Genomic DNA, 57671 nt, shown 5'->3' on the forward strand with positions numbered 1-57671 from the left:
GAAAGGGGGATTCGTTATGAAAGCCAAGCGGAGCATTCTTAACTTATCCTTTGGACTGGGAAGTCAACTCATCACGATCATCCTCGGTTTTTTTATACCCAGACTGATAATGGTCAACTATGGCTCTGAGGCCAATGGGTTGATCGCTTCGATTGTGCAGATTATTAGTTATTTGGCGCTGCTGGAAGCAGGTGTTGGAGCGGCCTCGATCCAAGCGCTTTATAAGCCGGTAGCTTCGAATAATAAAAACAATATTAACTCTATTCTGGCTGCCACCTCCAGCTATTATAAAAAAACAGGCATTTACTATTTCTTCGCCGTACTGCTACTCGCCATCGTGTACCCGCTAGTGATCTCTTCTGAGATCGATAAATTATCGATTATGGTCATTATTTTGCTTACAGGGATGGGCGGAGCGATCAATTATTATTTTCAGGGAAAATTCAAGGTCCTGCTCGCTGCGGAGGGAAAAAGCTATGTAGAGACTTCTATTGTCACTGTGGCTAATATTATGAACAGCCTGATCCGGATTCTGTTATTACTGCAAGGTGTGGACATTATTGCCGTTCAAGCTTCCTATTTTATCTTAACCTTACTTCAAATTATCGCTTTCTATATTTATATGAATAAGAATTACAAGTGGATCAACCTGAATCTCAAACCAGACTATGAAGCTATTGGCCAAAAGAATTCCGTATTAGTCCATGAAATCTCCTACTTGGTGTTTAGAAATACGGACGTACTCATATTAACCATCTTTACGAATCTAAAAATCGTCAGTATCTATGTTATGTACAATATGATTTTTACGATCGTGGATAATATCGTCCAGACCATAAACGGAAGTGTGAAGGCTGCCCTCGGGCAAAGCTACCATGAGAGCAAAGAAGCATTTATTAAATTTTATGATGCGTACGAAGTGTATTTCATGGGGCTTATCTTCTCGATTCTAACGGTGGCTTACATTTTGATTTTACCCTTTATGAAATTGTATACGGCTGGGGTAAACGACGTGAATTACATTGATATGTGGCTGCCGGTCCTGTTCGTAGTCATCAAATTATTAACCAATGCCAGAACGTCTTCCAATAATGTGATTACCATCGCTGGACATTTCAAAAAAACACAAAACCGTTCCATTCTGGAATCCGCCATTAATCTGGTGGCTTCTATTGTCTTCGTAATCTTCATGGGAATTTACGGTGTACTAATGGGAACGATAGCTGCCCTCTTATACCGCTCCATAGATATTGTAATCTATGCCAGCAAACATTTACTGGACCGCAGTCCTTGGGTCACTTTTAGAAGATGGCTCACGAATGCAGTAGTTTTTGTAGGCATTATTCTAATCATCACCGCCATCGACATCCCGATCCATTCCTATCTGGGGCTTATGATCTGGGGTGTACTTCTAGGATTTGTGATCTTGCCTGTATATTTCGTAATCGGCTCTTTAATGGAACGGGAAGTCTTCCTCTATACATGGGAACATCTCAAAAAGTATCGATATAAACTCAAAAATAAAATTAACGCTCAGCCTGAGGTAAGTGGTTTATCCAAATAACACAACAGGAGGACTGGAAATGGATCATAGCGAGGTTTTGCAGCAAGCCTGTTACGTCTTTTTAAATGACCTAAATGATGAAATAAACCATTCACCCACCATCCAAATAGATGATACAGAACTATTGCAAAGATGCCGCCAGATCATAGATCAAGAACAAAATGTACAAATCAAACCTTATCTGGAAACCTTATCTGAGGTTATTCATGCTTATCTCACGGGGAGGGCTTCAGAGGATACCTTGAAATTCTATTTATCTGAACAATTCAGCATTGTTGCCAGCGATATCGCAGGTTTAATTCAGGGGTTGGTTAAAATGGAAAGCCGCATTTCGGATACGGAAATTTCCTATCCAACGGTCCAGTCCTTAGCCGATTCCCCCAAGATCAGTGTCATTATCACTACCTATAATAGAAAAGCATTCCTATACCAAGCGATCCAAGGTATCTTAATGCAGGACTATCCCAATAAAGAGATTACAGTGATTGATGATTGTTCTACAGATGGCACGGAAGAGTTAATGCAGCAACACTTTGGGGCGGAGCCACGGGTCATTTACATGCGCAATGCTACCAATAGCGGACCTGGAAATAATCGCCGAAAAGCTTTCGCTGCACATGGTGATGGGGAATATGTTCTTTTTCTCGATGATGATGATTATCTGATCGACATGAATTATTTCAGTAAAGCGGTCCGCTTCCATCTCCTTCATCCCGAAATTTCATTTGTAGCTGCGAATGTGTTCCTGGAGTATTCCAAAGCCAAACAACTAAAAATCTCCAATCTGCAGCTTAGCAGCATTATTAAGAAACGCGATTATTTCATGAATTTTGAGAAAAAAGGATATCCAAAACCCGCCTCTACTTTAACTACTGTTTTTAAACGAGAGGCCTTAATGGCTATGGATATCCTAGATATGAATATGGTCAACGATGCTTCCATCTATTTGCGTTCCCTGCTGGTAGGTGATGCGGGCTTCATTGATGTGATTGCCGGCGTGTACAGAATACACGGGAACAATATCACCTTTAATCTGAGCCAAGGATTCTTAATTGAGAATCTGGAAGAAAAGAAACTCATTAAGAATATGGCCGTGCAGAAATATGGATATAACGCACAGGAAATGACGGAATGGTTCAACCATAATGCTTACGATACGATCTCATACTATTTATTAAATTCTGCAAAAGATGCTACAGACTTTAAATTCATGTACCATTGGGCGCTTAACCATTGCCCGCTGATCTACAATCAATTAAAAAATGAGTTTCGCATGAAGCTTATTAAAAAACAATTATTACGAATCTCCTTACTCCGTACGCTACTCGGCAGATGATTCGCTCATTAGCTTATCGAGCAGCAGAAAAAACTCTCTAAGCTTTTCTTTTGGGATGTCGGCATACTTGTCTCCAATGCTGATCTCACAATAAGAAGTATGTTCCCCGGTAGCTCTTATACCCGCGCTTAAACCGATTCCTGTCGCCTCATACACCGCTGACAGGATCGGTTCAATTTGTTCCTTAGACATTTGAAAATGCATGTGAAACATATTGGAGACAGGTTGAGCGGGCAGAGTGGTTACGTCGTGACATTGATTAACCCAAGCAGCAAGCTTCTTCGCGCCTTCATAATACTGCTGCATCCTGCCCTCTCTTTGCCGGAAATAATAATCAGAAGAAATGATGTACGGATATAAGCTGATTAAGTCTCCACCATGCCGCCGTTTCCATATCTTTGATTGCTTCGTAAAGTCTTCGCTGCCTGCAAGAATTGCCCCGGCGATTCCTCCAATTCCTTTATAAAAGGATATATACACACTATCAAAGAGTGCAGAGATTTCAGCTGCTGACTTCCCGTAATACGGAAGAATCTCAAATAATCTCGCCCCATCCAAATGCAATTTAATGCCGCGTGCACGGCAATGAGCAGAAATAGCTTCAAGCTCCGTGTACTCTGGCAGCTGACCACCAATCTCGCGCTGGGGTAATTCCAGCAACAGACAAGCGATATCGTCCTTTAGATTCGCCACATCCTCCAAAGTGATTAATCGGTCCTTATCCGCAAGCAAGATAGGCTCAATATGATGTAATTCCTTCATGCCATCCTGCTCATGAATCTCCAAGTGGCATAAGGGATGATAGGCTACTTTTTTCACCTCTTTTTCATCGCACCAGATTCTTAAAGCGATTTGCTGCGCCATCGTTCCGCTCGGAAAGAAAACTGCGGTTTCTTTGCCCAGGATATTCGCCATTTTCGTCTGGAAATCTTCAATCACTTCGCCCGTTCCATAGATATCAGATGCCGTACTGTTCTCTACGGCTGCCAAGGCTTCCTTCAACACTTGCACATCTCTATTCCCATTCCCTGCGATTCGATAGGCCGTTTCATTAAAAGCCTCTTGTACTGATTTTTTTCCGTTCATTCGTTGAATAACCCCTTCCGGATTTGCCTTGTCCCTAATATAGACGAATTTCCAAAAATCCCATCTTAATTTTACCCGATCTAAGGTGAAAAAACATGAGCGCTGTGCTACAATATTGGAATTGCAACGGCAATCTTAGGGAGGGTTATTGAATCACATGCTCATTATTGGTATCGCCGGCGGCACCGGCTCGGGAAAAACAACCGTAGCCCGCTCCGTCATTGACCGTCTTGGAACGGGAAAGGTAACTTTCATATCTCAAGATAACTACTATAAGGATCACTCACATCTCAGCTTTGCTGAACGTGAATCCATTAATTACGATCATCCTTTCGCTTTCGATAACGAGCTGCTCATTGAGCATCTTAAATCTCTGCGTGAAGAACAGACCGCATTCGCTCCCGTGTATGACTTTACAGTCCATGCCCGCTCCACTACAGAGACGGTAGAACTGAAGCCAAACAATATTGTAATCATTGAGGGACTCCACGTCCTTTCTGACGAGAATCTCCGTGAAATGCTCGACATCAAGGTATTCGTGGATGCCGATCCTGATGTGCGTATTCTCCGCCGGGTCCTTAGAGATATTGAAGAACGTGGACGGAGCATCCAGTCGATCCATCATCAATATTTGAGTACAGTTAAACCCATGCATGAAGCGTTTATCGAACCATCCAAAAAATACGCTGACCTGATCATCCCTGAAGGTGGCCATAATGAGGTTGGTATTCAGTTGTTGTCCATCCTAACGGAGAAGCATTTATATAACGATTGGACGTCTTAAAGTCTTAATTAAGCGCTTCTAGCTAGCTGCAGAGAATCTCTCTGCGGCTTTTTTGGTGTGTATGAACCCATCTATGGATCAGAATAATCCCACCTCATTATGGTAATAGCTATATTTACAGCACCAGCGGAAGAGGGATAACAACAATGGGATTTCTGAACAGAACAATAACAAAAGTTTTTAAGAACCCTTCATTAGGGCACCCCAACCCCACTAAAGAATTACCTAAGGAACTTATTAAAGAAAAACTTCAAGATAATATTCAATATATAAAAACAAGACTCGGCAATAGTACAGATCTTGTGATTAGAGAATTCTTTATTGGTTCCAAACACCAGATTAAAGCAGCTATTTTCTATACAGATGGATTGGCGGATAGTAAAGCTATTCAGGATTTCATTCTGGAATCACTAATTTTAGAACTTCCAGATCCAAGTCTTGATACACAAACAGCCAACTATCAATTATTAAAAGATCACATGCTCACTGTAGGGGATATTAAAGATGCGACGGAGTTCAATTCTTTATTCACCTCTCTATTATCCGGAGATGTGATCCTCTTACTCAATGGATATACCAAAGGGTTCACCATAGGCATGCGTGACTGGAAAGACCGTGGCGTAACGGAAAGTGCCACTGAAACGGTGATTCGTGGACCAAAGGAAGCCTTCACAGAAAGCTTACGCACGAATACCGCATTAATCCGGCGGAAAATAAAAGACCCCAATCTTTGGTTAGAAACACAGCAAATTGGACGTGTAACACAGACAGACGTAGCCCTCATGTACATCAATGGCATTGTTAGTGATGAGATTCTGCAAGAAGTACACTCACGTTTAGATCGGATCGACATTGACGGTATCCTGGAAAGTGGCTATATCGAAGAATTAATCGAGGATGAAACCTATACCCCATTTCCAACCATCCATCATACGGAACGTCCTGACGTTATAGCTGCTGCTCTTATGGAAGGAAAAGTAGCCATATTAGTAGATGGGACTCCTATAGTAATGACGGTGCCTACCTTATTCGTTTCCTTCATGCAGACAGCGGAAGATTATTATCAACGTGCCGATGTCAGCACCTTAGTACGGATGCTTAGATACTTCAGTATTTTCATTTCACTACTAGCCCCATCTTTGTATGTAGCTATTACTACCTTTCATCAGGAGATGCTGCCCACAACCCTGCTGATCAGTCTAGCTGCACAACGGGAGGGCGTACCGCTTCCAGCATTTATTGAAGCACTCTTAATGGAGCTCGCCTTCGAGATTATAAGGGAAGCGAGTGTACGAATGCCTCAAACCATAGCCCAATCTGTATCCATTGTAGGCACCCTGGTGATTGGGACTGCGGCAGTTGATGCCGGCATTGTTTCTGCTGCCATGCTTATTGTCGTCGCTATTACTGCTATCTCCAGCTTTGTGCTGCCATCCTTCGATCTTGCCCTGACCATCAGAATGCTCCGTTTCCCGATGATGTTCCTTGCTGCATCTTTTGGTTTGTTCGGTATCATCATCGGGGTTATTGCGATAGTTCTTCACATGTGCAGCTTACGTTCCTTTGGCGTTCCTTATTTGAGCCCGTTTGCTCCCTATAATCTCGCCGATCAAAAGGACACCTTTTTCCGAATGCCACATTGGGCTATGTTTACCCGCCCTAAGCTAATCAATAAAAAAAATATCGTTCGGGAAAAGAGCACACCACCGGAAAAACCGGGAGATCTCACAGAGGAATAGCCCCTGAAACCTTGACCTATGAAGTGATAAATTGGAGTGAACAAAACCATGTATAACATCGCAAGGCGCATATCTGTAGGTGCAATCTTTGAGTATCGAGTGTTAACCTATTACTACACTTGGTTTTGTTAAGCGCAGTAATGTTCAGAAGAGCACTGAGCAAAGACTTAATATCACGAAACTAGATGGTTTGGGAGGTTGTGAATATTGGGTATAGTAGTGATTCTCATAGTTGTAGCCATTATAGCAGCCATTGAAGTTCCCCTGATGTGGAGGAAAAAATTAATCAAGGAGATGTGGATTTTCTCATTTCTTCTGTTGCTGGGAACTTTCTTCAGTCTTATTAATGCGTTACATATTTCGTTCTCTAACCCACTGGGATGGATGATATTTATCTATAAACCCGTCTCGGATATGGTAAATGCCTGGTTATCCTAAAATGGGACTGAACCATTCCCTTGAGATGGCTTAGTCCCCATGATTAAACGACGTTGCCAAATCAGCAAGCGCCCTAAAGTTTGTTGCTAGCCGTTCACGCGCCAGCCAGTAATAAACTTCCTGGCCTCTCTTTTTATGGTCAACAATGCGGGCATCCCGTAGGATTTTGAGATGATGTGAAATCGCTGGCCTGCTTATTTCGAATTCACCTGCAATTTCCCCAACATTCAGCCGACCTTTATTCCCTAATAACGTAACAATCCGAATCCGAGTAGGATCACCAAATGCGGTGAGAAACCGTGTGATGCTGTTGATATCGTTAGGTTTAATCTCTTGCGGTTCTATCTCCCCACCCCGATTCGTAAATAAACTTAAACATACTCACTTGTTGAAACTACAATAAAGACCTCGTAGATTCTCTAACTATTAATTCTGCCGGGAAAATCTGATGCGCATGATTAACCTTCTTATTGATGAGATCAAAGAGAATCTTAATCGTCGCTTCCGCAATCTCTACTACCGGCTGTTTGATGGTAGTAATAGAAGGATTATAATAGAAGGAAATATCCAATCCGTCATAACCAGCAACCGAGTAATCTTCCGGGACTCGCTTGCCCGCTTCAAATATCGCCTTACAGGCGCCGATAGCCATACTATCTGATAAGGTGAAAATAGCGGTGAACTCTTCTCCTAACTCTAGCAATTCTTTTGTAACCGCATACCCATTTTCCATACTGTAACTGTCGATATCTTCTTTCATCCGCCGCACTAGCCGTTCATTATAAGCGATTCCATGATCAGCTAAAGCCTTTTTATACCCTTCATATCTCAACTTACCGATACTTACATCTTCTTCTGGTGCAGTAATGACCGCGATTTTCTCATGCCCTAGATTACATAGATAGTCGACAATTTTATAACTCTCATTAAAGTCATCTACAGATACAGAGGAATAGTCGCTCAAATCAAACTCTTCCGTCATCCCAATCGTACTAAGGACAAATGGAACCGTTAATTGCTGTAATTTCTCTTGAGAGTGTGAGAATAACCCCCCTAAGAAGACAATTCCCTTCAACCGTTTTTCTTTCTCCAGCTCAATCGCCACTTCGATCTCATCTTGATTCTCATCAACTCGTTGTAGGATGAAGGAGTATTTCTTGCGTTGAATCTCTTTTTCGAACACTTTGATCATCGGGCTAAAAAATGGATTGGATATCCCTTTAATCAATACTGCAATCGTTTTCGAATCAGAACGTTTTAAATTTCTTGCACTGTTGTTCGGAACATAATGATTTTCTTTGATAACCCTCATAACCATCGCTTTTGTTTCTTCATTAATATCCGGATGATTGTTAATAGCCCTTGATACAGTAGTCACGCCAACACCGCATAATTTGGCGATGTCTATAATAGTCAGTCTCTCCATTTCTATCTATCCTTTACTTGTTAGTATCTATCAAACTCCTTAATCCTTATTCAACTTCATAGTCAAAATAAGAAAGCAGGGGATTCCTGATGGTCACCCATCAAGAAAAACACCCTACTCGCTTCTTACATGAATATTAATTTATTTAACGAGGTAGATCAAGCTTAACCCTTAACCGCACCTGCAACGACACCTTCGATGATGTACTTTTGACAAGTCAGGTAGAAAATGATGATTGGCACAATAGCTAAGACCAGCATCGCCATCATAGCTCCCATGTCAATCGATCCGTATCCACCTTTTAGGTACTGGATCGCAATAGGAATCGTTTTATATTCTGTACCAATCAGCAGGTCTGGCAATAGGAAGTCGTTCCATACCCACATTACATTAAGGATAGCTACAGTTACAGCAATAGGTTTCAGGATGGGCAATACCACTTTAAAGAAGGCCTGAGGTGGATTACAGCCATCAATCATTACCGCTTCTTCAACTTCAAGCGGGATAGACTTCACAAATCCGCTAAACATAAACACAGACAGCCCTGATCCAAACCCTAAATAGATTAAGATAATCCCAATCGGATTGTCGAGATGCAGCACGTTTGCAGTCTTAGTCATTGTGAACATAACCATTTGGAAAGGCACGATCATCGAGAATACAAACGCATAATACATCATACCTGTGAATTTGGACTTCACCCGGGTAATGTACCATGCAGTCATGGAAGTAAATAACACGATCACAGCCACCGAGCATACCGTGATAAACAAGGACATTCCGAAGGCACTGAAAAAATCAATCTTTGCTACACCACTAGTATAGTTCTTTAAACCAACAAATGTAGTCTCATTAGGGAATAAGAACGGCGTATCACTAATGTAGAACTTACCCTTGAAGGAGTTCATCAGAACAATAAAAATAGGAGATAAGAACGCAATGGCCAAGACCAACAAAATGGTGAATATGGAATAATCTTTTGCTCTAGTCTTTTGCATTAGTTCTCAACCTCCTTTCTTCTAGTAATGACAAGTTGTATTAAGGCGATTAAGGCTACTAAAGCAAAGAATACGACGGCTTTCGCTTGACCGACACCTTCCCATCCTGATTTTCCGTAGAATGTATTGTAGATGTCCAGTGCTAACATGGAGGTCTGCTTAGACGGAGCACCAGCGGTTAATGCTAAGTTCTGGTCAAACAATTTAAATGAATTGGATAAGGTTAAGAATAAACAAATAGTAATGGACGGCATTACGAGTGGAATAGTCACATTACGCAAAATCTTAGAACGTGAAGCTCCATCAATTCTTGCGGCTTCTACTATATCTTTAGGAACATTCTGAATACCTGCAACATAGATAATCATCATGTACCCTATCAATTGCCAATTCATAAGAACGATTAGTCCCCAAAATCCGTACGTTGCATCAGAGGTCAAAGTGACACCAAATTTGTACAAAATCCCATTAAAAATCAACTGCCAGATGTATCCTAATACGATACCGCCTATCAAGTTAGGCATAAAGAAGATCGTTCTAAATACGTTGGTACCTTTTAGCTTTCTAGTTAACAACATCGCCAAGATGAAGGCGAACACATTAATAGTAAGAACAGATAAAACTGTGAATTTAACGGTAAAACCTAATGCATTTAGAAACTCTTGATTCGAAAAAGCTTTAGCGTAATTGCCAAACCCTATCCATGTTGCATCATTGACTGTAGTAAACTCTGTAAAAGACAAATATATACCCAAAAGAAAAGGGATCACAAATGCAATTCCAAAGGCTATTATGGTCGGTAATGCAAAAAGAGCAAAATATTTTTTTATCGATTTTTCCATGGAGTCTTCTCCTATCTCAGTATGGAAAATGATGAAACGTAGCAAGATCCACTCAAATTGTTGCTTAGTGCCACTGAATCCCGAGGGAGCCCAGTGGCACTAAGCTTTTATCTGTATGACAACTGAGAGTTATTCAAGCATCTTTCCATGCATTTATTATTTTGCTTTTTCAGCCTTCCAAGTGTCCTTGAAGATGGTTACAACTTCATCCCAAGTTTTGTTTCCTTGAGCGTATTGCAAGAGGGCATCACCAAAGACGTTTTTGAATTCTTCACTTGGGAATGCTGCGAATGTCCAAGCTACAGAAGTAAGATCTTTTTCCATCCAAGCAGATACTTCTTTAGCAAGTGGATCTGCTGGTTTTTCGCTGTCTTCAAAGGTATTGAATGGAGCGATGAAACCTAGATCGTTAGTTACATAAGCTTTACCTTTTTCACTGGAGAACAACCATTCCAAGAAAGCGATAGAAGCTTGTTGGTTCTCAGCAGATACTTTGCTGTTGATTGCGAAATAGTTTTCTGTACCTACAGCCAGACCTTGTTTTTCTTCGCCTTCCATACCGGTGTAAACAGGCAAGAATTTGATTTCTTCAGCTTTAACTACGTTACCGTCAACATCGTTGATTTGTGACCAAGCCCAGTTACCGTTTTGAACCATTGCTGCGTTACCTAGTGCAAATTCAGCCATGGAGTCAGCTACGGATTTACTACCCAGCAAGGATTCTTTAGTTACAGAGTTCTTGATGTACAGATCGAAAATATTTTTAAATTTATCGTTGTATTTGAATTCAACTTCTTTAGAAGCTAGACCCGCAAGAACGGTGTTGTCAAACTCAGTATTGTCTTTGAATTCATAGTACAGCGGCAAGTTTGCAAGGTGAGTCTGCCATCTCCATTGCTCGCCAGCAGCGAGGGAAGTGGAGGCGAATACACCTTTAATGCCCAGTTGGTCTTTTTTAGCCGTCATATCTTCTACTACTGCCTTCAAAGTATCGAAGTTATTGATCTCAGTTGTGGTGGAGATCGATACCGCTTTATCAGCCAAAGCGAAGTATTTCTTCATAATTGCGTCGTTGTAGATGATGCCGTATCCTTCAACTACGTAAGGGATACCATACACGCCTTCACCTTCAGTTACAGCCAAGCTTTTGTCGGACAGATAGCTGTAAAGCTTAGTATCTTTCAAATCCAAGGTGTAATCTTTCCAGGATTGAAAACCAACAGGTCCGTTAATTTGGAAAATAGTTGGCGCTTCAGACTTGGAGATTTCGGATTTCAATTTAGTTTCGTAAGTACCCGCAGCAGCCGTTACGACTTTTACCTTAACTCCTGTTTCTGCTTCGTAATCCTTAGCGATCTTTTCATATATTTCTGCAATCTCAGGTTTGAAGTTCAAGAAATAAACTGACCCTTTTTTACCAGATGCAGCGTTTCCATCATTGGATGCAGAATTATTTTCTTTATTCCCACATCCTGCCGCTAAGACAACAACCATAGACATTACTAACATGAGCCCTAAATATTTTTTGATATTCTTCATTCTTCTTCCCCCTCGTACTTTTTATTAGATTACTTCGCATGAAGACGTTCCGATGCTCTCAGTGAAAATTATGTCAGCGTTTTCATTTGCTTAAGTAATCCCCAGCCTACTTTTTGGTATCCTTATCGGTATCCTTATCGGTAACGTTTTCAATTGAAATATTAGCACACCATTTTGAACTTTTCAATAGCTAATCTTTTAGAATCATTTTATGGAAAAACTGCCCACGGCAAACCTTGCAAGCGTTATAATAGATTCATCCTTATTCATGAATGGTGAATGCTTAGGACATACTAATGGTTAACGACCCATTAAATAACTATGAATAGGTGATTGCATATTTTATCTCTGATCGAACAGTATGAGCTACAATTCTCCAATAATAATTATTTTGGCGATATCGGGGTAGATCCCTCCTACTCGATTGTAGAAGGCTCCCTTCCTGTACTTGTCTCAGCTCCACATGCCATTAACCATTTTCGAGAACATGCTGTAAAACCAGCTGACATGTATACAGGCTCCCTTGCCCTCTTGTTACAAAAGCTCACAAATTGCTACTGTATTTATTCGAATAGCTTCTCCAAAGAAGACCCAAATTACATCTTAGGTGGAGAATATAAGGCTGCGCTACGAGCGCTTGTCAAAGAACATCGCATTCAGTTTGTGATCGATCTGCACGGGGCTTCCAAACTTCGGGAGTTTGATATTGACCTAGGGACACTGTACGGAACCTCTATACGAGAGAATAATTTAAATGACGTCATAGGCATCTTTAACAATAATGGTATTACCAAAGTTCGACAAAATCATACATTTTCCGCTTCCCATCCTGGAACGATTACTTCATATTGTGCTAAGGAATTGTTAGTTCAAAGTATTCAAATTGAAATTAATCGAAATTATCGTAACCCGAATGCGTTTGATTTATTCCAAAAAACCATTCATTCCCTTGAACAAATCATTAAACTATTGGGCGGTGTCTGACATTATTATCGAGCAAACCTTTACTATTCTAGACAAACAAAGCCTTCAACCTCGTGAAGAAATCACAATGAACTCTGAAGAGTTAAAGGAATTAGGTTTAGTCCAGCATATCTTCGTTGATCTTACAGCAGAGAATGGTGTGAAAGTCAGCTGTTTAATTTTATCGGCAGATGAGGTGCCAAGAGGTACAATCCAATTATCCAAGCGGGCAAAGGACAAGCTCGGGGACTGCCTCACTACAGGATTAACTATAACGAAGCCAGAATACGACACAGTTCTTCGGGGAATTCCTAAAGTGGACGAGATTGCCAAACCCTATGTAAAAGCCTGTCCAGCACTCGTCCGTAAATATACGAATCAAGTGGAACTAATCAATCCCACAAACGGCTTCCGGGTAAACCTAACTTTACGAGAAGATAGCACAGCCAAACCAAATACCCTTTACTTCAACAGATACATCATGTTATTGCTTGAAACCCATTCCGAGGGGCATGACCCATTAATCATTACTCGCGCTAGGACGCGTTCCCAACCCAAGCCAGGTATACATAAACTTATCAATCAACTGATCCGACGGCCCTTAAGTGCATTAGGGAACTTTTTTATTGGCAAAAGAGAGCTCACCCTCAGAGTGGGCCATCCTTACCCTTTTGATGAGCACCAGAATTTATGCAGAATTCATCCGAATGTTAGAAAACTGCTAGGCATGGAAGAAACAGATCAGATCGTGATCTCCTATAATTCAAAACAAATCACCATCCCCATCTTAGACATCGATACGGAGCATATTGCCCAGTCGGTCAAGCTTCATGCGGATAATGAGCAGCTTAAATTTATCGACAGCCACTTATTTATCGGAATCACCGCCTTATCGCGTAACGAGTTAGAAATTCCAAGCATCGGCACATCAGTTACCGTAAAAAGAAGTATGTACTCCTTATTCCTAAAGCACTTAAACAAATTGGTCTTACCTGTTATCGCTTTGTTGTTCACCATAGTACAGCTATATAAAGATTTGAACTGGAGCATCGCTCTGACCGTCATCATTTCTCTTGTGTTACTTCCGATTATCATCTACACAACACTATCTGAGGAACGCGCCAAAATTAATTAAATGGAGGGATTTCCGTGGAATTCACTTCACAATCCCAAGTTGAAGATATGATCTACAGCTCTTATCTAAGAGCCATTAACAACATTACACAAACTTTGGATGAAGAAGTTAGAAAACCGGAGTTAACCAGAGTATTACTGGATGCAGTTGGAAGTCCGGATCGTAATCAAAAATACATACTGGTCACAGGCAGTAAAGGTAAAGGCTCCACCTCTAGATTTATCTCCTCTCTGTTAAGTCACTTGGGATATAAAGTGGGGTTATTCACCTCCCCTCACCTGGTGGATTTCAACGAAAGAATCCGGGTCAATGGGCAGGCAATAGCCACCGAAGATTTTGTACGATTAGGTAATGTAATTCGCGGGGGCTTCCACCAGATTGAGGAGCAGCTTGCTGCTGACGAATATCAAGGTCCGGTTGGGGTTGCTTTGGCTATTGCGGCTTTGTACTTTAAGGAGAAGGGTACAGATATCAATGTGATTGAATGCGGTAGAGGGGGAAGGTTTGATGACACCAATGTCCTGAGCAATGACTGGGCTGTCATTACCCCAATTATGGAAGAGCATGTAGCCCATTTGGGACCTGATCTGAGCAGCATTACACTGCACAAGCTGGGGATTGTCAAAAACAACACAACAAATGTCTATGTTAGCAAACAGAAATCGGGAGTTCTTGCGATCATGAAGGACAACCTCTCCTCCAACCCTGTGCAATATTATGAAGAACAGTTTTTAGCTGAATCTATCACAACCACTTCTATCGGGACTACTTTTGATGTCCGGACGAAGCAAGCCATTTATCCATCCTTGACCCTCCCGCTATTGGGACAGTTTCAAGCGGTCAATGCTGCTAGCGCAGTGTCACTTTGTGAAGAGATTACAGGGGGACCCTTGGATCAGGAGATCGTACACCACTGTTTTGAACAATTACAATGGCCGGGGCGTTGTGAAGTTATCTATCATGACCCGCTGACGATTATTGACGGAGCTATTCATAGAGATTCTGCAAGCTATCTGGCTGAACTTATTCAATTAGTGAATCCTGAGCGCAGCCGTACCGTCACATCCATCATCGGTGTCCCTAAGGATAAAGATTACACAGGGGTCATCGAAGTCATGAGCACAGTCTCGGATCAACTAATCGTAACCAAACCCGATATAAGCCATCTAATTTTCCCTACGGATGCCCTGCTAATCGCCAAAAGTTTTCTCAAAAAAAGTTCCGAATTCCCTTGTTTAGAGGATGCTCTTACGTATCTTAAAGAACAATCACCTTCGGAGATTATTGTAATCGTGGGTACGCAAACTCTAATCGGAAATGCCAAAAGATTATTCGGGCAATCGCTGCTGAATATCGGCTTATAACTGATTCATACGCTGAAGAATAACTTCCCTGTAAAGGTCTGAGAGGCCAGGTACTTCACTTGGATTTTGCTTGCAATATTCATCTAACATCACCTTATGGTTAACCTCAATCACCATCAAGCCTTGATTTGTCTCTAAGATATCTACTGAGCAGAAATCAAGGCCCAGCGCTTTAGAGGTCCGGGAGGCAAGCTCCGCCAGCGCCTCTTGTTTGGCCTGATCTTTCACCTCAATCGTAACAGCCCCGTTAATCAAATTATGCTTCCACGAACGAACTCTTTTTTTTCCAAGGAATACACGCGCCTGATGATTAAAGGTTACAATTCTATACTCAATCTCCGCTTCATAATAAGGACCTATTGCCCCATTAAGCTGTAAAGAAAATAATAAATCGAGCTTTTCGTGCAGATCGGCTATCTCATTGATTTTGTACACATGCTTTCCCTGCGCCCCGTTATCCTGCTTCATAACTACCTCCCCATTGCGCGCTTGGAAATAACGCTCAGCCAATGGATAAGGATTCAAATTGCTAAATTTGGAGTCAGGATGCGGCAAATAAATATGTTCTACGGCTGGGATATTCGCCTTATGCAAAACATCATAAGTTAGAGATTTACTCATGGCAATAATCGTAGAAGCACTGTTGTTTAGTCCGATCTCAGCGTCTACCATCACAAATGATTTCACTCCATCTGTCGCTCTATATACGAAATTTGGTGTAATTTCCTCAAAGCTAATCCCTGAGGCTGTAACAGAATGCTGGATCATTTTTAAGTAAGGTCTAGTCGTCATTCAGTTTCCTCATTTCTAACAAAATATGACCAAACCTAATCATAGCATGAGAAATATCAATAAAAAATAATAACATTACGTCATAATAGTTAACACATTCATCCCTCAAATCTTGTTTTAGGTCCGTTTTTCACAAAAATCGCAGAATATATGTTACGTTTAATTACTGATAGCGCTTTTATAGTTAAAATAAGTGTTGATTATTTAGTGATCATCCTCTATGATAAGCTTATTAAAGCGAATCAAAAAGTTAAAGCGGTTAAACTTTAATCTCTAGGCGCCTAGTATTATTGCTAATTAATAGTGTTAGTTTGATTAAAAGTTAAAGCGCTTATACTTTCAAAACGAGAGGTTGGTGTGTCATGATCAATCGCGAGAACAGGCGGCAGACGTTCTACATGTATCTGTTCATTTCTCCTTGGATTATCGGCTTCCTAGTATTCGCCCTTTATCCTATCTTATCATCGCTTTACTTCAGCTTTACTGATTATGACATCATACACCCACCTAAATTTATCGGGCTCGCTAACTACACAGAGATGTTTCACAATGACCTGTTCTGGAAATCGGTGGTTGTCACGCTGAGATATACCTTCATCGGTGTACCTATCCAACTTGTGCTTGGTCTCGGCTTTGCACTATTGCTTCACCAGACCATTCCTCTGCGCGGCTTTTTCAGAACAGCAATGTATTTTCCAAGCATGGTATCCGGCGTGGCCATGTCCCTGCTGTGGTACTGGATCTTCAACCCGCAGATCGGGCTCTTCAATTACATCCTTTCCTGGTTCGGTATTCATGGACCGGCTTGGCTGATGAACCCAGACACTGCGCTATATGCCTTGATCATCATGACCTTCTGGACAGCAGGTTCAGGAATGATTTTATTCCTCGCAGGTCTACAAGGCGTACCGGCAAGCTTGATCGAAGCCGCTAACCTTGACGGTGCAGGGCGCTTCAGAATCTTCCTGAACATTACCTTACCGATGATCTCTCCCGTGCTGCTCTTCCAACTAATTATGGGACTGATCGATTCCTTCCAAGTCTTTACCCAAGCTTTTGTCATGACTCAAGGGGGGCCGAATTACTCTACCTGGTTCTATGTCTATAATCTCTACACCAGCGCTTTCAAAGAATATCGTGCCGGTTATTCCTCAGCCTTGGCATGGGTGCTCCTTATCGTAGTTATGCTGTGCACCGCACTAATTATGAAATTGTCTAACCGTTATGTTCACTATGAAGGAGGCGGACGCAAATGAGTACAGTCAGAGCGCTAAGCCCCCGGACTAAAGGAACACAACGTCGCCGGAAAGCGGAGCCTGTTAAGATTTTCAGCTTTATCACTTTAGTAGTTACAACATTTCTGATGCTGCTTCCTTTGTTCTTCATGGTCTCCACTTCACTTAAGTCCAAACGTGAGATGCTGAAGTTCCCACCCACCTTTCTTCCGGAGAGCTGGCAGTGGAGCAATTACACAGAAATATTTGATACCCTGCAGTTCGGTACTCTTTATAAAAACAGTCTGATTATCGCCGGCTTTAGTGTTGTGGGAACCTTGATTTCTTCGGCGCTAGTCGCCTATGGGTTCGCCAGATTCAGAGGTACAGGCAATCAGGTGTGGTTCATCCTGCTGCTGAGCACCATGATGTTACCCTATCCAGCCATTATGATTCCGCAATTTGTACTCTTTTCGCAAATGAACTGGATCGATACCTTTTTACCCTTGATCGTGCCTGCTTTCTTCGGCTCTGCCTATAATATTTTTCTGCTGCGCCAATTCTTCTCCACATTGCCTGAAGAGCTGTTTGATGCGGGACGCATTGATGGCTGTGGCGAAATACGGATGTGGGCTACCATAGCAATCCCACTCTCCAAACCTGCACTTGCAACCGTAGCTATCTTTGCTTTTATCTACAACTGGAATGATCTGCTTACGCCAGTGCTTTACTTAAGCTCATCAGATAAGTTCACGCTACCCGTCGGGATGGCTTCTCTTACCTCATCGAGGTTCCGCATTCCACCTTGGCATCTGCTAATGGTTGCTTCGGTTCTAGCTATGGTCCCAATCGTTACGCTGTTTGCTGTAGCCCAGAAACAGTTCGTCGAAGGGATTGTACTTACAGGGATTAAGTAATAATCCGCCATAAGGCGGCCAAATATACTTGAAATCATGGAGGGTTTAGCTAATGAACAAGAACAGGAAAAGTATTGCACTTTTACTTGCAGCAACCATGCTCGTTGTTCTAGCCTTATCAGGCTGTAGCGGCGGCAAATCGGCAGGTAACGCCCTATCTGAAGGAAACGGTGGCTCTACTAATTCTGGAGGCAAAGCAGAAACGGTAACGATTACCCATTACACAATAGATTCAGAAGACCGCACATTTGTCGAAAAATTAATCCCTGATTTCGAGAAGCAGCATCCGAATATTAAAGTGAAAGTGGAAAAAGCGCCATATGAGCAGTTCGACAGCAAGCTGCAAACGCTAATTGCCGGCGGCAAATCGCCCGACGTGACAAGTCACTGGGGGTATGGAGGTTTCGCAGAATACTACAATAAGGGTATGTTGCTCGATATGACCGACCTTATGAAAGAGGATGGTTTCAAGGCAGAGGATTATAGCATCCCAGAGAATCTGATGAGCATCTACAAGGTTAAAGATCACACTTACGGCATCCCGGTCAATATGTATGTCACCTTGATGCTCTATAACAAAGACATGTTTGATGCTGCCAAACTGACTTATCCAACAAGCGACTATGAAGATAAGAGCTGGACGTTTGAAAAAATGGTCGACGAAGCTAAACAAATGACGCTTGTATCCGATGATATCGCCAAAACTCAATATGGCGTAGACTTCACTTGGTCCGAACGCGATATGCGGCCATTATATTTTGGAGCGGAGCCTTACTCAGAGGATACATGGACTAATGGCGGCGTGCCTTCCGAGACTTATTTTGACTCCCCTGAAGTGATCGCTGCCTACAACAAGCTTTTTGATCTTGTCTTTAAGGATAAAGTCTCTCCTTCTTCCGAATGGAGCAAAAGTGTAGCTGGACAGAACGGCGATCCCTTTGTTGCTGGTAAAATCGGCATGTCTATCGGAGGCTCATGGAACCTTGCAGGTGCAAATGACTTCCCCTTCAAAATTGGCGTAGCCGCTGTACCATGGGGAGGAAACGAAAAGGTACGCAGCACCCTTTATGTCGATCCGCTGCTGATCTTGAAGGACTCCAAACATCCGAAGGAAGCTTTTGAATGGATCAAATACCTGATCACAAGCGAAGTGCAAGAGAAATCCATTGAGCTTAGTGGCGGTAACCCACCAGTCAACACCGAAGCTGCAGAAGCTTACTATAAACATTTTGAAGGTATCGATCCACAGGATATCAAAAATGTCTACGAGGGTGCTGTTAACTACGGCTTCGAATCCTATAACCACTTAATCACCAACTACTCGCAAATTAATGACATGTTCATTAATGAATTGCAGCCAGTAGAAACTGGACATAAGACGGTTGAAGAGGTGATGGCGACGATTCAGAAGAAGGTTACAGAGATCATTCAGCGATAACTGTTTGGCAGGTATACCGCCCCCTTTAGGGACGGTATACCTGCGTGAAATCATACGTTTAGCGGACAGTCTGCCAACCCTGTATACTGAAAGTAGAAAACAGGATCGGAAAATCTGCCGTGAGGAGAATTAAAGATGAAAGTGAGTATTTTTGATGTAGCCAAAAAATCCGGATTATCCGTTGTAACCGTATCCCGGGTGTTAAATGGGGCCGAATCGGTACGCGAGAATAATCGCCAAAAGGTGCTGGAGGCAATTAAAGAGCTGGATTACCGCCCTAATGCTGCGGCACGCAGTCTGGCAAGCGGTAAGACGGGAATTATCGGCATTATTGTCACTACCCTGCAAGATTCCTTTTTTGACGCAGTGGTCAAAGAGCTGAATGAAATATTAGCGATGCATGGTTATTTTTTAGCGATATCCATCTCAACAGGCATCGAATCGGATGATAGCCATTATTTAATTCAGGAGGATCGTGTAGACGGTTTAATTTTGCTCTCTCCGATGGAAGAGGACAATTATATTGTGGAGTTAAAACGGCGGGGTATCCCTTATGTGCTGATAGATAATCAGAAGCCCGAAAATGATACCTACTCCATCACGATCGACAACTTCAAGGGGGGATACGCAGCTACGCGTCATCTACTGGAGCTGGGACACACTTCAATCGCTCATCTCTGCGGTCAGGAAATGTTCCGGAGTACGCGGGAGCGGCGCAGTGGATTTCTACAGGCGCTTCAGGAACAAGGGCTGGCCCCCTTTGAGATCGTGCCTGGTGATTTCGATATTGGGATGGGATACGATACCTGCAAACGTTGGCTGAAGGAAGGAAAGCTGCCCACCGCCGTCTTCGCCGGGGATGACAATATCGCGCTTGGAGTCATCAATGCCCTGATGGAAGCGGGCATTCAGGTACCCGAAGAGGTGGCAGTGGTCGGCTATGACGATCATTATATTGCTTCACAGCTTCATCCACATCTGACAACAATACGTCAGCCTGCGGACAAAATCGGGCTGGCAGCCGCGGATATGCTGCTCAAACGCATCTCTGGAAAGATGAAACGTGGGGCCGGGATGCGGATTGATCCTGAACTTATCGTACGTGAATCTACCGGAGCTGAGTAGATTAAATTTATACACTAGGAGTGACGACCATTGACTTACTACTTGGGGATCGATGGGGGAGGCACGAAAACCTATGCTCTGCTAAGCGATGAACATGGCAATGTTCTTGGCAAAGGCAAGAGTGGTAACGGCAACCACCAGACAGGCGCCCTTGAGGCCGCCAACAGTATTCAAGAGGCCACATTCGGGGCGCTGGCTGAAGCCGGACTCCGGTTGGAAGACATCCAGCATACCTATCTCGGACTTGCCGGTGCTGATCGCGAGGCCGACTATGCTATTCTCCATCCGATGATACGCCAGATAGGATTCACCAAATACACCATTAACTGTGACACTATGATCGGTCTACGCGCCGGAACGAATCGCCCTTATGGTGTCGCGCTCATCTGCGGCACCGGCACCAATTCAGCAGGCAGAAACCTGCAGGGAGAGCATTATCAATGCGGCGGCTTTGACTATATGTACGGTGATTTTGGCGGGGGTGGCGCACTCAATATTGAGGTGTTTCGTTCCGTTATCCGAGCTTGGGACGGCCGGGAACAGCCCACCCTATTAACAGGCTTACTGCTAAAAATGCTAGGTTATGAGGAAGTTGGGCATATGTTTCACGATTTCCTCGATCATTGGAAAAAAGTACCTGTAAATGTTGCCCGCCTGCTCTTTGAAGCAGCAGCTGAAGGAGATGCCGTAGCATTGGAGATTTTACATCGGCAAGGGGTTGAACTAGGTAAGTCTGCGGCAGCTATCATTCACAAGCTAGGCATGGAGCAGGAGACCTTCGATGTGGTGCTGGCAGGAAGTCTGCTAACCCGAGGGGATCGCGGTTGGATTCGCCAGCCTATCGAGAAAGCTGTACACGCTGCAGCCCCTCAGGCAACCGTGGTTACCCTTGCCACAGAGCCTGTAGTCGGTGCAGTATGGTCAGCTATGGATCAAGATGGGTTGACCATTAGTAGTGAAGTATATGAGAAAATGCGGAAATTTCAGGATTATGAATCGATCAAACAAACTACAAGACAGGAGTGATTAATCTTGGCAGCTAACCAAGGATTAAAGATTGCAGTTATCGGTGGAGGTTCTTCGTATACCCCAGAATTAGTAGAGGGATTCATTCTTCACTATAAAGAACTTCCCGTGCGCGAATTATGGCTTGTAGATATTGAGCCTGGTCTTCGCAAGCTGAATATTGTAGGTAACTTGGCAAAACGTATGGTGGAGAAATCCGGCCTTCCGATTGAGGTTCATCTGACAACAGACCGCCGTAAAGCGATCGAAGGCGCCGACTTCGTCAGCACTCAGATGCGTGTCGGCATGCTTGATGCCCGTGCTCGTGATGAGTCGATTCCGCTCAAATATGGCGTTATTGGCCAAGAAACAACAGGTCCTGGGGGAATGATGAAAGCACTGCGCACCATCCCTGTTATTCTGGATGTATGCCGTGATATCGAGGAACTGGCTCCCAACGCATGGCTGCTCAATTTCACTAACCCTGCTGGGATGGTCACCGAAGCCGTTCTGAAATATTCTAAGGTAAAAAGTATTGGCCTGTGCAACGCACCTATCGGTCTGATCAAGCAAGTCTCTGCCAAATATAATGTAGCAGCAGACCGTGTATATGCCGAATTTGTGGGCCTCAACCACTTGCACTGGATTACTCGTATCGATGTTGAAGGTGAAGACAAGCTGGACGATATGCTTGCAGATACAACCAGCTACAGCGCTAAGAACGTACCAGCAAGAGAATGGAACCCGGAATTCCTGCAATCCCTTCATGCACTGCCCTCATACTATTTAAAATATTTCTATATGACCGATGCCATGCTCGAAGAGCAGATAGAATCCCATAAACAAGGCATTAACCGTGCTGAAGTCGTTAAACGTGTAGAAGAAGGGCTCTTCGAGCTTTATGGCAATCTAGAGCTAAGCGAGAAGCCGAAGCAGCTGGAACAGCGCGGCGGTGCTTTTTACTCAGAAGCAGCTGTTAACCTCATGAGATCGCTCCATAACGGATCAAACGACATTCAGACCCTAAATGTCGCCAACCGCGGCATATTGGACTTCCTGCCAGATGACGCCAGCATTGAAGTGAACTGCGTGGTCACCAAAAACGGCCCGCTACCTCTGCCACTGACCAAAATTCCAACCATGGCTAAAGGACTCATTCATGCTGTCAAAACCTATGAACAGCTGGCGATTGACGCCGCTGTAACCGGAGATCGCGCCCTTGCCCTTCAGGCGCTCGCACATCACCCGCTTGTTCCGTCCGTGGACGTAGCGATTCGGATGCTGGACGAAATGCTGGAAGCTAATAAAGAGTTCCTGCCGAACTTTTTTGCGAATTAATTCATACCTCCTATCGAGAAATAACTAAAAGAGACCGAACCCGGTCTCTTTTTTTTCTTGTTATAAATCTTAAATAATCCTCTAAATATAGTGAAGTCACAGCGAGCATTGATTCTCCCCTAACAGGAGGTTTTATACTTGGATTCAGTACAGCAGCCAGAAAAGAAAACCAAGGAGGATTATAGATTATGAGATTACTTGAAATCACACTTGTCTTATTTAATGTATTGTTGTTGGGTTGGCTAACCTTAGGACGGCCCAAAACACAGCGCGGGTGGCTGATCGGCGGCGGGATTTCTACTGCTTTACTGCTTATCCATGCATTCGTGGAAGGGTTGCGGTGGCCGATGATTCCAGTGTATCTGATCACACTGTGGGCAATCGTGGGCGGAACAAGACTTTTCTTCCGATCCGCAGCAAAGGCAGCAAGAAAACCGCAACGGCGTTGGAAAACACTAGTGCTGACTGGAGTTGGGGCGGTTTATGCTGCCGTTTCCATTGCTCTACCCCTCCTGTTCCCTGTATTTTCTTTTGCGGAGCCCACAGGTCCTTACAAGATAGGAACCGTCACCTACCATTGGACCGATTCTGCACGGGAAGAAAAGTTCACAGAAACATCCGGTGACTCCCGCGAATTAATGGTGCAAATCTGGTATCCAGCAAGTTCAGAGGCTACAGGGAGCCCGGCGCCATATTTATCTGATCCTACTCCGTATATAGAAGGGCTGCATGAATTTTTACAATTGCCGGAGTTTTTATTCTCAGGATTAAAACTGGCCAACACCCACGCTATTGCGAATGCCGGTTTGGCAGATACGGAAACTAAATATCCGGTGCTTCTTTTCTCGCATGGATTTATGGGCTACAAGAATCAGAACACCTTTCAAGTCGAGCAATTGGTAAGCCACGGCTATATTGTCGTAGGGATTGAACATGCTTATAGCAGCGTAGCTTCGGTATTTCCAGACAAGTCTGTGGTGAAGTTTGATTCAGAAGGAAAAACAGGCTATGAGCAAATGAAGTATTCTTTTATGGATCGGCGTAATGAAGTCTGGGTAGAAGATGCTAAGTATGTGCTGGATCAAATGGAGGCCTTATCTGCGGACGATCCTAGTGGTCTGTTTACAGGCCGGATTGATCTTGAACATATGGGCATGTTCGGTCATTCCTTTGGGGGAGCCACAACGGTGCAGATGCTGATAGAGGATCAAAGAATTCAAGCAGGCATTGATATGGATGGGGTGCTTTACGGTGAAAAGCGGATTCCTGCAGACGGCTTGAAGAAACCTTTTCTGCTCATGAGTGCCGATGACACCTTAAAAGGAGTAGACCAAACCAGCGATGCTGAAATCGCCGCACTACGGACGGATAGGAAAGAGATTACAGCCTACTATAATGAGCTATTCGCCCGGTATGAGCCAGTAACTGCAGGCGGGAACTATTGGCTGACCTTCAAACACAGCAAGCACATGAGCTTCTCAGATCTATATCTGCTTACCCCCTTGTTTGAATGGATGGAAGATGTAGATGTGCGCGGAACACATGAGCTGATTAATGAGTATACGCTGGATTTTTTTGACCATTATTTAAAAGGACAGCCCTTGCAATATTTGAATAACAACCTGGGAGACCATCCGAAGTATACACTTCAACAAGGTGCGGAATGAGAATTCTCCTGCGCAAGCTTCCATTCTAGCCCTTCCATCAGCAAGGCGTTGCCTCTCACAATAACATCCCATTTGGGATTGAGGAGCAAGCATAGTTTATTAAAGCGTTCTATCCGTTCGGTAGGAGCAGTTTGCATCAAATGAGCATATTGGCGGAAAAAGGCGGCTTTATCGCGGAACTGCTCTGGACCTGCATACATCATCACAAAATCTTCAACAATTGCCTGTACAACAGCGCTGTCTGCTGATAGTTTTTGTTGCAAGGCTGCTTCCACCCGAATTCGGATATTCTCCAGCGTTCGAATCCAAACCGCAGCGGGAACGCGGGGATGTCTAACCATATTGAAAAAAGGCAGCTCAAATCGGACAAGCTCCTCCATGTACTGTGTATCGTTCATAAGTGCTTGCAGTTCGTTCCAAGCTACGGTTTGTCCGGCTGTCACTTTGACTTCATTCATAATATATTTATTGAACAAATATAAAAAGGTATCCCGCCATTCGGACGGCAATTGACCGAGCGGCTGTATTTCTTCTATTTTACTGGAGATGAACCGGGTTCGCTTATCAGCATTCATGGACAAAGAGTCCACCAGCTCATTCATGTAATCCATGGAATCACCTGTTGAGACATGCTCTTGGGCTTGGCGCAGAATCGAAATCATATTGGTCAGCGTACTGACCTGGGTCTCCAAAGCTTCAATCTGCCAGTTGAGTGCTGTAGTGAGCTGGATTTCTCCAGCGATAACTTGGCGAATCTCGTCAATGCCGAAATCCAAATAACGTAACGTTGTGATCAGCCGCAGGCGGGAAATATCTTCAGGAGTATATAAACGGTGTCCGCCTTCGCTGTGGCTGGATGGTTTCAATAGATCGATATCGTCATAATAACGAACGGTTTTAATAGTTGTGCCCAGCAGCTTAGCCACCTCGCCGATGGTTTTGGTATCTTTACGCAAGTGATCACCCTTTTTGATGGAATCATACGATGTTGGAATGGATTGTACCGAAAGGAACGACAGCTTTCAATTTGCTTGTTGCTGATACTCGCTACCCAAGCAAAGATGGATAAAGCATCTTGGTAATTTGCACTTAGCCAATTCGATATCGGACACAGCTGACCTTAAAAGCGGCTTTTTCCCACTTTTAGAGTGCTATCGGACCCCATAGCCGTTGTTAGCGTGAACACCACTCAATATGACCACTTTCTACTTGAATAGCGGCGCTGGGGTCCGAAACTCTGCTCCAAAGGCTAAAAAATAGCAAATAACGTCATCTGGGTCCGCATGACTCGGCCGAAGATTGCACAGAAAATGTGTTCGGATATTTATAGAAGAACCAGAGATTACTGCGAGTTGTACCGATAATGAGATCTGCTGTCCATCAGTTCACTGCTGCCAGATTTGCCAACGACCCACAACGCCAAAAAACGATCCCTGTTACTGGAGGAACGCTTTTTTATTTCTACTCCAATGGACTCCCAGCATTTCCACCATTATTATCCACTGATTTATCGCTGCGCTCTCAGCGTATTTCTTGCATTACCTGTTCAATGCCAGAGCGAATATCCGGCTCTTTTACACTGGATACATTAAGCTTTAGAATCTTCTCTTTATTAAAAGAGGGCAAATAACCGCTGTCCGCCATTTCGATGCGAATGAACTTTTTTTGCAGACGTTTGATCATCTGTTCTGTCTTTACGCTGTCACTAAGCTTCAGATACGTATGCACGCCAAGCTGGCCGGTTGGATGGTAAGAATAATGCTGTGCTGTTGCTGTATCTAACTCTCTCATAATCGATTCATGGAGCAGCGTGGATCTTTTTTCGTAGCAGGAACGCATCTTTTTTCGGTGGCGCTCGAACATTCCGCTTTTCAGATACAACTCCAGGGCAGCCTGAGACAGCATAGAGCTATCTATATCCATCAGTCTTTTGAATCGGTTAAAAGAGTCACACAGGACCTCTGGCAGTACAGCGACACCGACACGCAGGCCCGGAAAAATAATTTTGGAAAAGCTTTTCAAATAGATCACATGGGAAGCATCGTCATAAGCGTAGATCGGATCCTCTTTTGCATCCTGCTCCAAGTCCGCCATGTAGTCATCCTCAACGATGTACACATCGTATTTAGCTGCTAGCTGAGCAATCGCCTTCTTCTGGGTACGGGTATAGGAGACGCCAAGCGGATTATGAAATCGCGGGACGGTATAAAAGAACTTGAACTGGCCTGTCTTAAATAACCGCTCTAATTCATTCAAGTCAACCCCAGCGTCCGAACGCTTTATCCCCTCTGTCTCAATGCCATACGTCTTCAGATATTCCATAAACAACGGGTAACCCGGCTGCTCAATCAGCACTCGCTGCCTGCCATTCGGAAAAGGAATTCGGGTCAATACGCCAAGCGCCTGCTGCACACCTGAGGTAATAAAAATCTGATCCGGATTAGCAAATACCTGATAAGAAGCCAGATGGCGCTGCATTTCACGAATAAGAGAAGGAAGCCCCTGCGGCGTTCCATAGATGAACAAGTCATTGCGGTACATATCAATCGCTTTATTAATACAATGTTGGAAATCCAGATACGGAAAAATATCCGGGTCGGGTGCAGACACCGTAAAATCGATCCAATGTGCACCTTCGTCTTTTCGCTGTCCGCTTCGTTTCATGACATAATAACCACTTTTTGAGGCGGCATAGATTAAATGTTTGTCCTGAAGATCCTGCAACGCGCGAATAACCGTACTTTTACTACATCCATAACGTAAGGACAACTCCCGGATAGACGGTAATTTATCCCCCTCACGATACGTATCCTCGGCGATTTGCAATTCCAGCTCGTTGATTAACTCCGAATACTTATACATCCCTTTCACCTTCCTCCAAGCTTATTCTGTACCGGTACAGATAAATAATAATTACATTGTAGCACAGCTACTCTAGCCTTAGAATAAAGAGCAGAACAGGACCGGTACCTAAATGCGCGCAACACTTTGGAGGTCTTTACTAATGAATACATCTTCTACTCAAAAAGCGATAGCAGCAGCTGTCTTGAATGCTATTATTGTCGGGTTTTCCTTTATATTTGTAAAAATGGCCCTAACCGTCTCGGATCCTTTTGATACGCTAGCTCATCGCTTCACGTTATCTTTCCTTGCCGCTTCTTTATTTACTTTTCCAGGGTGGGGGCGGGTGAAGTTTGGAATATCCAAGGCCGCAGTGATCATCCCACTGGCTTTAATGTATCCAGCGTTGTATTTCACCCTTCAAGCGTATGGACTTCTGTATACAACCTCCGCTGTAGCGGGTATTATTCAGGCAACAATGCCCATCTTCACCATCCTTTTGGCGGCGATGTTCTTGAAGGAAACCACGAGCAGCTTCCAAAAGATCTCTACATTAATCTCAGTTGCAGGCATTATTCTTATCTTTGCCATTCCAGGTTTGAGTATCTCTTCTTCTAGTCTTTGGGGCGTCTTGCTCATCCTAATCTCAGCTTTATCCCTTGCCGGTTATAATGTTGCGGCTCGGAAGCTGACACGTACCTGGAGTCCCAAAGAACTTACCTATATGATTACTTTGTTCGGATTTATATTTTTTAATGGACTGGCGATCATTAAGCATGGTTCGGCAGGAACCTTGGATCAGTATTTCACACCTTTTCAAGAGCCAAAATTCATATTCTCCATGCTCTATCTCGGCGTACTCTCCTCCCTCGTGACCTCCTTCCTCTCCAACTATGCTTTATCACGGATGGAGGCTTCACGCGTGAGCATTTTCGGCAGTCTTTCAACAGTTGTCTCTATTCTCGGTGGTGTACTTCTGCTGAATGAGCAACTGGAATGGTACCATTGGACTGGTACAGTGATGATCATCGCCGGGGTGATCGGTGTGAACTGGCGGAAGCAAGTAAGGGCCAAAGGCAAAGCGTGAAGATTGATATGCATACAAAAAAGACACCCCGCGAGGTGTCTTTTATCTTTACCCTTTTCAGTATCTCTATTCTGTATCAAGCCTCGCTAATCACCGTTATTTGGCTGTTTCAAGCTCCTTGATCTTCTCTTTATATTGGTCCAACAGATTAGCTAAAGCTTCCTTGATCACAGTCGCATCTTTGGATTTAACGGCACTATTCAGATCATCTTGAGCTTTGAAAAAAGCTTTATCCGCGTCGCTAAGATCTGGAATGGAAATAGCAATTGAAGTCGCATCTACAGCTTTAATTGAAGTAGTGATATTGCTATCTACCTGCATATCATCGACTACAGGTACTACTTCAAGGTTACGACCAGCTTCGATATATCCCGCAGGTAGAGCTTCGGTGGATAGTATTTCTTTTGATAATTGAACTCCCTCCACCAGTTCCGCAGGCACAAGCTCGGCAAGTGCGGTTACACTAAATCCAGCAACCTTATAATACTGATCCAAGGTGTTCTTCCAGTCTTCTTGGGTATTAGGTGCGTAGGTCTTAGCCAACTCCAGGGGATCTACCCAATCAATAGTGGTTACTTTAGTGGCAATTGTTCCTTTAGAGGCAGCAGTAACCACGGCTGCGGCCGTTGTTTTCGTGTTTCCGTCTTGTGCTCCACTTGCTGCGTTCGTTGCAGACGGTGCAGCAACGGCGGACACTAGCAGGGTGGACAGCGCTAACTTTTTAAATAACATCTGTTGATTCATAAATACAACACTCCTCGTCGATTCGAATGATCTTACAAGACCAAGCTTACAAAATGGGTGTGGCAGAACATTGGTTAATTTGTGGAAAAACGATGGCAGCCGCCCCTACCCACCTCTGGATTGATATACTTGTGGGAGAATAATTTGGAGGTAACCCGAAATGAATAATCCATACCTCATTGCCGTAGTCGACGATGATGAACATATACGCAATCTTGTTGAAGCTTATTTACAAAAAGAAAATTACCACACCATCGGCCTTGGCAGCGCTGAGGAAGCATGGACCTTGTGGCAGACAAGCCCCCCGGATATGTGGGTACTCGATGTTATGCTCCCCGGCATGGATGGTTATGAGTTCTGTAAAAGGATTCGTAACGAAGCCGAAGTACCGATCATTATGATCTCCGCAAGAGATAATGAAGTGGATAAAATATTAGGATTGGAGCTTGGCAGTGACGATTATCTAGTCAAGCCGTTCAGTCCTCGTGAGTTAGTCGCCCGGATCAAACGTCAGCTTCAACGCTGGTACAAAATGAGTAATCAGGCCGAAAAATTGAACAGTCAGGCCACTTCCACCCGTCTTGAAATTGACCAGCTTCTACTATTGCCGGAAGAAAGACGTGTATTCTGGTGTGGTGAAGAGGTGGACTTGACCAGCAAGGAATTCACCATGCTAAAAGTATTCGCTGATGCCCCTAACCGGGCATTTACAAGAGATGAGCTGCTGAGCTATGTGTGGGGAGACGACTATTTTGGAAGTGATCGCGCCGTGGATCATCTAATTAAACGGATGCGCAAAAAACTGGAGCATTTGCCCATTGAGGCAGTATGGGGACACGGATACCGCATGAGAACAGATGGGGGTGAGCATACGAATGAAACTAGCACATCAGATTAATTTAGCCTTTAGTATTGCATTGGTATTGCTACTATCTATTACTGCTGTCGTGATCCATTTTGTACTACTCAACCATTTTGTCGGAACACAAAAAGAGGATTTAAGAACCATTGGTGCGGCGATGTCAGCTACATTGACTGAAGAAAGTAAATACATCGGGGAGATTGGCACTCAGCTGGAAGCTCTGCCCGTGACCATACCTTCTCTAAGCACTGCAGGCGTCGAAGCCATTCTTAGCGATGAAACAGGAAAAGTCTTGTCCACATCATCAGAGATGAGTTCAATTGCAATAAACTACGATGCCAAGAGTGTCACAGGCCAAGCCACTGAGCTCCAGAACATTTGGAATGGAACAGATACACGGTATATTACTGAAGTGAAGGCTACACCTATAGGCACGCTAACTTTACTAACCCCTATGAGCGCAGTCACTGCTATTGAACAAGCTTTGCTCAAAAGACTGCTGATCGTTTTCAGTGCAGCGGGAGCATTTATGTTCCTATTTGGCCTATTTATCACCAAGAAGCTGATTCAACCTCTAATGAGGCTGCAACAAGAACTCCGCAAAGTCAAAGAACGCCGCTTCTCAGATGTTAAATTAATTAAAGCTGGTGGAGAGCTTGGATCCGTCGCTCAATCGGTATATGACATGGCAGATGAATTAAATCGTTTCAACCATGTGCAGAAACAATTTTTCCAGAATGCGTCTCATGAATTAAAAACCCCCTTAATGTCCATTTCCGGCTACGCTGAAGGGATTAAGGATGGTGTTTTTGAAGGTGAGAATGTAGTAAAAGGGCTAGACATTATCATGAGCGAAAGCAGCCGCTTGAAGAAGCTCGTGTCCGAAATGACTTTACTTGCGAAGCTGGACAGCGAGGAAGATATATTCAAGCCTACGGAAATTTGTTTAAAAGATCTACTGACAGAAACCATCGAAAGAATGAACCCTCTATTAATGAAAAAAGAATTAACCCTCCATATCTCCCACGATCATCAAGATTCTCTTACGATCCTCGCGGATAGGGATAAGCTGCTACAGGCGCTTCTTAATGTAGTATCCAATGCAACACGTTACGCTAACCAACATATCTATATCCATGTTTCGGTCAAGGAGGGCCGGGCCCTGTTATCCGTTAGTGACGATGGCCCTGGAATTTCTGACGATCTGCTTCCCTATCTCTTCCATCGGTTCGTAAAAGGAAAAGACGGAGAATCCGGACTTGGACTGGCTATTTCCCGCGCAATCATCGAGCGTTGTGGAGGTCAGATCAGCGCAGGCAACCGAAGAAATGGCGGTGCGGTCATCTCGATGGGGTTTCCCTTATAATTATTCGTAAGAGGCTGTCTCAAAAGTAGTGAACTCTACTTGGGGGCAGCTTCTTTTTTATGGAATGGAATTGAAAAGAAAAGTAATGGATTTTACTGTGCCATATGACACCACGCGTAGTGTTCTATGATATTGGGTTGGGCGGTTGGGCGGTGGGCGATAGGCGGTGGGGCGGTGAGCGGCGGTGGCGTAGGCGGTGGGCGTAGGCGTGGGTGTAGGCGGTGGGTGTAGGCGGTGGGCGTAGGCAGTGGTAGGTGGGCGTAGGCAGTGGTAAGGCTTAGGTGGGCGTAGGCAGTGGTAGGTGGGCGTAGGCAGTGGTAGGTGGGCGTAGGCAGTGGTAGGTGGGCGACTTGCTAGGTGTGATTTTCGTACGGCTTGCGGTAGGGTTTAAACTAATTAGTTATGATGAACGAAAGGCAGCCCCTGTTTCGCACACCGTAGGTTAAAATGGAAGTTAAAAGGACAACCATTACAGAGCTACATGCGAAAGGAGCTGTTACTATGAAGAATACCATAAAATACGTCGGTTTGGATGTGTCTAAAGAAAAAATTGCGGTGGCGATTGCAGATGAGGGTCGGGAACCCGCACGATATTATGGAGCCATCCCCCATACCCCAGATGCAGTGGCTCGAATGATTCGGAAACTCAAAGGTTCAGGGATTACACTGGAGGTCTGCTATGAAGCCGGGTACCTACGGGGTACGACTTATACCGCTGGTTGACGAAGATGGGAATTTCCTGTGTGGTAATTGCACCTTCGCGTATGCCACAGCGTCCCGGAGATGCCATAAAAACCGACCGACGGGATGCAGAAAAACTGGCTCAGTTACACCGGGCTGGAGAATTGACTGCGATCTATGTGCCAACGCCAGAACTCGAAGCTTTACGAGATCTCATTCGTGCACGAGAAGATGCTAGGCAAGACCTACATCGGGCTCGGCAACGGCTCATTCATTTTCTATTGCGCCACCAAATTCACAAGCCAGAGGGTATGAAAAAACGCTGGACCAAAAGGTACCGGGAATGGCTCTCTATGCTGAAGTTTAATAATGTAGCTCAAGAACGGGTATTTACCGAATCCCTGCAACAGCTCCGGGAAGTGGAGGAGCGAATCAAGCGACTTGAAGCCGCAATGCGAGAAGAAGCACAGATCTGCCCTTACGCACCTGTCATTCAAGCGTTGCAAGGCGCGAGGGGAATCGCCCTGCTGACAGCTATGACTTTAGTTGTCGAGATTGGAAATTTCGAACGTTTTCGTTCACCGGCTCAGCTCATGAGTTACCTGGGACTCGTGCCACGGGAATATTCCTCGGGAGCAAGTACCAAAAGAGGGAGTCTTACAAAAGTCGGAAATTCCGGAGTGCGGCGCGCACTGGTGGAGTCCGCATGGAGTTACCGTCACCGCCCTGCCGTCAAGGGAGATTTAGCAGTGCGTCTTGAGAGGGCAGAGAGTATTCATGTCCATGAAACGTCGTGGAAAGCCCAAGAACGGTTACACAGCAAGTATTTAAAATTAGTCAGACGCGGGAAACACCGAAATTTAACCATGGCAGCAGTGGGTCGTGAGTTAATTGGATTTATCTGGTCGATTGCGGTAGAGGCAGAACGAAAAATGGCGTAGGTGAAACGAAAAAAAATAAAAACATACCCAAAAGATTTGAATCCTTGGGGCATGGAGACAAAGAGAAAGGTTCGAGGAGAATCCGTGAATTCCCTGTGCACAGGATCCCTGATCTAACGTGCGAAATTAGTTTACGGAAGCTCCTTCGACGTAGGCATAATATGTGGTAACCAACCCACGGATAGCAGATTGCCAGCCGACGACTCGCATTTTGTCTCTGTGCCCAAGGGATTGAAAACCCTCTAGTTTAAAGGGGAAAACAGGGGAATTGACTAATTCGTTCATAGCAGGGAAAAACTCCCTGAAAATAGCCGGTATTCGCTCTAAATGAACGAAATCAGGGAATTCCTCCCTAATAATTAGGGGGATTTCTTAATTAGTTACTAAATCGGCCGAAAATCAGGTAAGTTTTCCCTAATTATAAGTCTGATGAACAGAAACCTCTGAATTTCAGGGAGAAATTCCCTAATTACTCTATAAATATTTCACTTATTGCATCACTTGCAGCATCACTTGGTGCGACACATGAATCATCAATTGCTCATCAATTGGTGCGCCGCTTAATTCAATCGCTCAACATGTACATAAGAGCTGGAATAGGCGTCATCAGCTGCTGAAACATTCATCATCCCCCTCTATATTCATCTTGGGAAATGATGCCGTTTCTACTTCATGGTAAATATAGCTACTATTTTGGGTAATATATAGTCGAAGTAACAATTACACCTTACCTCGAATAAGAGTTAGATACTACATTTTTTCACAAAAAGGAGATCACAACATGAGCAGACTTGCAGGAAAAGTAGCTATTATTACTGGTGGAGCAGGCGGCATTGGTAAAGGGATGGCCCTAGCTTTTGTTAAAGAAGGCGCTAAGGTAGCCATTATTGACCTCAATGAAGAAACCGGTAAAGAAACAATTAAAGAATTGCAAGAACATCAACCTGAGTCTATCTTTATTCAAGCTAACCTCAAGGAACACAATAAACTAGCTAACCTTGTTAGACAAGTAGCTGATAAATTCGGAAAAATAGATATTTTAGTAAACAATGCCCACGCATCCAGAATGAAATCTATCGAAGAAACTACACAGGCTGATTTCGATTTATCTTTTGATACAGGCTTCTATCCAACCTTCTATTTCATGCAAGCAGCACTACCCTATTTAAAAGAAACTCAAGGTAAAATTATTAACTTTGCATCGGGCGCCGGTCTCAACGGTGACACCAATCAAGGAACATATGCTGCTGCAAAAGAAGCCATCCGTGGAATTACCCGGGTAGCCGCTAATGAATTTGGTCCATTTGGAATCAACGTAAACATCATTGCTCCAATTGCTAATTCCCCTGGCATGATTGAATGGGCAGAAGCAAACCCTGAGTATTACCAAAACATGATTTCAAAAATTCCTTTGAGAAGATTGGGTGAACTGGAAAGTGATATCGGGCGTGTTGCGGTATTCCTAGCGAGTGAAGATTCCGATTATATTACGGGCCAGACTATCATGGTAGATGGCGGATCTATTAAGCTTCGTTAATTTCAAGCAGATTCTCGTAGACCTTAAAATGAATAAATTTGATGCTAAATAAATAAGCCGGAAGTGAACATCGTAAAATGTTCGCTTCCGGCTTTACTACTTTCTATTTAATCGTGATTTCGTCCACATATACGGTAGCACTACCCACCGGATCGGTTGCTGTGGTCATGACTTGAACGCCAATCGCTTGGGTCAAATTACGATCCGCTACCTTGCTGATATCCAATGTTATTGTAGTAAATCCATTGGTATCTACTGGTGCAGCCGTAGAAGCAGTCCATGTTCCCCAGCTTGAGCCACTTTGGGTGAACAGCTGAGCCATTACACCGCTAACATCGCTTGCATCAATAGGTACAACCTTGATTTTAAGCGTAATTGTTGATGCATTCGCTAAATTGGTAACCACCATACGACGCAGCTGGAACTGCCCTCCATTTAATGTTAAGTCCGCTTGCATCGAATGAGTTCCCTCAGCATACACAGCATTGCTCACAGATAGATTCTGAGCCAGTGCTGTATTATATTTATTATTTTCATCCACATTGATGCTGAAGCCTTGCAGTGTATTGTCCTCGAAGCCATAGACGACAGCTTCAGGTGCGGTACCATTCTTCAGGGTCCGAACATCATCCAGATACAGCGTAGAAGTTCCCGTACCGCTGAATCCCTCGAGCTTGATACCTATGGCTTTTACACTATTAAGATCAGCAATACCTGCCAAGTTGAGCGAAACCGTAGTAAATCCACTCGAATCTACTTTCACAGCTCCACTGTCAGCCCAAGCCCAGGTTGATCCCGTCTTAATATACAAACGTGCATCCGCTGTTCCGTTCGACAGTTTAATTTGTGCGCTTAATTTATCTACCGCGCTCAGATCCAGACTGCCATTTTTGCTGAGCTCAAAAGCTCCACCTGAATCGAGTGAGAACAAGGAGCTTAACGAATGAGTTCCTTCAGCAGCCTCATCAGTCGAGATCACTGCCGCGCTTGCACTGGCATTATTTTGCTCTACTGTCCAGTCCTGAGTATCTTTTTCGAAGCCATACAACAGCTTCGCCTGTTCTGGCGTGCTGCCAGGACCTTCGCCCCCGTTAGGGACGCCACCCGTTCCATCATTAAACGCTGTAATATCGTCAAAGTACAGCGTACCAGACGTACTTGCTACTGTGTCCTTTTTATTTACGTAGATAGACACTGCCCGAATGTCCTTAAGGTTCTCTTTAGTGATTACTTTACCGGCATTTCCTGTATCCCATGGCGCTGGAGCGAACTGGCTGAATGGAATTTCCACCATGCCAGGTGTCGTACCTGCCAGTGAAGGATAAGCTTCAAAAGAGATGCCGCTTGCATTGACCTGAATAACAAGTTTGTGGTCGCTGCCATCAGGTGCAATCCAGAGCTTCAATTTGTTGGCGTCCGACCAGTCGGCATTATTCATGTTTTTGGTACGACCTGTATAACCCTGGCCGTCCACATTATAATCGAATCTAAGGCCATACTTGCCATCATTTTTATGGTCCGCATCAAGTGAGATCTTATTTAGATCACCCGCAGGACTTAATGCCGCACGAAGTAATTCATCATTGCCTTTGTAATTCTCAAAAGTATCTACAATCAATGGGTCCCCAATGCCCTGCACGTCACTTACAAAGATTTGGATCGTTTGTGAAAGTACAGAACCATCCTTTGCATAGGACTTAACAGTAAGCATCACGCCTGATTCGTCGAAGGCTACACCTGGTGTCCAATCTGCCAAGTAATAGAAACCTTCTGTGTCAGCTGCCATACTGTACTCTGTTGTGTCATCCCCAATCAGATAGGTTACTTTATCCACGTCCTGATTCAACACACGAACACGAAGGGTCGATGCTTTTGTCGTGGGCACTGTTTGGTTTGCGGTTGGTGAGGCAATGTGTAAAAAAGGTTGCTCGGTTTCTGTAGTTACCTGTTTCGAATACGCATCCGCAACAGCCACTTCATAGCTGAAGCTTGTATACGGATCCTTATAATAGTCTACGAAATCAGGGAGCAGTTCATGATCTCCTAGTCCGTTTGGAGCATTTCTATAAGGGACAAAGATAGAATCTGTATTGAAATTCGCCCAAGTCTGCATGTACGCCATCCGTTTAGCATCCGGATCAGACTGCAGCGCAGCGATTAGCTTGGTAAAGAATTTCAGGTCCTTCGTTCCAGTTGGCTTCACACCCGAATAACCGAACTCAGTAAATGCTGCAATTTTTCCCTTATCATCCGCCAGCTTCGAAATCAGCTTAGCATCCTTCACAACTGAATCAAACCAACCCTCAGTGGTTCCGTCATAATAATTATCGAAGCCAAGGATATCAACATAGTCATCTCCCGGATACGTCTCAAGGAAGGTCGCATCTGTGCCGTTAAATGGACTTCCCGGTGAGAATGCATATAAGAAGTTATGCACATCTTTTTTGTCCCTTAAGTATTCAACGGTATAACGATAGATTTCAGCATACTGCTCCTTCGTACGGTAAGGCGCACCCCACCAGAACCAGCCACCATTTTGCTCGTGGAATGGACGGAAAATGACTGGAATAACTTTACCATCATCATCTTTTAAGTTATTCGCAAAGTCCGCAATCATATCCAGGAATGCATTAAATTCTGCATGCTTGTCACCGCCGGGTAATATATGCGTAAGCACATTTCCTTTGGTGTCATAAAAGTCCTTTCCTGTGACGAAGTTCGGCATATGCGAGCTTAATGTAAGCACGCCGCCTTTTTCATAAGCAGACTTCATCACGCCGATTAATTTATCACGATTCTCCAGCTTGGTTGCGCCTAAATCTCCCGGTTTCTCAAAACCTTCAAGACTAAGTGTATCCCAGCCGAACAGCCCCGGAAGGTCGCCTACTGCATTCTCGACCTCAGACTGCGTTCCGTCCTTTTCAGTAATAGAAAGTCCTTCTGTAGTAGCATGCTGATGTCCAAACAAGATCTCACTGCCGCGGATATCCTGTAAGTAGGCGAATAGTGATTTAGTCTCACTACTTGCATCAACATCCGCTAAATTCTCGATACGTCCCACAGGACCCGTCGGGTCGGTCGGTGTCGGTGTTGCTGTTGCTGTTGGTGTTGCCGTTGGTGTCGGTGTTTCCGTTGCTGTTGGTGTTGCTGTCGCTGTAGGTGCCGCGGTTGGATTAGTCGGACCTGCCGGCGTTATTGATGAGCCTGATGCCGAGGTAGGCGCTGGGGTAGCCGTTGCTACAGGACCTTGATTGCCTTTGATAATGACAATTGTGCCAGGAGCAATGGGCTTACCGTTCAACGTTACTCCTGTTGCCTTAACGTCCGCTTTTGCAATGTCGCCCTGACCGGAAATGGTGGTTCCAGTCGCTTTATCAGCAACGTTTAGATTTGCAATCGATGCGCCTTCACCTAGGATCAGTCCCACAGTTCTATTTAGAATTCCCGTGGTGATCATCGTCCCAATTCCAAACTCCAGCCTTGCTAGACTATCTACCGTTAGCTGAGAGATTTGGGTTGTACCACTCGTGAGGACACGAACCTCACCCTCTTTACGATTTATATTTACTTTGCCTAATGAGCTATTCTTAATAAGAATGGAGTTTACCCCGCCACCTGCAATAAATGTGGTGCCCGTAACCTTAATGCCCTCAAGGGTCACTTCGCCGTTACCGATCCCAGCGGTTAGATACAGGTTTCCGTTTATCGTTGCATTTTTTAACACAACACCATCCTGATTAACGACTACATTTCCAGAAACTATTCCTCCTTCAAAACTTCCAGATTGCGAGTAATAACTCTTCACTATTTTATTAATTAACGTTATAACTTCGGCACGGGTGATCCTTCCAAGCGGCTTAAAGGTTCCATCCTCATAACCTGTGATCAATCCTGAGAGCGCATCAACTGCATCCTTAGCATAAGCTTGAATCTGAGAGGAATCATTAAATCCACTCAATGATGAAGCGCTTTCAGTAGCTTGAAGAGTAAATATCCGAGCCAACATCGTCACCGCATCCTGACGCGTTATATAATCAGTAGCTTGTGCTTTATTCTCTGAGTATCCTTCATAATACCCAGCATATCGTGCCAACGAAAGCTGATCTGCATACCAATCGGTCGCTTTTACATCGGAAAAAGATTGATCTGACTTCATATAGAAACCAAATACCTTATTCAAGATCGTAGCAAACTCAGCTCTTGTAATTCCTTCATTGGGATGAAAAGAACCATCCTGATACCCGTTTAAAACGCCATTTTCTACCCACTTCGCAATATTTTGTTGTGCCCAGTGACCCTGTGTATCACCGAATCCAACAGTGGATGGTGCTGCTGCAGAAATTACAGAAGGGATAGGAGACATTATCATTGCACAGGCAAGTATACTCCCCAGCCACTTTTTCGCTTTTTTCATTCCTAATTCTCCTTCGAAAATAAATGGATTTGATAATAAGAATAGCCAACCAGCTGTTATGAACCCAATAACTATCTGTCCTTATAGAAGACAATTACAGACCTACTCGCTAACTATTCACCTCCACATCTCCAACTTTGTTATTGATAACAAACGCTAACAAAAACTTCTTATTTCGTTACATATTCCGGTATATGCAAGATTATAGCGGTTACATTGGCATAAAACAATCAAAATATTGCCTCTTGTTATAATTATTTTATATTTTACGTTAGCATATATGTTAGCTATTCCGTAAATAAATAACAAAATTCAATACAATATAACAAAAATAGACACCCCGCAGGAGTGCCTCCCAATAATCATATAGATGAGATCCAATTCATTTATCATGTTTTATTGGTGGCACGGAAACACAGATGTTCCTTCCCGCACCTCTTTCGTCAGATCGTCCATAGTGACAAGATTATGTGTAGTTCCGAGAACGATAATGACATAATACGATTGCCCACTTGAATCCTCGAGCACTACCTGATAACCTGACCCTCCAAATAAGGGTTTGCAAATCGTTGCAACTCTCAGCGATGCACTTTCCGTGTACTCTTTACGCACATAATCCATTCCAAGACTTCCTGCTGCCCGCTTGTTCTGACGCTCCGAGCTTCCGTGAATTACTGCTATTATTACCGCTCCAATAATTATGATAATAAGGATTAGATAACCCAATTGGTTTTTTCTCATCTTTCCTTCCTCCTTATTACATAGAGTACAATTGGCACAGCAGCGGGGCGATTAGCAATAATCTCGTTTCTGTAGGCACCCTATCCCGCGATTAAGTGCCAAAGCCAATAGCTATATGAAAAATTTTACCACTACAGTATTTCAAAAGCTTACCCTATATAAAAACAAAAGGCACCCCCAAGGGTGCCTTCATTATCACTGCATATTAGTTGTGCTAGTTATTTATAAGACTCTGCCAGCGAGTTCGCTACCACTATCGCATTGTACACATCTTCCGAAGTAACCGGGAACGGCATATTGCCCATTGTGTCTCCTTCTGCACAAGCAGCTTCAGCAACTTGGCGCCATTCGGATTCGATAAATTCCGTACACCCCAGATCGGCGAGGGTTAGCGGAAGATCTACATCCTTGATAAGCTTAATGACAGTTTCCAGCTCCTCATTTGAGGCATTTTCCAGTACTAGCTGGGCTAAAAGACCAAACGTAACCTTTTCACCATGCTGAGCTTTGTGTAGTGAAGGAACGGCTGTCATCCCATTATGGATAGCATGCGCGGCAGCCAGACCACCAGATTCAGCACCCACACCACTTAGATAAATTGTCGCTTCAATAGTTTCCTCCACCGCGCGTGTATAGAGCTTCTGATCAACCGCACGTTTTGCTTTTACCGCATTCTTAAGTAGAGCTTCATAACAAAGTCTTGATATACCTAGACCCGTTGTAGAAGGTTTCATGACTACGAGATTGTCGCCATTAGAGGCATAACAAGCACGGGCTTCAAAATAAGTAGCCAGTGCATCGCCAATTCCAGCTGCGAAAAAGCGGGAAGGCGCTGAAGCTAAAATCGCTGTATCAGCCAAGACTACATCCGGATTACTTGGGAGGAATAAGTATTGATCAAATGAACCATCTTTATTATAAATGACAGCCAGCGCTGTACATGGTGCATCAGTAGAAGCGATCGTCGGAAAAATAACTACAGGCAGCTTCTCATAATAAGCAGTAGCTTTGGCGGTGTCCAGTGTTTTACCTCCGCCGATACCGACGATGATATTCGCCCCAGCTTTACGGGCAAGTTCCCGATTACGATTAATCTCTTCCTGAGTACATTCATAATTGAATTTTTCAAAAGTAGCCTTATTGCCCGCACCTTCGATGGAACTTCCCGCCTCTTTCTTAGCACGTTCCAAAATGAACTCATCACAGATCACATAGGCATGATCGCCAAACGCCTTAATATACTCATTCAGATCTGAAAGTAAGTTATGGCCGGAGATAAATTTCTTTGGTGAAGTAACGGATCTAACGAAATGTGACATTGTGCAAGACTCCTTGTTGTGTGTTTTAGTAAGCATAAAGACGCAATTCCTACATATTATTACCCCGCTACCCAAGAAATACTCAAGTTGTATTCTCCAAAGGCACTCATCAGAGCATGCAAAAAAGACACCCCTCAGGGTGTCCTTTGATTTTTTTATATCTATTATATAACACGATGCTGAACCCATTTTTTGCCCATAAATCGCCGCAGGAAAATCAGACCTCTGATCCCCCACTCACAATTCATCGCCAGCCAAACGCCGAGTATACCAAAGTTCAGAACAATACCTAAGATGTATCCGAGCACTACACGGAACAGCCACATCGTAAGCATCGAAACCATGGAGGTAAACTTGGAATCCCCTGCCGCTCTAAGCGCCGAAGGCGTAATAAAGCTAATGGACCATAGCGGAATTTGCGCAATCGTATTGATGAGCACAATCAGGAAGATATCTCCCACAATCTCAGCAGGAGGATGGAACATCGACACTAATGGATTGAAAAAAGGCATAATCAGCAACCCCATTACCACCAGGGAAAGAGAAGAGGTGACAAGGAATGATTTAATAAATTTTCGAGCATCCTTAACATTATTGCTTCCCATACATTGTCCCACCACTGTAATAATCGTTAAGGACAACGCATTCCCGGGGATTTGCATAATCCCTGCAAAGGAGGAGGCAATCGCATTAGTCGCAAGTGCATACGTACCCAGACTAACGATAAAGATCTGAGTCAGAATTTTACCACCATTAAAGAACATCTGCTCCGCCGCAAACGGCATCCCGATGAACATTATTTTTTTCAGCATAGACAGCTTAACCACTACAAGATCGCGAATACGGATATGCAGATCGTTGTCCAATCGGAATAGATAATAAAGTGCGCAGAACGCCCCCAGGTATCTAGCTATATTTATAGAAATGGTCATCCCCAGAACACCCATATGCAACAGGTTAATAAAGACGAGATTCAATAAGACATAAGTTAAATTCATAATTAGCGAAAGCACAAGCGAGGCCCTCGTTCTACCAATTCCACGAAGAGCACCACATACCGCCTCCACAACAGCTATACCAAGATAAGAGATACAGCTCCCAATCAAATATATTCGGGCGTTCTCCATAACCTCTGGTGAGGCCGCTCCAAATAGTAAATTTAACAGCGGATTGTGAAAAAGAATTCCGAACATCCCAATAGCAAATGCCATCAGCGAAACAGATGACGTAGCACCTGCCGTAGCTTTTGACACCATGAGGTCATTGCCGCTCCCTTTATACTGCGCAACAACAACCGTCCCACCTGTTGAGACGGCAATAAACACACTAATGAGAAAAATATTAAGAGAATCTATCATATTGACCGCACTGATAGCTGCCACACCAGACGAGCTTATCATAGCTGTATTCACTAGATTAAGACCCACCACAAAGGCCTGATCCACTAGGATAGGGATGAATAAAGCAATCATCTGACGATAATCTATCGATTCACCAGAGAAATACTTTTCCAGAAACCGCACACTTTGCTTCGTATTTACACCTACATTAGGCTCCATCTTTGCTTCACTTCTTTTACATAGAGTTTGTCAAATTGAATTATGCGTATAAATAGAAAAAGGCTCTTCAGGTTGAAGAGCGATTCAAAAGTATTGCCTGTTTATATGCACTTAGGTATGCGGTCGAGAGGACTCGAACCTCCACGGGGGTTAGCCCACACGGACCTGAACCGTGCGCGTCTGCCAATTCCGCCACGACCGCACAAAATATTAAAAAATACAGTGCAGAATATAAGTTAACATGATTTCACAGAAAGAGCAACAACAAATTTAACAAGTAAAAGCGCCATCGGCGTCCTTGTAAGGACAGTAAGCGTTTAAGGGAAGACCATAAGAGTATTGGTGCCACTTATACTTTCTTATATTTAAAAAAAGTGTATCGATGCCCTCACGAGGATCATCGATACACTTTTAGTTAGAACAATAGAATTATGATACTTGTCCAAGCATGCGATAGATGATAACCGCTGCTTGAGCGCGATTAGCTATACCCTTAGGTGCAAATTTCCCACCATCAACACCGTTGACGATTCCCAATTGAGTTAGCTGTGCGATAGCCTCTTGTGCATAAGGAGCAATACTGGATTTGTCTGCAAACTTACCCAATGCTGCATTTTTATCAATTGGCTGTAGTTTGTCTTTCAGTGCGTTAGCAACCATAATGGCCATTTCTTCACGAGTCACTTCACGACCCGGTTCAAATTTGCCATTTCCAGAGCCTTGTACAAGTCCAGCCTTCACCGCAAGGGCGATAGAATCCGTGTACCAAACTCCTTGTTTAACATCGTTGAACGAACTGGTTGTTGCTGAACCCGTAAGATTCAGTGCGCGTACCAGCATCGTAACGAACTCTGCTCTAGTCACTGTTTTGGTTGGCGCAAAAGTATTTGCATCCAGACCTTTCAGAATGCCCTTAGCAGCCAATGCTTCAATAGCTTCTTGCGCCCAAGCTACCTTACCCAGATCCTTGAAGTTTGCTGCTGGCGCAGTAGTTGGTGCAGGTGTTACCGTTGGTGCTGTTGATGGTGCTGGTGTTGCTGTTGGTTTCGCGGTTGGAGTAGGCGTTGGAGTTACACCGGTAGAACCGCCTCCACTGCCATTGCCCGATCCCGAATCAGCCTTTAATTTATTAATAATACGTCCTTCAATGGCCGCTTTAATCTCTTTGCCATTAAACGTTTTTACAATGTAGTCGTAGAATACGTCCAAATCAATAGGTCCAGCCAATGAATCACTAGCTTGAGTCAGAACCTTGTAGTTATCTCCACCCGCAGCCATAAAGTTATTTACTACTGCTGTATATTTCTGCGTAGGATTAATTGGTGTTCCATCAGTTAGTGTGAGGCTCGCAATACGATCAGCTACTGGCAGATACATATTCGCTGTATATTTCAGTCCGGAAATTTGCAGCGTTTTGATATCTGGTGTTCCATCAGCTTTTACATTCCATTGCTGTTGCAGCAATGTTTTGATTTGCGCTCCGGTTAGTGTCAGCTTCACAAGCGTGTTGCCGAATGGCTGAATTTTAGCCAGATCGCCGAAGGTTACAGGACCTTTCGGAAGGTCCGCACGGATACCGCCTGGATTCATAAAGGCGAAATCGGCAGCTTTTGCACCATCGCCGAAGTCAGCATTACGCATAGAGTCAGCAATCAGATTCCCAAGTGCAGCCTCATTATTGTAAGCATCGGTACGAGTGATAGTTCCGTCCGTTGTACCTACTGGTTGGGTAAGCTCAGGATGCTTCTCAAGGTAAGCATTAACCAGTGCCACACTTTCCGGATCTGGTGTTACACCCTCATGGAAGGTGGAAGTTACCACAGCAGACTTATCCTTCACATCACCTGTTTTAGGATCAATGATCAACTTGATATCCTCAAATGCTGTACCGTAAGAATAAGCTTGTACAATCAGCTTGCCGTTTACTGTTCCATTTGCAAGTGCATGGTTATCACCAGCAACGATAACATCAACAGGGGATTCCGCAGGAAGCGCATTGGCCAGATCAGCCGCTTCACCTGTAGTCACACCATCTTTGGTCGTTGCAGGATCATGTGCAAGCACGATAATCGTCTCAACACCTTTAGATTGAAGCTCCTTAGCGTATTTCTCCACAGCCGCCACTTCCTCCTCAGGCGTGAGGAAATGCACGCCGGCCGTACCGGAAGGCGCTACCTTGCTTGGTGTGGATTTTGTTACAAGACCAATAAAGCCAATTTTCACACCGCCTACTTCTTTGATTACATAAGGATTAATAATTGGCTCGCCAGTTTTGGCATCCACTGCATTCGCATTAACATAATCAAAATCAGATCCAGCATGGTTAACTTTATTATCCTTAGGGTCGATACCACCATAAAGCTGTGTCATCAGTGCATCAACACCTTGGTCAAATTCGTGATTACCAAGAGAACCCACATCAAATTTCATCATGTTCATCCAAGCATGAGTCGGCTCATCGCGCTCAAGGGATGATACTGGAGCGGATGCTCCAACGGAGTCACCATTATGGAAGAGTAATGAGTTCTCATACTTTGCACGAGTTGCTTTCAAATAAGTCGCGAGATAGGCTGCTGTGCCTACAGACTTATTGTTCACTGTAGAAACAGTGTCGAGTTGACCGTGGAAGTCATTAATTCCAAGAAGGTGAACCTCCACATCTTCCGTCGGTGCAGGTGTCTTCACACTTAGATCTAGCTTGAAAATTCCAAAGCCCTTATTATCTTGCTGTCCAGTATCGGAAATGTTCGCTGGGAGTACATTTGCCGCTTTAGGTGTTGTTGTAAATGTAACATCAACATTGCCTTTGATAGGTGCCAAGGACCAGTTACCATCAGCAGTTGGATCAATCATACCAGCTTCACTGATGTAGTCCATCAGAACCTGACGATTCTCATCTTGAGAGTCTACAACCAGCTCTGCACCTTTAACACCCGGGAAGTTCCCGCCACCACTTGCGCGGTAATTGTTAGTAACAACAATGAAATCCTGATCTAGATCTAAAGGTTGATCATTGTAAGTGACATCCGTTACACGACTCGAAGAAGCATCATTAATCGTACCATCCGGATTGTACTTCGCGTTTTTCGTCACATCAATTTTATATTGAACCCCATCGATTACATCGAAGTTAAAAACCGAAAATTTCGTATTCAACAGAGACTGCGGAGTCGAGATCCCTGGTTTGATGCGGTTAAATGCGCCCGCACTCATTTCCAACCATTCTTTCACAACAGAACCCTTAACTTTGATTGCTTTAAGGGTATTATCATATAAATACAGGTCACTTGCGCTACGAATAGTCAAGTCACCCTTATCAATACTGGTGTACTCATCAGGTCCGTTGCGTCCTGCTTTAAAAGGAGCACCAACACTAAGAATGGCAAGGTCCTTATATTGAGGAACATTGATATCAATATAATTCTGAACGTACCACTTTTGTGCATACGTAACAAGTTGAACCGTAGGATCATCCTGAACCATTGCGAAATAGCTGTTCATCGGAGCTGTTGTAACACCCAGCTTTTGTCCAGTATAAGCAATAGTAGCCTCATGTGCTGCTGCAACAGCTGCATCTACAGCCGCATCAGGCTCAACCAGTGGTATATTCACTTTATTCTCTGTCTTATAAATAGAACGAGCAGAAGCTTTTGAACTTTGCTTGTCTACCGTCCAGTCATTACCATCGTATACAATGTTCAGATCGATTAGACCCAAATAAGCTCCGCCGTAACCAGCTTGTACAGCAGGCGTACCGTTAATGTGACCATTCACATTATCGATCACAGCCTTTTCGTTTGCATACGGTTGTTTAGTAACAGGATCTTTGAACGACGCGTCCAACGTATCGTTATTCCCTGTTGGGAATACCTTATGCGTATGAGAGAACGTAATCGCATCAATATCAGGAACCTTACTCAAAGCGTTAATATCATTCTCAGAACCGTCTCCTGTAACGGCGTTAACATCAAACCCCGTATGGGCCATAGCAACAATAACATCTGCTCCCTTAGCTTTCATTTCAGGAACAAATTTTTCTGCCGTTTTAGCAATATCTTCAACGACAACTTTGCCTTCCAGATTAACCTTGTCCCACTCCATGATTTGAGGAGTAACTAGGCCGATTAGACCAACTTGAATCGTCTGCTCATCGCCGTTACTATCCGTAACTTTCTTAGGAAGAATAACATAAGGCTGATAAGCATTTGTAACGCCATCCATTTTATATATATTCGCATTCACATAATCAAAATTGGCTCCAGTAGTCATCTCATTACCAGTGCTACCGTTTATCGTACGATCTAAAAATTGTAATCCATAATTGAATTCATGATTACCAAAAGTCGCAGCATCATATCCCATAGCGTTCATGGCTGCAATCATCGGATGGATATCAGTAACATTAGTAGGGTCCTTCAGATCCGATTCCTTCGCCACATAAGTACCTAGCGGAGTTCCTTGAATCAAGTCCCCATTGTCGAGTAGGAGGGTGTTGGGTTCTTCACTTTTGGCTTGTTTCACCAAGCTTGCTGTGCGGTCAAGACCGACAGTTACTGAAGCTGCATTCTTAAAATAGTCCCAGCCGTAGACATTGGTGTGCACGTCCGTCGTGCTCATCAGCCGGAGTTTGGCTGTGGCTGCGGATGCTGCTTCAGCTTTATCTGTACCCCAAGCTGCACCCAAACCAATACCTCCAAACACCTGCAAAGAAAGCACTGCAGTTGCTAATACAGAAGCAATCGGCTTATTCCATCGTGTCTTCCATCCCATAATAATATTAGTCCTCCCTATCATTTTCACATAATTTCTGTGATATTATATCACACAAACATAACCAATTATCATATAATTGTAAAAATAATATAAAACAATGTTAAATATAATAACATAAGAAGAAAGACCTAGACTTATGAATCCGTTTTTATAGGTCAAGAGTCAATAGATGCAAAAAGAACACATCTTCACCAGATGTGTCCTAAAAACAATCCTATATAAAGTCTAGAAAAGTCGAATCTATATCCGGCACTACTTTTTACCCATTCATAGCAGTAATCCCAAAACAGATTGCAGTTATTAGAGATAAGGGTGTCATCACAAGTTTTTCTTTCATGCTCCTCGACAATAAGTTCATTATAGTATTAAGAATTAAATAGACTGCGAAAAAATAACATACCCTTCTATCAAAAGGTAATCCAATAGAGATCACATTACCTGCCTGCAATAAGTACAGGATGGCAATTAGCTGTATCACTACTGAAACTCCACACGCGACTCTCATTTGTGGAGGCATAATTCTATGCCTTCCTCCCATTGCAAATTCCCCATAAGGCAGTCCCAGAGACAGCAGTACATAAAGAATCACTGCTCCCAAATATTTTTTTATGATGAACCAGCACAAGCAACACAAAAATATCTGAGTAATATAGAAGTAAATAGACCAATGAGGTGATCCACAAATGGCAAATACAACGAAGATTCGCAAACGTGCTGAACAGCTGAAAGGTAGACCCGTGTGTATTACGTTACATGATGGACGTACGTATATAGGATGGATAACCGGCCTCGATAAGAATGGACTGACCCTTTCCAAACCGCGTAAAAACAAACACAGAAAATCAAAAAAACACTCTTCTTCCCGCTCCCGGAAAGCAAACGTATCAGGATTAATGCCCTTATTCGGCTCACTTTTCGGAATGGGTGGAGGCGCTCTAGGCTCCGCAGGAGCAGGGGCTTCCAGTTCTGGAGGCGGTGGATTTGGCGGATTTGGGGGGTTCGGGGGAATCGGCAACTTTATTGGAATGGTACAAAAAACTATGCCGGTTATGAAGATGGGCTACAATATGATTAAATCTATTTCCCCCTTCCTTAATGGGCTAAAAGGATTAATGGGATAATCAAAAGACACCCCTCAAGGTGTCTTTTATTTTTGCTCATAATCTTATCAGGTTCTTTAACAATCTGCCTGCAGATCTTAACCGTGGACGTTTTAGATGCTCCTGTACATAACGATAATTCGTCAATTCAACCTTAGCATCACTGAGGGCATAGGTAAAATCATCATCAAAGGGCAACTTATACTCCCAAACTCGCTTACTCCAGTGCGGAATATTTGCTTGCATCCATGGATCGTCTATCCCGGGATGAATATAGGTCTCACTAACGCCATCCGGCAACGAATACAGCTTAGCAATAATAGATCTTTTAAAACTTTCATACGTCTCGCCTTCCTCTACACCAAAAGGATGCGATAGCAAATAGTCGGGAATCGGCACCCCAAACGTATCCGCCAGCCCTGCTCCAAGGGCAACTGGTCGTTTAATATTTTTCAGCGATGCCAAAAGCGGATCCTCAGCATGGATGTATCTGAAGAATCGTGAGGGCAATCCCCAGCGCGAAATTTTCCACAACGTCTGCGGTAGCAAGCTGCGTCCTGTTTCCATTCCGTATAAACTACCCATGTGGTTGTCTACATGGCTAATCACTATTCCCGACTGTTTTACTCGCTCGTACTGCGCATCTATCTCCTTTAGTACGGCTTTTGTCTGCGCTCCCTGTTCGAACTCTTTTACCGTCCTATATTGATGTCCGCTCTCGTCGTGAAGAGAAGTCTCTCCCGTCAGGCTCGCCCAGCGCAAAGCCTCAAATTCACTAGTCATCGTCAAGTGAAGTCCCACATTTCGTTGTTGCCTGCGACTACACCATGCAGATGCCTCCTCAAACCCAGGGGCCACCGCCATAATCGTTGCGGAGGATACTTTTTCCTCTTCCAGCAGATGTTTAATCGCCTGATTCATGGGGGGACTTTGTCCAAAATCATCACAATTGATGATTAATTTTTTGTTCATAGTCAGCCTCACCTCTCAAAGAGTCCATAAATGTAAATTTCATTGTGAAGGATATGACAACAGCTATGGCCAACAGACATAATGGCACCACACTTATTAAATACCTAAATGTCGCTTCAGGATTGGACCCTGGGTCATCACCGCCTTGATAGCCAAAGATCATACCTACAATGAAAAAAGCTAACGCAGAGATTAACCCGCTTGAACGAGTAATGAATCCGCTTACAGCCGTGTAGATTCCTTCTCTTCTCAGACCTGTTTTTTCCGCATCCTCATCAATAATCTTGCCACCTACTATTGCTGGGGTCACTAGAAATCCGGCTAATCCGAAACCGACAACTACGCCAGCAGCCACACCACTTAAGAGATCATAACCAAACCATAACGGAATTACCGATAACGCATATAAAATCAGTGATAACCGCCACGCCTTGACCCCGTCCATCTTACGAATCATCCAGTACCACACGAATACTAATGGAATGACCGAAACAAACACAGCTGCGAGTAAAATCGATACCTGAGCCTCTGAGATATGAAGTACATATTTTGCATAAAAAGGAATCATCGAGCTTACAAGTCCATTCACCGTTTGAGCAAAAGAGTTCGAAATATTAAACACCCAAAACTTTTTATTCCGAATGGTCTCCCGAAAAGCTGGAATCAACTTCAAGGGTTCCTGCTCTGTGGGCTCCTTCTTTTCTTGGACATTCATCATACATAAAAACATAAATACTCCAAAGAGACAGGCATACACTATAGCCATATTAGAGAAATTAATAGCTGCAAAAATAATTGGCGTTAAGGCAGTACCGATTAACAAAGCAACGACCTGATAGCCTTGCTGAATCGCGGAAGCTTTTGCCCGAATACGGTCTCCTCGGAAGAGCTCCGGGAGTAACGCTCCATAGTTCACCCACAACACAGTAGCGACTGCCTCATAGAAAATAAGTGTGACTAAAAACCAAGTGAACAATCCATTCTCAGATAATCCGCCGGGAGGGGAGAAAACCAGTACAAATGCCAGCATAAATAACGGAATTGAGCCAAATACCCATGGTCTGCGTCGACCTAAACGAGTCTCTGTGCGATCTGACCAATAACCAAATAACGGATTGTTTACCGCATCCCAGATCAGAAAGATTGTTCTGGCTAATGTAGCTAGTCCAATGCCCAATCCTAATTTTTCTACATAAAAGTAACTGTAAAATGAACTAAATGCCTGACTTGGAACCATCATCGCAAACATCCCTAAAGCAAAGGTGTACGGCGAATTGATCCATTTACGCTTCACTCACATACCTCCCATATGGAAAAGATCCGGTTGTAATATATTACCATACCAATGAGAGAACGCCATCAATTTTTTCCTTCGTAGAATCTACGGATAAAAAAAAGAGGCTCCGCAGACCATCAATAAATGGCTGCGGAGCTTTTTCACAACTAGACTATAAAACATCCTTCAGCTTGCTCCGGCTCTGAACATCCAGGGCTAGATAATCACGGATTTCGCATCTTTTCCCATTGATATCTGTAAGAATGATTCGCTTATGACTTGGATATTGCATATGCTCGTGCAGGTTCCGCATAACGATCCGGGTCTGGCCCAGATTCGTTTGCAGCTCCCAAATCCACATATCCGCTTTTTGCTTAATAGAATCAATGCGGGTTACAACCGGAAGAAAATACCGCAGCCGGAGCTCTGTGTCCACTTCCACGCGACTTTCTTCATCGAGCTGATCAATGTCACGAATGACTCCGATCTCCTCACTCTTGGAGTTACGAACTGAAATATACTCCGTGGTATATTGGAATGGAAATATACGAAAAAGAATTAATTCCTCATAGACCTGACCCTCCACTACTCCTTGAAACACGCCACCTTGACTGCGGCTAAAAGAGATTGCACCCGGTTCAAGAATGTTAATCTCATAGGGATCTTTAGGATTCAATTCCCCGTTAACAAGATTCGGATCACTCATGCATCTCAACCCCCTTAATCTGCGACATTTCCTTCTGTGCCTCAACTAGCTTGAAGTAAGCACCTTCTGCAGCAAGCAATTCCTCATGTGTACCCACTTCAATGATCTTACCGCGTTCAAGCACTACAAGCCGGTTCGCATTTCTTAGCGTGGATAATCGATGGGCAATAGCGAATGTCGTTCTGCCTTTTACCAGTCGCGAGATCGCTTCTTGAATTTGCCGCTCGGTCACTGTATCTACAGAAGCTGTTGCTTCATCTAGGATTAGAATTCGTGGATCGTGAATTATTGCTCGGGCAATAGACACTCGCTGCTTCTCTCCACCAGACAATTTATGTCCACGTTCCCCAACTCTTGTATCATAGCCATCCGGCAATTGAACGATAAAATCATGGGCGTTGGCGATTTTTGCAGCGCGCATGATTTCTAATTCCGTAGCGTCCGGTTTAGAATAGGCAATATTCTCAGCAATCGTTCCGTCGAATAGAAACGTCTCCTGCAGCACTACACCGATCTGACTACGCAGATCTGACTGGCTGATATTTCGGATGTCCACACCATCGATGGTAATGGTTCCCTCATCTGTGTCATAGAAGCGACAGATCATATTAATGAACGTCGACTTACCGGCACCTGAATGTCCGACCAGACCAATCATCTCGCCCGCACCCACTTTTAAATCCACGTTCTTGAGCACAGGATGATGTTTTTCGTATCCATAAGTAACCCGCTTAAACTCAACCTCACCATTTACGCGGCCGATGGCTGCTGGATTTACTGTATCAGGCACATCTGACGGAGTATCCATAATCTCAAAGACCCGATCTGCTGCTGAAATCGCATGGCTGGCCCAGTTGATCATTTGGCTCACCCACTGCAAAGGTCCGAGAAGCATCCCAAGGTAGGTCACCAAAGCAATTAGCGTACCGATGGATAATTGACCCTCCAGCACCGTTTTTCCGCCATAAAACCAAATTAATAACGTACCAACACCAGCAACCAACGCAAAAGCAGGAAACATCCCCTGCCATAAGCCTTCGATCCGAATATTATGCCGCACCAACTCCTTATTGGCGACCGTATAACGTGACATCTCTGTTGTTTCCTGGCCGAATGCTTTGACTACACGAATCCCCTGCAAAGAATCGCCAACCAAAGCGTTTAATCTAAAAATAGATCTCCACTGCTGGTACCAACGTCTGCCAATCATCGGCCATAACACGGTCGACAGCACCACCATAAGCGGCATAGGCAGCATAGCAAGCAGCGTTAGCTTCCAATCCATACTGAACATAATAGTGAAAATAGCGATTACCCGCAGCGATTCACCCGAGACCCAGATTACACCGTCAGTCATAAATTGCCGCATCGCCTCTGAATCATTATTCACCCGTCCAATAAATTGCGAAGATTGTCTTCGGTCGAAAAAAGATAAAGATAATTTCATCAAGGAATGATACACATCATGACGAAGATCACCCATGATTTTGGAACCAATCCATACCCCTATAAGTCCACGTACAGTCTGCATTAAAGTTATTACTAAGGACGTGGCTGCTAGCCCGATCACAATCCATAGAAGCGTCGAGCCCATATCCTTTTCTGTCAACACATTATCAACGATCATCTTCGTCAAAAATGGTGGAACAAGCTCTACCAATGTAGTAAAAATCAACATAATCGCCGCAGCGATCATTTGGATCTTATAAGGCTTAGCGTAACTCAACATCCGAAATAGAACCTTGCCGTTACTCTTGCACACCGGACAAGCTTGTGAATCTTCCGGCAGCGGATTGCGGCATTTTGGACAATTTCTTGGAAACTCTTTTTCAGAAGCGGTTGGCCGTTCCTCGCCTTTAGCTACAGCGCCAATTAATTTAGCAGCAAAACCAAATATAGAGGTAAGTGATGCTGTATAACGTATAAGTATAATAGGCCCCGCTTGGGTATCCACAAGCAACGAACCGCCGCCTACCCCGCCTACTACCCGGGCATCGGTAATATTCGAGACTAGAAGCTTTGAGACCAGTTTCCCGTCCGTCCCCCAAACGGAAACCTCCTTCTCAGTCAATACAAGCCACTGCTCACCGAATTGCCCATCTTTCATTAAATCAGATACAGAGTGAAATAAAGGTTGTTCTGTAAGCTGTATTTCTATAGACTTGGGAAGTTTATCAATAGATGTCATACATTTCTCCCCTTTCTTTACCCACCTATTTACTCACATATATTTACAGTGGTAAAGATGAAAAAATGATTATAATTGTTTTGTATGCTTACTTGAATCGAGTAGGAGGGGGCGGCTAGCCCCCGACCTCTCACACCACCGTACGTACCGTTCGATATACGGCGGTTCATGAAATATTCCGTAAGGAGTTGTATCTGTCCAATACACTCTTTAATCCATTGGCTTCCCAATATTGGTTATTCAATGCATGTTGTAGAATTGGACTCCCTGCAATTCGCCAATACCCTTTTCGGGTATTTCCCCACTCATAGGCTTTATCCTTAGGTACCCCTAAGGATATAAGTCTTTTGACTTTGGTTCTAGGGGTCTTCCACTGCTTCCAGAGGCACATTCGTAGCCTTCTTCGTATCCATTTATCCATATCTCGAAAGGTACTTGGGGTATCCGCCAGCGAGAAATAACCGCACCATCCCATGAGGTAGTGGTTTAGTTCCTTGATTCGCTCTTCCATCTTCATCGATCTCTTTCGAGAGGATATCTCCTGTATTCGAACCTTGACTCTCTGTAAGGACTGCTTCGCAATTCTCACCTTTGGTTCTTTGTCCACACTAAAACTAAATCCTAGAAACTTTCGTTTCCAGGGACGGTCTACCGCGCTCTTTACTTGGTTCACCTTCAGCTTTAGCCTCGTCTCGATGAATCGGGTGACCGTTGTCTTGACTCTCTCTCCTGCTCTTAGCGTTTTCACGTAAATATTGCAATCATCCGCATAACGAACGAAGCGGTGCCCACGTTTCTCGAGTTCTTTGTCGAGCTCATCTAGGACAATGTTAGATAATAACGGACTCAGTGGACCGCCTTGCGGGGCACCTTCCGTTGTCGGGGTTACTAACCCGTTCTCCATCACACCTGACTGAAGATATTTGCGGATAAGCAGGAGAACTTTCTTGTCCTCCACTTTCTCCGAAATCTTCATCATCAGTCGGTCATGGTTGACGCGATCAAAGAATTTCTCCAAGTCTAGGTCGACTACGAATCGATATCCTTCTTTCATAAAGGTTCGAGCTTTCCTCACCGCATCATGCCCTCGTCTTTTCGGACGGAATCCATAGCTATGGTCGGAAAACTCTGGATCAAACAATGGAGTTAACACCTGCGCGATTGCTTGTTGAATCATTCGATCTGTCACGGTAGGTATTCCTAGTAACCTAACACCTCCGCCACCGGGTTTCGGGATTTCGACTCGGCGCACGGGGCTCGGTTCATAGGTTCCTTCTTCTATGGCATGCCGCAAGGTCTGCCAGTTTTGTACGATGTGTTCTCGTAAGGATTTTACGGACATCCCATCTACGCCATGACTTCCTTTATTCGCTTCAACACGCTTTAAGGCTTGCAGAAGATTTTCCCGTGATAGCAGTTGCTCCAACATTTTTTTTAACCTCTCTTTACGTGATTTATACCTTCCATTTGTGCCAAAGATGAACTCCGCCCTGCTGAAGACCCCCACGGGATTCACCGTTTCCTTCTTCAGTCAGGTCCTTTCGGATTTTTTTCTGCATTCATCGCTCATCTTGAACGCCTGGATGTATAAATCCTATTCCATGTTCAGCCCTTCCGCAGCTGTTGCAACAGCTTGCGTACTATGGCGTCTGCTGACTTCTGTGCACTCAGCCTACTCTCACAAGTAGGGTTACGAAGTATACTCGCCTATCACACAGATCTCCCCAGGTAAGAACGCTATCTTCCTCTCCATCTATCTGCTTCATTTACTCTCGTACGCCTTTGGCAGTATGGACTTTGGTTTGTTGTGCAACCTCATCCAGCCTACGTTAGCCTTGTATGAAGTTCGTATTCCTCAGACCGGAGATTTGCCGCTGGCTGGCTTCAGATTCCACCTCGCGGTGGACACCCTTGCCTTAAGCTAATGGCTACTACTGCCTTCGCCATTCGGGACTTCAACCCTATAGATAGCGCCCATGCTGGGCGCACACAAATAAAAAGACACCTCTAAAGGTGTCTTTTTGTATTACTTCCTATGGTACTGGCTATACGTTTATTTCAAAGCTTTCCATACCCAGTTCTCTACTTCTGGCAAATCAATACCCTCTTCACGAATGAATTGGTGATGTTTCTTAACGATAGCATCCATTTCATCTGCGATCGCTTTATAGTCGTTAGCATTAGGCAAGCTCAGAACAGCTTCCTTCGCCAAGTCAAAGCGGTCCATTTGATTCAATACGCGCATATCGAATGGTGTTGTGATATCGCCATTCTCGCGGTATCCGTGTACGTGCAGGTTATGGTTATGGCGATCAAAGAACAAGTCTTTAATCAGACCTTCATATCCGTGGAAAGCGAAGATAACTGGTTTATCTTTTGTGAAAAATTGATCAAACTCTTCGTCAGATAAGCCACGCGGATCTAATTTTTGACTTCTCAGTTTCAACAAGTCTACCACGTTGATATATCTAATCTTAAGGTTCGGCAGTTTTTCATGCAGGATAGAGATTGCAGCCAAGCTTTCGATAGTTGGTTCTGTACCTGCAGAAGCAAAGACAACATCAGGCTCTCCACCTTGATCGGTGCTTGCCCAGTCAATAATCTTCAGTCCTTTATCCACCAGCTCTTGTGCTTCATCCGCACTGAACCATTGTGGACGAGGATGTTTGGAAGAAACGATCAAGTTAATTTTTTGACGGTCATTTAAGACGGTGTCAAAGACAGCCAGCAAGGAGTTCGCATCAGCCGGCAAATACTCACGGATAAATTCTGGTTTTTTATCAGCCAAGTGACCTAGCAAACCTGGATCTTGGTGAGTGTAACCATTGTGGTCTTGTTGGAATACAGTTGAAGTTGCTACCACATTCAATGATGGAATATCCGCACGCCAGCTTTGATCTGTTGCTTTACGCAGCCATTTGAAATGCTGAGTAATCATCGAATCCACGACACGCAAGAAAGCTTCATAGCTTGCAAAGAAACCATGGCGACCTGTCAATACGTAACCTTCAAGCAAACCTTCTGCCTGATGTTCAGACAATTGGGAATCGATAACACGGCCATAAGAAGCTAGGAATTCATCATTCGGCTCAATCACTTGATCCAACCATTGACGTTTCGTCACTTCAAAGACAGGTCCCAGACGGTTGGACATTGTTTCATCCGGTCCGAAAATTCTGAAATTGCGGTTCTCTTCGTTCAGAGAGATAACATCTTTCATGTATTTACCCAGAACGGCCATATCTTGTGCTATTACTTCACCTGGTTTGGAATTATCAAGTGCGAACTTACGGAAATTCGGTAAGTTTAGATCTTTAATTTGGTTGCCAGCATTAGTAACTGGGTTCATTCCCATACGTCTGTCGCCAGTTGGCAGGATCTCAGCAAGTTCAACATTCAGACGACCATTCTCATCAAATAATTCTTCTGGTTTATAGCTGTTCATCCACTCCAATAACGCTGGAGCGTGCTTCATATTCTTTTGATCCACTGGAATCGGCACCTGATGGGCACGGAACGAGTTCTCATTCGGAACACCATCCCATTGCTTTGGACCCGTCCAGCCCTTAGGAGAACGGAAGACCAACATTGGCCAAACCGGACGCGTAAGGTCATTGTTGTCACGTGCATTCTTTTGAATCGCTTCAATTCTTTCTACGATGGTATCAAGCACCTTAGCCATTTCTGGATGCATTAGATCAGGATTTTCGCCTTCAACGAAGAACGGTTCCCAACCCATACCTTTAAAGTATGCAGTAATTTCTTCTTTGGATTGACGAGACAGAATCGTTGGGTTACTGATTTTGAAACCATTTAAGTGCAAGATCGGCAGAACTGCACCATCAGTAACTGGA

General features: G+C 44.0%; 43 protein-coding genes and 1 tRNA gene (2 of these 44 running past the window's edge). 23 read left to right on the forward strand and 21 right to left on the reverse strand.

Features of this window, described 5'->3' with window-relative positions; genetic code table 11:
- The 3 genes in view from NST45_RS25785 to NST45_RS25795 are tightly spaced (at most 19 nt apart) and all read left to right on the forward strand, a layout consistent with a single transcriptional unit that may run on beyond the window.
- A protein-coding gene (locus tag NST45_RS25785; RefSeq protein ID WP_036687256.1) for a polysaccharide pyruvyl transferase family protein crosses the window boundary here: on the forward strand, positions 1-42 show its 3' end. It extends 1086 nt beyond the left edge of the window; 42 of the gene's 1128 nt are visible here — the last part of the coding sequence; its start codon lies beyond the left edge, outside the window; the stop codon is at positions 40-42.
- Positions 17-1564 carry a sugar isomerase gene (locus NST45_RS25790; RefSeq protein ID WP_036687254.1) on the forward strand — a complete coding sequence of 516 codons (1548 nt, stop codon included), beginning with the start codon at positions 17-19 and terminating at the stop codon, positions 1562-1564. Before NST45_RS25785 ends, NST45_RS25790 begins: the two co-directional genes overlap by 26 nt.
- Positions 1565-1583: 19 nt before the next feature.
- Positions 1584-2900: a glycosyltransferase family A protein gene (locus NST45_RS25795; protein WP_339824173.1), complete on the forward strand. Its 1317-nt coding sequence runs from the start codon at positions 1584-1586 to the stop codon at positions 2898-2900.
- Here NST45_RS25795 and NST45_RS25800 read toward each other — a convergent pair.
- The gene (locus NST45_RS25800; RefSeq protein ID WP_339824175.1) at positions 2886-3986 is read right to left on the reverse strand and encodes a beta-eliminating lyase-related protein; all 1101 of its coding nucleotides are present in this window, start codon (positions 3984-3986) and stop codon (positions 2886-2888) included. The genes NST45_RS25795 and NST45_RS25800 overlap by 15 nt on opposite strands.
- Before the next feature lie 157 nt (positions 3987-4143).
- On the opposite strand from NST45_RS25800, the gene udk reads away from it, so the two are divergent.
- The 3 genes from udk to NST45_RS25815 all read left to right on the forward strand — a co-directional run bounded on the left by udk (position 4144) and on the right by NST45_RS25815 (position 6947).
- The gene (gene udk / locus NST45_RS25805; RefSeq protein ID WP_036687251.1) at positions 4144-4770 is read left to right on the forward strand and encodes a uridine kinase; all 627 of its coding nucleotides are present in this window, start codon (positions 4144-4146) and stop codon (positions 4768-4770) included.
- Between the two features lie 146 nt (positions 4771-4916).
- Positions 4917-6509, forward strand: a complete 1593-nt coding sequence (locus NST45_RS25810) for a spore germination protein (RefSeq protein WP_339824177.1) — start codon at positions 4917-4919, stop codon at positions 6507-6509.
- A gap of 207 nt (positions 6510-6716) precedes the next feature.
- A complete protein-coding gene (locus NST45_RS25815; RefSeq protein WP_235219548.1) occupies positions 6717-6947 on the forward strand; it encodes a hypothetical protein in 231 nt (76 codons plus the stop codon).
- A 394-nt stretch (positions 6948-7341) separates the two neighbouring features.
- On the opposite strand, the gene NST45_RS25820 is transcribed toward NST45_RS25815, so the two are convergent.
- From NST45_RS25820 to NST45_RS25835, 4 genes are all read right to left on the reverse strand, one after another.
- Positions 7342-8373: a LacI family DNA-binding transcriptional regulator gene (locus NST45_RS25820; protein ID WP_036687244.1), complete on the reverse strand. Its 1032-nt coding sequence runs from the start codon at positions 8371-8373 to the stop codon at positions 7342-7344.
- 164 nt (positions 8374-8537) lie between these two features.
- A complete protein-coding gene (locus tag NST45_RS25825; protein ID WP_036687243.1) occupies positions 8538-9371 on the reverse strand; it encodes a carbohydrate ABC transporter permease in 834 nt (277 codons plus the stop codon).
- Complete coding sequence (locus NST45_RS25830) at positions 9371-10213, reverse strand: sugar ABC transporter permease (protein ID WP_036687240.1); 843 nt, start codon at positions 10211-10213, stop codon at positions 9371-9373. The genes NST45_RS25825 and NST45_RS25830 overlap by 1 nt, the downstream gene beginning before the upstream one ends.
- 156 nt (positions 10214-10369) lie before the next feature.
- Positions 10370-11752 carry an ABC transporter substrate-binding protein gene (locus NST45_RS25835; protein WP_339824179.1) on the reverse strand — a complete coding sequence of 461 codons (1383 nt, stop codon included), beginning with the start codon at positions 11750-11752 and terminating at the stop codon, positions 10370-10372.
- Positions 11753-12085: 333 nt separating this feature from the next.
- Between NST45_RS25835 and NST45_RS25840 the strand changes: the two genes are divergently transcribed.
- The 3 genes from NST45_RS25840 to NST45_RS25850 are packed head-to-tail and all read left to right on the forward strand — an operon-like array spanning position 12086 to position 15214.
- A complete protein-coding gene (locus NST45_RS25840) occupies positions 12086-12736 on the forward strand; it encodes an N-formylglutamate amidohydrolase (protein ID WP_076101130.1) in 651 nt (216 codons plus the stop codon).
- Positions 12702-13850 carry a hypothetical protein gene (locus NST45_RS25845; RefSeq protein ID WP_143760525.1) on the forward strand — a complete coding sequence of 383 codons (1149 nt, stop codon included), beginning with the start codon at positions 12702-12704 and terminating at the stop codon, positions 13848-13850. The genes NST45_RS25840 and NST45_RS25845 overlap by 35 nt, the downstream gene beginning before the upstream one ends.
- 14 nt (positions 13851-13864) lie before the next feature.
- Entirely contained in the window at positions 13865-15214 is a 1350-nt protein-coding gene (locus tag NST45_RS25850; RefSeq protein WP_076101127.1) for a Mur ligase family protein, read from the forward strand.
- On the opposite strand, the gene NST45_RS25855 is transcribed toward NST45_RS25850, so the two are convergent.
- A complete protein-coding gene (locus NST45_RS25855) occupies positions 15209-16006 on the reverse strand; it encodes a hypothetical protein (RefSeq protein ID WP_076107309.1) in 798 nt (265 codons plus the stop codon). The two genes, NST45_RS25850 and NST45_RS25855, sit on opposite strands and share 6 nt — an antisense overlap.
- 362 nt (positions 16007-16368) lie before the next feature.
- Between NST45_RS25855 and NST45_RS25860 the strand changes: the two genes are divergently transcribed.
- The 7 genes from NST45_RS25860 to NST45_RS25890 all read left to right on the forward strand — a co-directional run bounded on the left by NST45_RS25860 (position 16369) and on the right by NST45_RS25890 (position 24710).
- On the forward strand, positions 16369-17262 hold the full coding sequence (locus NST45_RS25860; RefSeq protein WP_042184117.1) for a sugar ABC transporter permease: 894 nt from the start codon (positions 16369-16371) through the stop codon (positions 17260-17262).
- The gene (locus NST45_RS25865) at positions 17259-18137 is read left to right on the forward strand and encodes a carbohydrate ABC transporter permease (protein WP_036687227.1); all 879 of its coding nucleotides are present in this window, start codon (positions 17259-17261) and stop codon (positions 18135-18137) included. Before NST45_RS25860 ends, NST45_RS25865 begins: the two co-directional genes overlap by 4 nt.
- Before the next feature lie 52 nt (positions 18138-18189).
- Complete coding sequence (locus tag NST45_RS25870) at positions 18190-19575, forward strand: sugar ABC transporter substrate-binding protein (protein ID WP_076179140.1); 1386 nt, start codon at positions 18190-18192, stop codon at positions 19573-19575.
- A 135-nt stretch (positions 19576-19710) separates the two neighbouring features.
- Entirely contained in the window at positions 19711-20700 is a 990-nt protein-coding gene (locus tag NST45_RS25875) for a LacI family DNA-binding transcriptional regulator (RefSeq protein ID WP_036687224.1), read from the forward strand.
- Between the two features lie 30 nt (positions 20701-20730).
- Complete coding sequence (locus NST45_RS25880; RefSeq protein WP_036687222.1) at positions 20731-21726, forward strand: BadF/BadG/BcrA/BcrD ATPase family protein; 996 nt, start codon at positions 20731-20733, stop codon at positions 21724-21726.
- 6 nt (positions 21727-21732) lie between these two features.
- Positions 21733-23043, forward strand: coding sequence for a 6-phospho-beta-glucosidase (locus NST45_RS25885; protein WP_339824183.1), 1311 nt, complete (start codon positions 21733-21735; stop codon positions 23041-23043).
- Between the two features lie 188 nt (positions 23044-23231).
- Positions 23232-24710 carry an acetylhydrolase gene (locus NST45_RS25890; RefSeq protein WP_076101118.1) on the forward strand — a complete coding sequence of 493 codons (1479 nt, stop codon included), beginning with the start codon at positions 23232-23234 and terminating at the stop codon, positions 24708-24710.
- Here the strand turns inward: NST45_RS25890 and NST45_RS25895 are convergent.
- Both NST45_RS25895 and NST45_RS25900 read right to left on the reverse strand, forming a co-directional pair.
- Positions 24692-25666 carry a MerR family transcriptional regulator gene (locus NST45_RS25895; RefSeq protein WP_235219547.1) on the reverse strand — a complete coding sequence of 325 codons (975 nt, stop codon included), beginning with the start codon at positions 25664-25666 and terminating at the stop codon, positions 24692-24694. The genes NST45_RS25890 and NST45_RS25895 overlap by 19 nt on opposite strands.
- 565 nt (positions 25667-26231) lie before the next feature.
- Positions 26232-27572: a PLP-dependent aminotransferase family protein gene (locus tag NST45_RS25900; protein WP_076101115.1), complete on the reverse strand. Its 1341-nt coding sequence runs from the start codon at positions 27570-27572 to the stop codon at positions 26232-26234.
- A 142-nt stretch (positions 27573-27714) separates the two neighbouring features.
- On the opposite strand from NST45_RS25900, the gene NST45_RS25905 reads away from it, so the two are divergent.
- Positions 27715-28638 carry a DMT family transporter gene (locus tag NST45_RS25905; protein WP_076101113.1) on the forward strand — a complete coding sequence of 308 codons (924 nt, stop codon included), beginning with the start codon at positions 27715-27717 and terminating at the stop codon, positions 28636-28638.
- A 96-nt stretch (positions 28639-28734) separates the two neighbouring features.
- Here NST45_RS25905 and NST45_RS25910 read toward each other — a convergent pair whose 3' ends face one another.
- A complete protein-coding gene (locus NST45_RS25910; RefSeq protein ID WP_038568178.1) occupies positions 28735-29382 on the reverse strand; it encodes a hypothetical protein in 648 nt (215 codons plus the stop codon).
- Positions 29383-29542: 160 nt separating this feature from the next.
- Here NST45_RS25910 and NST45_RS25915 point away from each other — a divergent pair, with 160 nt between their 5' ends.
- The 5 genes from NST45_RS25915 to NST45_RS25935 all read left to right on the forward strand — a co-directional run bounded on the left by NST45_RS25915 (position 29543) and on the right by NST45_RS25935 (position 34769).
- A complete protein-coding gene (locus NST45_RS25915; RefSeq protein WP_036687211.1) occupies positions 29543-30280 on the forward strand; it encodes a response regulator transcription factor in 738 nt (245 codons plus the stop codon).
- Positions 30258-31610: a HAMP domain-containing sensor histidine kinase gene (locus NST45_RS25920; RefSeq protein ID WP_036687209.1), complete on the forward strand. Its 1353-nt coding sequence runs from the start codon at positions 30258-30260 to the stop codon at positions 31608-31610. The genes NST45_RS25915 and NST45_RS25920 overlap by 23 nt, the downstream gene beginning before the upstream one ends.
- 501 nt (positions 31611-32111) lie before the next feature.
- Positions 32112-32333 (forward strand): hypothetical protein, encoded by a 222-nt coding sequence (locus tag NST45_RS25925; RefSeq protein ID WP_339824187.1) that lies wholly within the window; start codon positions 32112-32114, stop codon positions 32331-32333.
- A 5-nt stretch (positions 32334-32338) separates the two neighbouring features.
- Complete coding sequence (locus NST45_RS25930) at positions 32339-33232, forward strand: IS110 family transposase (protein ID WP_339824189.1); 894 nt, start codon at positions 32339-32341, stop codon at positions 33230-33232.
- Positions 33233-34013: 781 nt separating this feature from the next.
- The gene (locus NST45_RS25935) at positions 34014-34769 is read left to right on the forward strand and encodes an SDR family oxidoreductase (protein ID WP_036687207.1); all 756 of its coding nucleotides are present in this window, start codon (positions 34014-34016) and stop codon (positions 34767-34769) included.
- A 103-nt stretch (positions 34770-34872) separates the two neighbouring features.
- On the opposite strand, the gene NST45_RS25940 is transcribed toward NST45_RS25935, so the two are convergent.
- The 6 genes from NST45_RS25940 to NST45_RS25965 all read right to left on the reverse strand — a co-directional run bounded on the left by NST45_RS25940 (position 34873) and on the right by NST45_RS25965 (position 47572).
- Positions 34873-39183, reverse strand: a complete 4311-nt coding sequence (locus tag NST45_RS25940; RefSeq protein WP_339824191.1) for a glycosyl hydrolase — start codon at positions 39181-39183, stop codon at positions 34873-34875.
- 396 nt (positions 39184-39579) lie between these two features.
- Positions 39580-39924 (reverse strand): hypothetical protein, encoded by a 345-nt coding sequence (locus NST45_RS25945; protein ID WP_036687205.1) that lies wholly within the window; start codon positions 39922-39924, stop codon positions 39580-39582.
- 218 nt (positions 39925-40142) lie between these two features.
- Positions 40143-41243, reverse strand: coding sequence for a glycerol dehydrogenase (locus NST45_RS25950; protein WP_036687204.1), 1101 nt, complete (start codon positions 41241-41243; stop codon positions 40143-40145).
- Positions 41244-41407: 164 nt separating this feature from the next.
- On the reverse strand, positions 41408-42802 hold the full coding sequence (locus NST45_RS25955; protein ID WP_036687203.1) for an MATE family efflux transporter: 1395 nt from the start codon (positions 42800-42802) through the stop codon (positions 41408-41410).
- Positions 42803-42920: 118 nt separating this feature from the next.
- A tRNA-Leu gene (locus NST45_RS25960) sits at positions 42921-43004 on the reverse strand.
- A gap of 227 nt (positions 43005-43231) precedes the next feature.
- Positions 43232-47572: a bifunctional 2',3'-cyclic-nucleotide 2'-phosphodiesterase/3'-nucleotidase gene (locus tag NST45_RS25965; RefSeq protein WP_339824194.1), complete on the reverse strand. Its 4341-nt coding sequence runs from the start codon at positions 47570-47572 to the stop codon at positions 43232-43234.
- 686 nt (positions 47573-48258) lie between these two features.
- Between NST45_RS25965 and NST45_RS25970 the strand changes: the two genes are divergently transcribed.
- Complete coding sequence (locus tag NST45_RS25970) at positions 48259-48696, forward strand: hypothetical protein (RefSeq protein WP_076141432.1); 438 nt, start codon at positions 48259-48261, stop codon at positions 48694-48696.
- Positions 48697-48732: 36 nt separating this feature from the next.
- Here the strand turns inward: NST45_RS25970 and NST45_RS25975 are convergent, their stop codons facing one another.
- The 6 genes from NST45_RS25975 to NST45_RS26000 all read right to left on the reverse strand — a co-directional run.
- The gene (locus NST45_RS25975) at positions 48733-49647 is read right to left on the reverse strand and encodes a polysaccharide deacetylase family protein (protein WP_076141433.1); all 915 of its coding nucleotides are present in this window, start codon (positions 49645-49647) and stop codon (positions 48733-48735) included.
- Positions 49619-50941, reverse strand: a complete 1323-nt coding sequence (locus NST45_RS25980) for an MFS transporter (protein WP_076141434.1) — start codon at positions 50939-50941, stop codon at positions 49619-49621. The genes NST45_RS25975 and NST45_RS25980 overlap by 29 nt, the downstream gene beginning before the upstream one ends.
- Positions 50942-51095: 154 nt before the next feature.
- Positions 51096-51629, reverse strand: a complete 534-nt coding sequence (locus NST45_RS25985) for a DUF1854 domain-containing protein (protein ID WP_051491493.1) — start codon at positions 51627-51629, stop codon at positions 51096-51098.
- On the reverse strand, positions 51622-53817 hold the full coding sequence (locus tag NST45_RS25990; protein WP_076141435.1) for an ABC transporter ATP-binding protein: 2196 nt from the start codon (positions 53815-53817) through the stop codon (positions 51622-51624). The genes NST45_RS25985 and NST45_RS25990 overlap by 8 nt, the downstream gene beginning before the upstream one ends.
- 166 nt (positions 53818-53983) lie before the next feature.
- On the reverse strand, positions 53984-55246 hold the full coding sequence (gene ltrA / locus NST45_RS25995) for a group II intron reverse transcriptase/maturase (protein WP_036681916.1): 1263 nt from the start codon (positions 55244-55246) through the stop codon (positions 53984-53986).
- A 624-nt stretch (positions 55247-55870) separates the two neighbouring features.
- On the reverse strand, positions 55871-57671 hold the 3' portion of the coding sequence (locus NST45_RS26000) for a phosphoketolase family protein (RefSeq protein WP_170914216.1). Its footprint extends 581 nt past the window's final position; the window shows 1801 of its 2382 coding nt (coding positions 582-2382); its start codon lies beyond the right edge, outside the window; its stop codon occupies positions 55871-55873.

It is taken from the genome of Paenibacillus sp. FSL R7-0163, from assembly GCF_037969975.1.
Classification (GTDB): domain Bacteria; phylum Bacillota; class Bacilli; order Paenibacillales; family Paenibacillaceae; genus Paenibacillus_AQ; species Paenibacillus_AQ odorifer.

What these genes read in the sequence shown, in the direction of transcription:
- NST45_RS25890 (WP_076101118.1), top strand. Translation starts at nt 23,232, where the DNA reads ATGAGATTACTTGAAATCACACTTGTCTTATTTAATGTATTGTTGTTG.
- NST45_RS25930 (WP_339824189.1), top strand. Translation starts at nt 32,339, where the DNA reads ATGGGAATTTCCTGTGTGGTAATTGCACCTTCGCGTATGCCACAGCGT.
- NST45_RS25790 (WP_036687254.1), top strand. Translation starts at nt 17, where the DNA reads ATGAAAGCCAAGCGGAGCATTCTTAACTTATCCTTTGGACTGGGAAGT.
- NST45_RS25870 (WP_076179140.1), top strand. Translation starts at nt 18,190, where the DNA reads ATGAACAAGAACAGGAAAAGTATTGCACTTTTACTTGCAGCAACCATG.
- NST45_RS25920 (WP_036687209.1), top strand. Translation starts at nt 30,258, where the DNA reads ATGAAACTAGCACATCAGATTAATTTAGCCTTTAGTATTGCATTGGTA.
- NST45_RS25910 (WP_038568178.1), bottom strand. Translation starts at nt 29,382, where the DNA reads ATGAATCAACAGATGTTATTTAAAAAGTTAGCGCTGTCCACCCTGCTA.
- NST45_RS25925 (WP_339824187.1), top strand. Translation starts at nt 32,112, where the DNA reads ATGAAGAATACCATAAAATACGTCGGTTTGGATGTGTCTAAAGAAAAA.
- NST45_RS25855 (WP_076107309.1), bottom strand. Translation starts at nt 16,006, where the DNA reads ATGACGACTAGACCTTACTTAAAAATGATCCAGCATTCTGTTACAGCC.
- ltrA (WP_036681916.1), bottom strand. Translation starts at nt 55,246, where the DNA reads ATGTTGGAGCAACTGCTATCACGGGAAAATCTTCTGCAAGCCTTAAAG.
- NST45_RS25915 (WP_036687211.1), top strand. Translation starts at nt 29,543, where the DNA reads ATGAATAATCCATACCTCATTGCCGTAGTCGACGATGATGAACATATA.
- NST45_RS25825 (WP_036687243.1), bottom strand. Translation starts at nt 9,371, where the DNA reads ATGCAAAAGACTAGAGCAAAAGATTATTCCATATTCACCATTTTGTTG.
- NST45_RS25800 (WP_339824175.1), bottom strand. Translation starts at nt 3,986, where the DNA reads ATGAACGGAAAAAAATCAGTACAAGAGGCTTTTAATGAAACGGCCTAT.
- NST45_RS25955 (WP_036687203.1), bottom strand. Translation starts at nt 42,802, where the DNA reads ATGGAGCCTAATGTAGGTGTAAATACGAAGCAAAGTGTGCGGTTTCTG.
- NST45_RS25835 (WP_339824179.1), bottom strand. Translation starts at nt 11,752, where the DNA reads ATGAAGAATATCAAAAAATATTTAGGGCTCATGTTAGTAATGTCTATG.
- NST45_RS25945 (WP_036687205.1), bottom strand. Translation starts at nt 39,924, where the DNA reads ATGAGAAAAAACCAATTGGGTTATCTAATCCTTATTATCATAATTATT.
- NST45_RS25985 (WP_051491493.1), bottom strand. Translation starts at nt 51,629, where the DNA reads ATGAGTGATCCGAATCTTGTTAACGGGGAATTGAATCCTAAAGATCCC.
- NST45_RS25975 (WP_076141433.1), bottom strand. Translation starts at nt 49,647, where the DNA reads ATGAACAAAAAATTAATCATCAATTGTGATGATTTTGGACAAAGTCCC.
- NST45_RS25970 (WP_076141432.1), top strand. Translation starts at nt 48,259, where the DNA reads ATGGCAAATACAACGAAGATTCGCAAACGTGCTGAACAGCTGAAAGGT.
- NST45_RS25820 (WP_036687244.1), bottom strand. Translation starts at nt 8,373, where the DNA reads ATGGAGAGACTGACTATTATAGACATCGCCAAATTATGCGGTGTTGGC.
- NST45_RS25935 (WP_036687207.1), top strand. Translation starts at nt 34,014, where the DNA reads ATGAGCAGACTTGCAGGAAAAGTAGCTATTATTACTGGTGGAGCAGGC.
- udk (WP_036687251.1), top strand. Translation starts at nt 4,144, where the DNA reads ATGCTCATTATTGGTATCGCCGGCGGCACCGGCTCGGGAAAAACAACC.
- NST45_RS25905 (WP_076101113.1), top strand. Translation starts at nt 27,715, where the DNA reads ATGAATACATCTTCTACTCAAAAAGCGATAGCAGCAGCTGTCTTGAAT.
- NST45_RS25965 (WP_339824194.1), bottom strand. Translation starts at nt 47,572, where the DNA reads ATGGGATGGAAGACACGATGGAATAAGCCGATTGCTTCTGTATTAGCA.
- NST45_RS25900 (WP_076101115.1), bottom strand. Translation starts at nt 27,572, where the DNA reads ATGTATAAGTATTCGGAGTTAATCAACGAGCTGGAATTGCAAATCGCC.
- NST45_RS25950 (WP_036687204.1), bottom strand. Translation starts at nt 41,243, where the DNA reads ATGTCACATTTCGTTAGATCCGTTACTTCACCAAAGAAATTTATCTCC.
- NST45_RS25860 (WP_042184117.1), top strand. Translation starts at nt 16,369, where the DNA reads ATGATCAATCGCGAGAACAGGCGGCAGACGTTCTACATGTATCTGTTC.
- NST45_RS25795 (WP_339824173.1), top strand. Translation starts at nt 1,584, where the DNA reads ATGGATCATAGCGAGGTTTTGCAGCAAGCCTGTTACGTCTTTTTAAAT.
- NST45_RS25940 (WP_339824191.1), bottom strand. Translation starts at nt 39,183, where the DNA reads ATGAAAAAAGCGAAAAAGTGGCTGGGGAGTATACTTGCCTGTGCAATG.
- NST45_RS25865 (WP_036687227.1), top strand. Translation starts at nt 17,259, where the DNA reads ATGAGTACAGTCAGAGCGCTAAGCCCCCGGACTAAAGGAACACAACGT.
- NST45_RS25830 (WP_036687240.1), bottom strand. Translation starts at nt 10,213, where the DNA reads ATGGAAAAATCGATAAAAAAATATTTTGCTCTTTTTGCATTACCGACC.
- NST45_RS25990 (WP_076141435.1), bottom strand. Translation starts at nt 53,817, where the DNA reads ATGACATCTATTGATAAACTTCCCAAGTCTATAGAAATACAGCTTACA.
- NST45_RS25810 (WP_339824177.1), top strand. Translation starts at nt 4,917, where the DNA reads ATGGGATTTCTGAACAGAACAATAACAAAAGTTTTTAAGAACCCTTCA.
- NST45_RS25875 (WP_036687224.1), top strand. Translation starts at nt 19,711, where the DNA reads ATGAAAGTGAGTATTTTTGATGTAGCCAAAAAATCCGGATTATCCGTT.